Consider the following 54,928-nt stretch of genomic DNA (forward strand, 5'->3'; position numbering starts at 1 on the left):
GCGGCCCTGGTCCTGAGAGGCCCGGGCGCGCTTGTTCGCGGCCGCCTTGGCTTCTTCCTTGTCCAGGCTGTGATCGGAAAAGGCGCCCTCATGTTCGACGGCCCAGAGTCCGTCATGGCGGGCCACGGTAATGACGATACGATCCCGAATTTCGCGCATGAATGGCTCCTGAAAGGTCCGGCCTTGGCCTCAACAGGGCGACAATCGCGAAGAGGGCCGATCGGCCAGAACATGTAGTTTGTCTTACTACAGTATATGTATTTTCCCCAAGAGTCCGGACCTTGTGGAAAACATTCTTGCCATTCCAGTCAATTTTGTGCGATAAAGGTCCATCGAATATCGTTTTGGCTCGCCTAAAATCCACCGAACGAACTACGTACGGACCACTGGACTCCTCGACCCTCTCCGAAGATTTGATCGCGCAACCCCTCTTGGGCGCGTGAATATTTAGACCCGGAAAGGGATCAACATGAGCACTGGAACCGTGAAGTGGTTCAACGGCCAAAAAGGTTTTGGCTTTATTCAACCCGATGACGGCGGCGCCGACGTTTTCGTCCACATTTCAGCCGTGGAGCGCGCCGGCATGGCCTCGCTGCACGAGGGCCAAAAGCTTGGCTTCGAAATGCAGCGCGACGCCCGCAACGGCAAGATGTCTGCGGCCAATCTCCAGGCGGCCTAAACCCTCGCCTGAACACCGAACGATCGGAGGGCCGGCGCCAGCGCCGGCCCTTTTTCGTGGCTGCGACCGACATGGGAGCCTCGGGAGCCTGGCGAGGCCTCAGCCGTTCCGCTGACGACAGATCCGAGGACTTCTCAGATGGCGACGACTTGGGTGATCGAGATTCGGCTCGGCGAACGGCCGGACGCAGCGCCCCTCCGCCGGGCGGTGGTGGACGCGCGGAGCGAGGCGGAAGCCCTCCGTCTTGTGCTGGGGCAGGCTGAGGCCGACGAAGCTCGGACACGGGCTGGCCTGGATGACGGCCAGGAAGAGGTGTTTTCGCAGGCCGAGGCCGCCAAGGGACGCCCGGAGCATCATTCCGGCGAAAACGATACGGGCCGAGCTTAGCCGGAACCCCATCCCTCAGGGCGGGTTAGGCCCTTATGATCGACGCTCCCCAGGCCCAAGAGCGGCCATCAAAGCCCGTTGTCCTGATCACCGGGGCCGGCGGCAACCTTGGCGCAGCCCTGGCGAGCGGCCTGTCCGGCGCCTACGAAGTGGTGGGCCTCGACCTCAAGGGCGATAGCGACACCTTCCCCCTGATCGAGGCCGACCTCACGGACGCGGAATCGATCACCCAGGCGTTGGAAGAGGTGCGACAGAGGTTTGGGGGTCGCCTGGCCAGCGTGATCCATCTGGCGGCCTATTTCGACTTCAGCGGCGAAGACCATCCGCTTTACGAGAAGCTGAATGTCGAGGGGACGCGCCTCCTCCTTCAGGCCCTGCAAGGGTTCGAGGTCGAGCAGTTCGTGTATGCGAGCACCATGCTGGTGCACGAGCCCGTTCGCCCGGGCGAAGTGATCGACGAAAGCCAACCCCTCGACCCCCGATGGATCTACCCCCAGTCCAAGGCCGCCGCCGAGGCCGCTGTCGCCAAGGCCCATGGCCGCATCCCTTATGTGCTGCTGCGCCTCGCCGGCGTCTATGACGAGGCGAGCGCTGTCCCCACCCTGTCGCAGCAGATCGCGCGCATCTACGCCAAGGACTTCGAAAGCCACCTCTATTCCGGCGACACCGATGTCGGTCAGGCGATGGTGCACAAGGACGACATGGTCGAGGCCGTCGTGCGCACCGTCGACCGCCGGGGCGATCTGCCCGGCGACGCCGCCATTCTGGTCGGCGAGCCCGACGCCCTCTCCTACCAGGAGATCCAGGATCAGGTCGGTCAACTGATCCACGGCGAAGACTGGCTGACCTTGCAGGCGCCCAAACCCATCGCCGCGGTGGGCGCATGGGCGCAGGAAAAGCTGGAACCCATCATCCCCGACGCCCTCGACCAGGGGGAGAAGCCCTTCATTCGCCCCTTCATGGTGCTGATGGCCGACGACCACTACGCCCTGGACATCAGCCGGGCGCGAGACTGGCTGGGCTGGACGCCGCGCCACCGCCTGACCGACGTTTTGCCGGCCATGGTCGATGACCTGAAGCGTGACCCCAAGGCCTGGCATGAGGCTCACGGCGTTCCCGTCCCGCCGTGGATCGACGACGCCGCGGCGGAGGGGCTCGATCCCGAGGCTGTGCGTCGGACCCATGAGGACGAGGTTCAGGCGGCCCACGGCGCCAGCCGCTGGGCTCACCTGACCGTCATGGCCCTGGGCGCCTGGCTGATCGGCGTCTCTCCGCTGCTGGGCGTCGGCGACAACCGGCTGCTCGCCAGCCAGGTGATTTCGGGGCTCGCCCTTGTCGTCCTGGGCGGCCTGTCCTTGAGCGCACGGTTCTGGCTGGCGCGTTTTGGCGCTGCAGCCGTCGGGGGCTGGATCGTCTTCGCCCCCATGCTGTTCTGGACGCCGTCGGGGGCCGCCTTCCTCAACGCCTTGCTCGTCGGCGGCCTGGCCATGGGCCTGGCCATGAGTGTCCGCCCCGACCCCGGCGTCTCGCCGGTGGCTGAGCTCGATGGCCCGACGACGCCACCGGGCTGGACCTACAATCCGTCCGACTGGGCCCAGCGGCTGCCGATCATCGGTCTGGCCATGTTCGGCCTGTTCTTTTCGTTGTCCCTGGCCGCCTACCAGCTTGGACACATCGACTCCGTCTGGGAGCCGTTCTTCGAGGGCGGGCCCGGACCCAAGAACGGCACCGAGGAGATCATCACCTCGGAGGTCTCAAGAGCCTGGCCTATCCCCGACGCCGCCATCGGCGCGCTGGTCTACGCGCTGGAGATCGTCACCGGGATCATCGGCTCGCGCCGCCGTTGGCGCACCATGCCCTGGCTGGTGATCGCCTTCGGCCTGATGATCGTGCCCTTAGGCGTGGTGTCGGTCGGCTTCATCATCATCCAGCCGATCGTCATCGGGACCTGGTGCACCCTGTGCCTGATCGGCGCGGCGGCCATGCTGCTTCAGGTGCCCTACGCCATGGACGAATTGATCGCGAGCCTGCAGTTCCTGGCCCGACGCAAGCGGGCGGGTCATCCGATCCTGCGCACCCTGCTCCGCGGCGACACCGATGACGGCCCGGCCGAGCCCCCGGTCGATGAACTGGCCCGCCCCTTCGGCGCGATCGCCAAGGACATGGTGCAGGGCGGCGTGAGTCTGCCCTGGAACCTCGCCCTGGCCGCCCTGATCGGCGTCTGGCTGATGTTCACCCGCCTGACGCTCGAGGCCAGCGGCGCCATGGCCGACGCCGACCATCTGATCGGCGCCCTCGTGGTGACGACGGTCGCCATCGCGGCGGCCGAGGTGACGCGGACCGCGCGTCTGGCCCTGCCGCTGCTGGGGGTCGCCCTGCTGGTGACGCCGTTCACCTTCGATGGCTCGAACGGCCAGACCATCGCCAGCCTGGTGTGCGGCCTGGCGCTGATCGCCCTGGCCATTCCGCGGGGACCGATCATGGCGCGCTATGGCCGATGGAGCCGCCGGATCGTCTAGCGGCGTGTATCCACAGCCGCATACCGGGGACCAGAGCCGCGAGACGGCGGGGCTTCGGCCGCGGGCTCCACCGACTCGATATAGGCGACGATGTCGGCCATTTCGGCGCTGGTCATATAGATGGGCGGCATCTCGCCATGCCCTTCCCGGGCGATCTCAGCCAGGCTGCGCTCCAGGCTGATCGCCGTATGACGCATTCTGATGCTGGCGAAGGCGGGCGCGACGGCGTTGGGGCTGGCGCCGCCGCTCGCCACCGCGTGGCAGCCGGCGCAGGCGCGCAGGACGAACTGCTGTCCCCGTTCGGCCGCGGGGCTCAAGGGGACCGGCGTGGGTCTATCCACCGAAGCGCACGCGCTCAGCGCCGCCGTCAGGATCAGGACCATCAGGACATGGCGCATCGGAAAGGCCTCTCGCGTGACGCTGATCCGAGCCTAGCCGATCTTCAGCCCCCTCGCGCCTCCGTAGTCCTACCTAGGCGCCCGACCGGAATTTTCGCCCCGCCCGTTCGCGTTGATCCTCCGCCTCACAAGACGAGAGGAGCAACCCATGTCTGTCCACGACCTCTACCTGGCCCTGGTTCTGGCCACGTTCGGCGCCTTCGGCGTCACCCTGCTGGGCGTCAGCACCTGGTCCAACCTGCGCAAGCCCTGATCGCGTCTCAGGCGGCGCGCGTGCTCCAGGCCACCCAGGCCGCCACGCCGACAAGACCCACAGCGAAGGCGCCCTGCACGCTGCGCGCGCGACCTGCCTGAGCGATCCAGCCATAGGCGCGCGCCCCCAGCGCCACCAGGCCGAGGTGGATCACCACCGAGACAGCCAGATGGATCACGCCGAGGGCCAGAAAGGCGCCCGGCCCGTCGCCAGCCCCGGCAGGCATGAAGCTCGGGATGACGGTCAGATAGAAGATCAGGGCCTTGGGATTGAGCACATTGGTCAGGAAGCCACGCCGGATGTCGCGCCAATCCCCCCGGCCGACCTGGCCCAGCTCTGCGGGCTGGGTGCGTGTGCGCCAGGCGTCGAACGCCAGCCAGAGCAGATAGGCGACCCCGCCCCATCGCAAGGCCTGATAGAGCGCCGGCTGGCTGACGGCCAGCTGCGACAGACCCGCCGCCGCCGCGACCAGGTGGGCGGCGAGGCCCAGCGTCACCCCGACCACCGTCAGGAGGCCGGCGGCCAGCCCGCGTCGCGCCGAGACCAGGGCGAGGTAGCCCATGTTCGGACCCGGCGTGAGTTCGATCACCATCGCAGCGAGCAGGAACTGAAGCATGGGCGACAGCAGCATGAATGGTCCCCCTCTCGACTGTCCGAACCGATGAGGCCGGCGCCACGTGCGGCTTGCCAAGGCCTGGCCGCCCTTCTACCGCATCTGGTCATGCCTTGGCTCACCCAGGAACGTCGGCACGACAAAGCGGCCTGGCGGGCCTATGCCTGGACTGTGGCGGCCCTGGCGGCCTGCGGGGGCGCCCATGTCCTCGTGCAGCCGCTGACCGAGGGGCGGACCCTCTATCTGATCTTTCTGCCGGCCGCCGTCGTCGGCGGGCTTGCGGGGGGATTTGGCCCTGCCCTACTGGCCACCCTCGGAGGGCTCGCCATCGTCGCCGGCCTCGGCGGGCCGGGCCTTTTCGCCGACCCCGCCAACCTGCTCGACAGCGCCCTCTATCTGGTCGCCGGGCTCTGCATCGGCGCCGCCGGGCACGTCCATCAACGCAGGACCGCCCAAGGCGGCGCGGCCATTCTCCATCTGGCCGAGAGCGAGGCTCGCCTACGGTCGATCCTGGAGACCGTGCCGGACGCCATGATCGTCATCGATCACCAGGGCGTCATGCGGGCCTTCAGCCTGGCGGCCGAGCGTCTGTTCGGATGGCGCGCGGACGAGGCCATCGGCCGGAACGTCTCGGCCCTGATGCCCAGCCCCTATCGCGAACAGCACGACTCCTATCTCGCCCGTTACATGCAGACCGGCGAACGGCGGATCATCGGCATTGGCCGGGTCGTGGTGGGTGAGCGCAAGGACGGTTCGACCTTCCCCATGGAATTGGCCGTCGGCGAGATGGAGACCAGCGGCAACCGCTTCTTCACCGGCTTCGTCCGCGACCTTACCGAACGCCAGAGCACCGAGCGGCGGGTGCAGGACCTCCAGTCGGAGCTGGTGCATGTGTCCCGCCTCACGGCGCTGGGCGAGATGGCCTCGGCCCTGGCGCACGAGCTGAACCAGCCGCTATCGGCGATCGCCAACTATGTGAAGGGCTCGGAGCGGCTGCTGGACGCAGCTGAGCCCGACCGCGCCAAGATCAAGGGCGCCTTGTCCAGCGCCGCCGACCAGGCCCTGCGGGCCGGCCAGATCATCCGACGCCTGCGCGACTTCGTGTCCAAGGGCGAGGCCGATCGGCGGATCGAGAACCTGCCGCAACTGCTCGAGGAGGCCGGCGCCCTGGCCATGATCGGCGCCAAGGAGCGCGGCGTGCGGCTGCGGTTCGACCTCGACCACACCCTCGACCTCGTGCTGGCCGACAAGGTGCAGGTCCAGCAGGTGGTGCTGAACCTGATGCGCAACGCCATCGACGCCATGGAGACCTCGCCCCGGCGGGAGCTGACCGTCGCCACCCGGCCGGCCGACGACGAGATGGTGGCCGTCATCGTGAGCGACACGGGCCCCGGCATCGCCGTCGAGATGGTCGATCAGCTCTTCCAGCCTTTCGTGACCACCAAGCCGCAAGGTATGGGTGTGGGCCTCTCGATCTCGCGAACGATCGTAGAGGCGCACGGGGGGCGGATCTGGGCTGAGCCCAATCCTGGCGGTGGCACGGTGTTCCGGTTCACCCTTCGCGCGGTGCGGCGTGAGGAGTTGGAGAGCGATGGCTGAGTTTGTGGTCCATGTGATCGACGATGACGAGGCCATGCGCCAGTCGCTGGCCTTTCTGTTGGACACGGCCGGCCTCAGCCCCCTGACCTACGAATCAGCGCCTCAGTTCCTTGACGCCCTGGACAGCGCCCCCGCCGGGGTGATCGTCACCGACATCCGGATGCCGGAGATGACCGGCCTGGAGCTGGTGCGGCGACTGAAGACCCGGGGCGCCCCTCACCCTGTGATCATGATCACCGGCCATGGCGATGTTCCCCTGGCCGTTGAAGCCATGAAGGCCGGGGTGGTCGACTTCCTGGAAAAGCCCTTCGACGACGAGAGTCTGCTTTCGGCCATCCGCGCGGCGCGGGACGTCGGGGCCGGCGAAAGCCAGGACCCCGAACGGGAGCGGATTCGAACGATCCTCGACAGCCTCTCGCCGCGGGAGCGGGAGGTCCTGGGCGGCGTCGTCGATGGCAAGCTGAACAAGGTGATCGCCCACGAGCTGGGCATCAGCCCGCGGACGGTCGAGGTCTATCGCGCCAATGTCATGTCCAAGACCGGCGCGCGTGGGCTGTCAGAGCTGATCCGCATGGTTCTGCTCGTCAGCTAAGCTCCAAGTCTTGAGCGCGTTTCGTTCCGATAACCGGTGTCACCTATCGGAACGCGCCCTGAGGCGGCCTTGCGCTGAATCAAGGCGGTGTCGGCGACGATCCAGGATGGATCGGCTTCCGCCCACTGGTTCGCGTTCATCATGCCCGCCGTCAGCCGTCCCGCCCCCACGATCATCCTGCTGGACGACGATGCGGCCCTGCGTCAGGCCCTGACCTTTTCCCTGGAGATCGAGGGCTACCAGGTGATGGCCTGCGAGACCGGGGATCAGCTGATGGCCCAGGTGCTGCCCGACCACGACGCCTGTCTCGTGCTGGACTATCGGCTGGAGAACGGCACCGGCCTGGACACCCTGGAGACATTGAGAGCGCGCGGCGTGGCCCTGCCCGCCATCCTGATCACCAGCCATCCCAAGGCCAGCGTGCGCGAACGGGCCGCCAGGCTTCAGGCCGCGCTCGTCGAGAAGCCGCTCCTGGGAGACCTGCTGCTCGCCCGCATCCACGACATCCTGCCCCTGGGGCTCTAGACGGCGGCGGCGCCCAGGCGCCGCGCCCGCGCCAGCCACTGGAGCCGTCGGCCGGGATCGCGGCCCTCGGCGGGACCGAAGGCCGTCTCGCGGATCGGTCGGAAACCGGACACCCACAGCACGCCGCGACTGACGCACTTCAGGCCGTGGGCGAAGAAGACCAGGCGGAAGATGGCCGCCGGCATGCCCATGGTGACGATCACCCGCGCCGAACGGCCGCTCAGCAGGCCCTTCACGCCTTTGGCCTCGCCTGGGGCGGACAAGGCCACGCCATAGCGGAACACCTGCTCCAGAAAGGCCTTGAACGCCGCCGGCGGCGCGCCGAGCCAGAGCGGATAGATCAGCACCAGATGGTCGGCCTCGCGCAGGGCCTGCTGCAACTCCGCGACGACAGGGCCAGGCTCGGCCATGAAGTCGGCCTGGGACCCGATGGACGGCAGATCCAGCGCGCCCACTTCCACCCGCCGGACGATATGCCCGGCGGCGGTCGCGCCCTCGGCATAGGCGCTGGCCAGGGCCGAGCACAGGCGGTCTGGCCGCGGGTCGGGGTGACCGTTGACCAGCAGGATTCGGCGCTTCGCGGGGGCTTGGGCGGTCATCGGCGTCTCCGTTCGCCCCAACCTTTCCGTTTGATCGCCGCGTTCGCCTTGACGGGGGTCAAGGCGGCCCTCCGTACGGCTACTTAGGTGAAGTCCCCGAATTTCGAGGCGACGGCTGCAGCGCGACTATGGGTCAACGGCTCAAGGAACCCCGCCATGACCCTCGACTACGCGCCTTCCGCACCCGTCGCCGCCACCGCCCTTGCTGATGTGATGGAGCGCCTGGGCCTGCGGATGAACTTCGCCAAGGATGAAGAGATCTTCTGCCAGGATGAGGAGGCCGACCTGACCTACCTCGTCGTTTCCGGCGCGGTGCGGACCACGCGCCTCCTGAGCGACGGCCGCCGCCAGGTGGGCAGCTTCTACTATCCGGGCGACCTGGTGGGACTGGAGACCGGGGACATCCACAGGTTCTCCGCCGAGGCGCTGAGCGACAGCGTCCTGCTGGTGGTCAAGCGCAGCGCGCTCAAGGCCTTCGCCGGCGACGAGGCCGTGGACCGCGCCATCTGGGAGGCCACTCGCCTCGAGCTTGAGCGCACCCAGGAGCATCTGCTGGTGCTGGGTCGCAAGACCGCCTGCGAAAAGGTCGCCTCCTTTCTCATGGACCTGGCCGGGCGGGAGGGGGCCCAGCGGAACGCCGGGGACCACATCTCTCTGCCCATGGGCCGCCAGGACATGGCCGACTATCTCGGACTGACCATCGAAACCGTCTCGCGGATGCTGACCCAGCTTCAGGGCGCCGCCGTGGTCGAGTTCGAGGGTTGCCGTCGCTTCCGTGTGAAGCGTTGGGATGCGCTGGAACGTCTCGCCGAATAGACCCCGGCCGGCGACTTGCCCAGATCGCCGAACGGTTTCGTCGAGATAGGAGCCTCTGGACCGGACCTCCATCGCCTCGGTCCCGGTCTCCAGCTTCAGCGCCCGCCGGCGCGGCTATCCCCCTGCCCCGTATGATACCGGGACCGCAGAGCCGCGCCGGCGATCTTCTTCCACCGTCTGTCGCCTGGAGCCTGCCCTTTCGGGGGTGGGCTCCCCCTTTTCCGCCTGCGCCTGCACTGCCTTTGACCTGGGTCAGGGCGTTGCTCGCGGCGCATCAGCAGGCTCAGCCCCATGACCGTGCTCTACAATCCCCACGCGCCGGCCGATGCGCACCTGATCGCCAAGTACGATGGCCGCGCGCCCCGCTACACCAGCTATCCGACCGCGGTGCAGTTCACCGCCGATGTGGATGAGGCGACCTATCGCGGCTGGCTCGCCGCCCTGCCGCCGGGCGATCCCGTCTCGGTCTATATGCACATCCCGTTCTGCACGCGGCTCTGCTGGTATTGCGGCTGCAACACCCGGGCGGTGACCCGCCACGAGCCGATCCGCGACTATGTCGCCCTGCTGATGACCGAGCTTTCCCTGCTGGAGCAGGCCCTGCCGGCGCGGATGGCGGTGGGGGACATCCACCTGGGCGGCGGCTCGCCCAACATGCTGAGCGTCGAGGAGCTGGACCTGATCTTCGCGGGCCTCCGCAGCGCGTTCGCCGTCGCCCCCGACGCCGAGATCGCCGCCGAACTGGACCCCGCCGTCCTGTCGGGGGACTGGATCGCTGCGGCCGCCCGAAACGGCCTGTCGCGGGCGAGCCTGGGGGTCCAGAACCTGGCGCCCGAGGTGCAGAAGGCCGTCAATCGCCAGGAGCGGTTCGAGGAGATCGCCGACTGTGTCGAAGCCCTGCGGGCGGCCGGCGTCGCGTCGATCAATCTCGACCTGATGTACGGCCTGCCCCACCAGACCACCCGCAATACGCTCACAACCCTGGACGCCGTGCTGACCCTGCGGCCCGAGCGGCTGGCCCTGTTCGGCTACGCCCACGTGCCCTGGATGAAGGCCCACCAGCAACTGATCGATGAGGCGGCCCTGCCGGGCCCCGCCGAGCGCCTGGAACAGAGCCAGGCCGCCGCCGAGCGGCTGAAGGCCGAGGGCTATGTCCAGATCGGCCTCGACCACTTCGCCCTGCCGGACGACGCCCTGGCCAAGGCCGCGACCCACGGCGGCCTGCACCGCAACTTCCAGGGCTACACCACAGACCTGGCCGGCACGCTGCTGGGCCTCGGCGCCTCGGCGATCGGAACCACGCCCGGCGGCTATGTGCAGAACGTCACTCAGGAGCTGGGCTGGCGCCACGCCGTGGCTGACGGGAAGCTGCCCATCGCCCGCGGCGTGGTGGTCAACGCCGAGGACCGTTTCCGCGCCGACATCATCGAGCGACTGATGTGCGACTTCGCCGTGGACCTCGTCGCCGCCTGCGCACGCCACGGCCGAGACCTGTCCGAGCTTGAGGACTCCATCAGCCGGCTGCACGACTTCCTGCAGGATGGCCTGGCGACCTGGGACGGGTGCAGGCTCACCGTGACGCCCCGGGGACGGATGCTGGTGCGCTCAATCTGCGCCCTGTTCGACGCCTATCTGGCGCCGGACGCCCAGCGCCACGCCAAGGCGATCTGAGACCGCGTCGGGGCCCTGACATTTCAGGTCAAATGTCCTAGGTCCTGCCCCTGGAGCATTGGCGAGGAGTTGGCCCATGAGCGTCTGCGTCCTGGGCGGCGTCAATCTGGACCATGTGGCGCAGGTGGCGGATCTGCCCCGCCCCGGCGAAACGGTCGCCAGCCGCAGCCTCGCCCAGTTTCCCGGCGGCAAGGGCGCCAACCAGGCCGTGGCCGCCGCCCGGCTGGGGGCGCAGGTTCGGTTGCTGGGCGCTGTAGGCCAGGACGGCGCCGGCGACTTCATGCTGGATTTCCTCACCGGCGCGGGCGTGGACGTGAATGGCGTGCGGCGTGAGGCCGACGCCCCCACGGGCCAGGCCTTCATCACCGTCGATGAGACCGCGCGGAACATGATCGTGGTCGCCGCCGGCGCCAACGCACTCTACGGCGCAGAGGCGGCGAGGGCCGCCGACCTCGGCGGGGCCGGCGTGATCCTCACCCAGTTCGAGGCGACCCTGGCGGCCATCGAGACGATCTTCACCCGGCCTGAAGCTGCGGGCGCGCTGAAGATCCTCAACACCGCCCCGGCCCTGGCCGAAGGGGCGCGCCTGCTGGCGCTGGCCGACATGCTCATCCTCAACGAGACCGAACTGGCGAGCTTCGCGGGCCTGGCCGCCGAACCAGCTGACCCTGAGACCGCCATCGCCGCGGCGCGCGGGCTGGCCAGGCCAGGCCAGACCGTGCTCGCCACCCTGGGCGCGGCAGGGGCCGTGGCGGTGCGTGGGGACGAGGTGTTTCGCGTGGCGGGCCTCCGCCAGCGGGCGGTGGATACGACGGGCGCTGGCGACTGCTTCTGCGGCGCGCTCGCTGCGAGCCTGGACCGAGGCCTCGCCCTGCCCGACGCCATGGCCTTCGCCAACGCCGCTGCGGCGCTGTCGGTCACGCGGGCCGGGGCTGCGGCCTCCATGCCCACCGCGGTTGAGGTGGCAGCGCTGCTGGCGACGGCTTAGGCGCTCAGGTCCGCCGCCGCGTCGCCGATGGCTGCGCGGCGGTACTCCCGCGGCGATTGGCCATAGGCGCTGCGAAAGGCGCGGCTGAAATAGGCCGAGCCGTTGAAGCCCCAGCGGAAACAGATTTCCGAGATCGAGAGCTGGGCGCAGGCGGGGCTGGCCAGATCGGCCCGGCAGCGCTCCAGGCGCCGACCGCGCACATAGCCGGTGAAGCTCTGCCCCTGCCCGGCGAACAGCTTCTGGAGGTAGCGGGGCGAAACGCCGTCCTCGTCAGCCACCCGGCGCAGGGTGAGCTCCGGCTCGGCCAGCAGAACCTCGATGGTCTGCCGGACCCGGTGCATCTGGACCGCACGCGCCCCCTCGGCCCCACCCCGCGCCGCCGGCCCGCCATCCTGGGCCAGGCAGGCGACGAGGAACTCGGTCAGCGCCAGTTCGACGGGGCGAAGCTGGTCGGATGTCAGTTCATCCAAAGCCTCAGCCGTCGCTCGCAACAGGCCTGAAAAGACGTGATTAATACCCTCTCCGGCCGCCAGATGCCCGAGGCGCAGGGCCGAGGGCGCCAGCAGCCTATGGTCCAGGGCCACCCGTGGCGCGGTGATGAACAGCAGGCGAAACCGGCTCTCCAGGCGCAGGCCGGCCGCCTGGCCCGTGGGGCCATAGACGATGTCGCCGGCCGCCATGGGGATCTCGCGACCGGCGTCCAGCAGGGTCGCCTCGCCCTCCAGCAGGACGGCCATCCAGATGGCGGCGGGCTGGTGCGGATTACGGCCGGAGATCACCTGCGGCGTCGACGCCACCACCGAAAACTCGACGCCCATGGGCGAGGTCAGGCTGGACACCTGGGCGTGGAAGGCCCCCTCGGCCGGCAGGTCGCCCACCGGCAGGCGCAGGCGCTCCATGGCCTCGCGCCAGGCGTCCCGGCGCTCGGGTTTCAGATAGGCGTCGGTGGTGAACTGCCAGGCCTTCAAGGTCTCGCCCTAGGTGGGATCTCTCACGGATCCCTTGGCCGGAAAGATGCCGCGGGGGATGCGCACATGGATGCCCTGGGTGCCGTCCACCACCTGGGTGATGGAGAAGTCGGCCGCCACGCTCATCAGCGAATAGGCGTCGTTGCGCGACAGCCCCTGCTGCTCGGTCAGCAGGCCCAGCATGTCGAGGGAGGCGTTCTTCATCGCCCGGTTAAGATCTGGGTCGAAGCCATGGACAATCCACCAGTTCGGCGTCTCCAGCAGGGGCGACGGGAAGGTGAAGTCCTTGCGCAGGACGATCTGCATCAGCACGTTCAACGAGGCCTCGATGGCCGTACCGCTGATCTCGCCATCGCCCTGGCTGACATGGGGATCGCCGATCGAGAACAGGGCGCCGTCCACCTGTACCGGATAGTACATGGTCGCCCCGGCGCCGATGCGCCAGTTGTCGATATTGCCCCCATGCAGGCCCGGCGGAATGGTGCTGACCCGGCCATTCACGTTCGGCGCGACGCCGGCCGTGCCCAGGTGAGGCCGCACCGGCACCCGCACGCCGGGCAGCGCCCCCTGACGGTCGCAGACCGGGCAGTTGGTGATGGTCCCGGGCGTCAGATACTTTCCCGGGAAGTCGTAGGCATAGAGGGCGCTGGCGGTCTGGGCGTTGGGATCGAGTTCATAGATGGTCACCCGCTCCTTCTGGTCGAACTCGTCATAGAGGTGGCCCCAGTTGGCCGCGAGGTTGGAGCCGTAGTTGCAGCGCGGGACCATGCGCAGATAGCGCACCTCCAGCATGTCGCCAGGCTCGGCGCCCTCAACGTAGATCGGGCCGGTCATGATGTGGACGCCGGGATTGCGGTCGGCCTCGGGGATCTCACGGAAGATGGCGGTGACCGCCTCGTCCATCATCAGCTCGGGATCGTCGCCCGCGTGATGGGTGATGGCCTCGGCCTGCACCAGGTCGCCGCTCTTGATCCTCAGGGCGGGCCCCCGCGCCGGATCGAAATAGCCCCAGTGCACGGTCTTGGACGTGGCGTTCAGGGTGTGCAGGGCGCCCGGCAGGGTGTCGGCCCGGGTCTCGGTCGGCTCGCAGATAAAGGCCATGAGGCGTCCTTGGGAAAGCTGGAAATCAGGCGGCCTGGGCGGCCGGGCGGCTGTCGAGCATCACCGTGGTCATGCTGAGCGAGCCGTGCTCGATGTGGTCGGGGCCGAAGACGGCGCGGTCGCCGGGCATCCGGGCGCCCAGCGCATAGAGCAGCGGCCAGTAGTGGTCGGGCGTGGGCACGGAACGGCTGGCCGCCTCGCCGAAGGCCTCATAGGCTACCGCCGCCTGCGGCTCATCGTTGGCGATGGCGGCCTTGATGTGATCGTTGAAGGCGGCGGCCCAGTCGAAGGCCGGGCGGTGGCGGGCGCCCCAGTCCATGGCCGGCAGGTTGTGGACGATATTGCCGGTGGCGACGATCAGCACGCCCTCGTCGCGCAAGGGGGCGAGCTTGCGGCCCATCTCATAGTGCCAGGCCGGCGGCTTGCTGGCGTCCATCGACAGCTGGACCACCGGCACGTCGGCCTTGGGATAGGCCTTGCACAGCACTGACCATGTCCCGTGGTCCAGGCCCCAGCCCTCGTCCTGGGCCACGGGCAAGGGCGCCAGAAGCTCAGCGACGCGGCGGGCCAGGGCCGGATCGCCGGGCGCGGGGTACTGGACGTTGAACAGGGCCTGGGGAAATGAGGCGCCGAAGTCGTGGATGGTCCGCGGCTGGGCCATGGCGGTGACGCCAACCCCGCGGGTCAGCCAGTGGGCCGAGACGCAGAGGATGGCCTTGGGCTTGCCGATGGACTCGCCGATGGCGTTCCAGGCCGCCGTGGTGTCGTTGGTCTCGATGGCGATCATCGGGCTGCCGTGGCCGAAAAAGACCACCGGCAGGCGTTCGGCCGGCGCGCTCATGCCGGGACCCCGACCGGCGCTGTGGCCGGCGCCCCGCCGGCATCGGCCCGCATCGCCTTCCACGTTTCCTGATAGCGCGGCGTCAGCCAGCGGTTGAAGGCGATCTGGGCGCCCTCCTGCCAGGAATAGCGGCCGCGGATGGCGAAGCGCGAGCGCAGGCCGGCCTGCACCAGGCCGTCCACGTGCAGGTCCTGGGAGATGATGGCGCCGGCCGCGGCCATGTTCATGGCCAACTTGTGCTCGAACGCCGGGTCTTCCATGGCGCCGGGCGCAAACAGCAGGCCGGTGTCCATCTCGTGGGTCTCGGCCCCGTCGGCCCGGACGATCAGATAGATCACCATGTCGCTGGTCACCACGAGCGACAGGGTCGGCGGGATGTTGGCGAAGGTCATCCGGTTGCGGTCCACCTCCGTCAGCTTGGGGAAGACCGGCAGCAGCGCCTTTTGCGTCACGTTGAAGCTGGCGTCGGGGTGCAGGGTGCCGTTGAAGCGCAGGTATCCGGCCGCGCCCTCAGGCGGATCGGGGAACACCGACTGGGCGCTGGGGACGAAGTCGTGCAGCGGCCCCTGGTGCAGGCGGCTGGCGTGGTAGCCGTCATTGTTGTTCTCGAACATCACCTTCCAGTTCCAGGGGAACTTGGCGGGCGCGTCGGGGCGCGGCCCCTCGGCGTTGGCCAGGTCGTAGCCGGCCAGCGCCGTCTCGATCTCGGTCAGGCGCGGCGCCAGGGGGGCGGCGGCCAGGTCGAAATTGATGAACACGAAGCCCAGCCACACCTCGACCTTGAACCTGGGCAGGGCGATCTTGGTCTTGTCGAAGCCGCAGGTCTGCTCCATGGCCGGCGCATTCACCAGCTTGCCGTCCAGGCCATAGGTCCAGTGGTGGTAGGGGCAGACGAAGCCGCGGGTGTTGCCGTGGCCCTCGGCCACCAGCATGGCCCGGTGCTGGCAGACCGAGCTCATGGCCACCAGTTCGTTCTTGCGCGTGCGGGCGACCACCACAGGCTCGCCGATGATCGAGGTGGTGAAGTAGTCGCCGGCCTCCTTCACCCACGACTCGCGGCCCACACAGAGCCATTCGTGGTTGAAGACCGCCTCCTTCTCGAACTCATAGAAGCCCGCGTCCACATAGCAGGCTGGCGGCAGGGTCTCGGCGGTCTCAAACCCCTCCATGGAGGTGGCCAGCCCATCGAAGAAGGCGTCGTTCAAGAGGTGCGCGCGCATGCTTTGGACCCTCGGCTTCCGGTTCGGTCGAGGCCTTGACGGTAGGCGCCAGGGTGGGGCCGGTCTTGCACCAGCGCGCACGACAACTTGGCCAGCCGGCAGCCAAAGAGCCCGATCGCTTCATTTGCAGGCGACGGTGATCAGGCTCTGGTCAAAGGCTCCGGCGTCTGCGGAGGGTGGGGCAATCAAATGTGCGCGGATGGACAAGACCTGACCTGCGCCCTCCGTCTAAGGTCATCGCCAGACCTGCCGGAGCCTGAAAGCCGATGACCACCGCCGTCCAACTCAAGACCCGCGAGCTGAAGCCCGGCTTCGGCGCCGAAATCCTCGATGTGGACCTCGCCCGCGCCGACGCCGAGACCCTGGCCGGCGTGGTCGACACCTTCCACCGGCACGGCGCCATCCTGCTGCGCGGCCAGGACATGATGCCCCAGCAGCTGGTGGACTTCGTGGCCCTGTTCGGCGAGCCCGAGGATCACACCCAGAAGCAGTTCACCCTGCCCGGCCACCCCAAGGTGTTCGTGCTGTCCAACCGCGAGGTGGATGGCAAACCCATCGGCGCGCACAATGACGGCGTCGGCTGGCACACCGACTATTCCTACAAGGCCAAGCCGGTGATGTGCACCATGCTCTATGCGGTGGAGGTCCCTGACGAGGGCTCCGACACCCTGCTGGCCGACGGCTGCGCGGCCTGGAACGCCCTGAGCCCCGAGCGGCAGAAGGAGCTGGACGGCCTTCGCCTGCACCACTCCTACCAGCACTTCATGGCCACCCGCGAGTTCGGCCGCCAGGAGCTGTCGGAAGAGCTCAAGCGCGACAACCCCGACGTGGAGCATCCCCTGATCCGCACCCACCCGGCCGATGGGCGCAAGGCGCTGTGGCCGTCGACCGGCACGGTGACCGAGGTGGTGGGGATGGAGAATCCCAAGGGTCTGGAGCTGGTGGACGAACTGGTGGAGTTCATGACCAGCGAGCCCTTCGTCTTCCGCCACAAGTGGCAGGTGGGCGACATTCTGATGTGGGACAACCGCTGCACCCTGCACACCGGCACCCTCTACGACGACACCAAGTACTTCCGGACCATGCACCGCCTGTGGGCCAAGGGCGACGCGCCCTACTGACATGGCGCGCACCTGGTTCATCACCGGCGTCAGCGCAGGCCTTGGCCGCGCGCTCGCCCTCGCCGCGCTCGAGGCCGGCGACATCGTGGCCGGCACGGTCCGTAAGGCCGCCGACCGCGACGCCTTCGCAAGCCTCGGCCCCAACGCCCACGGCTTCATCGCCGACGTCACCGATGAGGCCGCCGTCGCCGCGGCCGTCGCCGGCGCAGAAGCGCTGTCTGGCGGGATCGACATCCTGGTCAACAATGCCGGCTACGGCCTGACCGGGGCGGTGGAGGAGACGAGCCTCGATGAGGCCCGCGCCCAGTTCGAGGCCAATGTCTTTGGCCCCCTGGCCGTGCTGCGCGCCGCCCTGCCCGGCATGCGCGCCCGGCGCTCAGGTCATGTGATCAACATCACCTCGGTCAGCGGCCTGGCCGCCTGGTCGGGGACCGGCGTCTACTGCGCCAGCAAGTTCGCCCTGGAAGGCCTGGGCGAGGCCTTGGCCCAGGAGGTGGCGCCTCTGGGGATCAAGGTCACCAATGTGGCGCCCGGCGGTATGCGCACCGACTATGCCGGCCGCTCGCTGACCCGGGCGGCCCGGCTGATCGACGACTATGCCGACACCGCCCACATGGCGCCCAAGCTGCTGGCGCAGCACGCCGGCCAGGAAAGCGGCGACCCCGCCCGCGCCGCCCAGGCCATCCTGAAGATCGCCGGCGCCGAAGACGCGCCCCTGCGCCTGCTGCTGGGCGCCGACGCCCTGCACTACGCCATGCGCAAGATGGGCCAGATGACCACCGAGATCGGCGACTGGGCCGGCCTCTCCACCAGCATCAGCTTCCCCGAGACCTGACGGCTCATCCCCTTGACCGTCAGCCCCTCCCCGCCGCGGCCGCCGCTGGCTGCGGCGGGGGTTCGAGAGGATGGGCGGCGGTTTTAACAGCGGGCACCCTAGTGACGTGCTGGGCCCCTAACCGATCGATCTAGCTTACAGACTGTCAAAGCTGCATGCTTTCTGTGCGACCTCACTCGGATATAAGGAAGGGCTCTGCTATGCGTTCAACCATCGCACGCAAATCCTTGTACTTAAGCTGGAAGAACTCCCTCTTGCCGCTCAAACGGTAGGGTCCAAGCGCCTCATGGATTAACCGCTCAACAGCGAGCGGCTGGGTAACTCGCCATTCTTCGACTACTAGGAACTGATCAGGCTGACCGGTGCTAGCCGACAGTTCCTGCGCACGGTCGTCAGTGGAGCGTGTAGTCATACCAATCTTGAATACGTCACGTGCGTGGGCGGCAGAACGCAAAGTGTAAATCCAGCCATCGTCCGCGCCGCCGACGCCTAGGTCGACCACATCGATACGAAGTTCCCCTGCCTGTTCTAGGGACGGGGACTCCAGCCATGTAAGGTCCTTGGTCACCCACGTCTTGCCATGCAGCACATTATCGTGCTTGTCAGCGCCAACGCTGTCGGCGTCTAGAGCTTTCCAGTATCCGGATGTCTCTCGCTTCAATCCACTGCGCTTTAGGGTTGCCGCCACTTCCCGATTCAACGGCTCCGTAGAAATTGTAAGCACCTCTCGATAGAGCGGCCGATGGACTCGCTCTAAGTGATTTATCTGAGAGGAAACTCGCAGTGGAAGCTTCTCTGTGCGAAGCCGGGTTGGGTGGCGCTCCACCCTTACGTCATCAATCGCCGAGTCGAAGTAACCCGGCAGACCGCAAAGCTGGACCGTCAGCTCTATTAAGTCTGCATACTCTTTCAGACGCGAATCGTTGGATTCCTGATAAGATTCATGATCTTCTGGTATCAGGATACGCAAGTCTTCGTACACAATTGGATCGTCGTGCGCGACGAGAAACGCGTCAGATCGTTCTTGAAGCAGGTAAGTTGAATGCCTCTTACGACCATCTATATCGATATGCATTAATACCAGAAGCGGCGCTCGAGACTGGTCACCAAAGAACGGCTCTGGACTTAAGTCCTCCTTTTCGATGCCCTCCAGCAAGAACTCCCTTCCGGGCCAGATTTGCATAGGGCCCCTGGAGGGTTCCGAGTCCGATGTCACGGCGTCTGCCGGCTCTCCAAACAGCGAACAGACAGAAAGAATTGATCCCTGCCGAACCATCGCCAACCCGCCAAACAGCACCTGGCTGAGTCCAGGCAGCTGAACGCCCGATGGGCTACCCAATTGATTAAATGCATAGATTTTAAATTCATCTAGGCGCGCCAAACCATCCCAATCGAGCTCCACGCCCGGAGTGGTGAGGTGGTCTAGGTATTGAGACAGCGCAAATGCATGCATCGTCTCCGGAAGCAAAACAAACAACATCGCCAGCTCATCTGGCTCTATGAATCCCTGCATCACGTTAAATGACAGGGGCTGCTCCGCACCGAACGTTTTGAACGTTCTATTGTTATACTCTAATAGAAAATATCTTAGATAGTTGTCTATATACCCACCAACGCCGTTTGCGCGGTATGCGTTCGCCAACGCTTGAGTGCGTCTGGCTTGCTCTTTGAAGGCCGGGGTATGCCGAACCTGCTCATATTGGGCCTGAAGGACCGGGTCATCAGGTCTTATTGAGGCCGCTTTCATGAATGTCATGAAACGAGCCGAACGCGCGCGAGCGTAGTCAGAAGTCATAGCGCCGATCGATATGGGCGATGAGCCAAGGCCCTAGGCAGCCGTCAGCCTACCAGCGCATAAGCGCCCAATGGAAGGACCAGTTCGCCCTCCGCTATCCGGAGGTTTCGCGGCAATGGTCACCCCATCCACCTCGCCCCCCCTCAAAACGGCTTGTCCCCCGCCACAGTCACCCGAAACCCTGACCGCGTGTCGGGGAAGTAGTCCCAGATGGCCTGGTGCCAGGTGCAGCGGTTGTCCCAGAAGGCCACCGAATTCGCCCGCCAGCGGAAGCGGACCTGGTAGTTGGGGTTCATGCAGTGGACGTAGAGGAAGTTGAGGATGGCCGCGCTCTCGTCCTCGGGCATGCCCTCGATGTGGGTGGTGTAGGACGGGTTGACGAAGATCAGCTTCTTGCCCGTCACCGGATGGGTGCGGACGACCGGATGGACCGAGCGGTTGTACTTGCGGTCCAGGTCCGGGAAGAGCTTCTGATAGACCGGGTTGGCGTCGTGGACGGCCTGCAGCCCCTCCAGATAGACCTTCATCCGGTCCGACAGGGTGTCATAGGCCGCATACATCGAGGCGAAGACCGTGTCGCCGCCGCTCTCGGGCACGACGGGCATGTAGAGGATCGAGCCCAGCGGCGGCGCAGGGTCGCAGGTCAGGTCGGAGTGCCAGTTCTCGCCGGCCACGAACTTGGAGTCCGCATCGGCGTGGATGGCGACGATCTCGGGATGGCCCTCGATGCCGGGAATGGCCGAGTGGATGGCCAGTTCGCCGAACAATCGGCCCACCGCCTTGTGGGCGTCGTGGTCCATCTCCTGGTCGCGGAAAAACAGCACCTGGTGGTTGGCCAGGGCCTCGCGCAGCTCGGCGGTCTGTCGGTTGCTGAGCGGCTTGCCGAGATCGAGCCCGAACACCTCGGCGCCGATCCGGCGGGTCATCGGCTTCACGTCCAGAACTTCGTAGCCCATGGTCTTTGACCTTCTTAGTCCTCGGAGCCCAGGAAGCGGCCCTGGCAGTAGATGAGGGGGTCGCCCGGGGTCGCCTGGATGTTCAGGCCCCGGCCGATCAGGATGTCGTGGTCGCCGGCCGCGTGCAGCGAGTGCAGCCGGCAGTCGATGCTGGCCAGGGCGCCGGCGATCTGCGGCGCGCCCAGGGTTCCCGGCGTGATCTCCACCTCGGCGAAGCGGTCGGTGGCGCCGGGGCCGGCGAACAGGCGGGCCAAATCCCCCTGCTCGGCCGACAGGATGTTGATGCAGAAATGGCCCGAGCGCTTCACCGCCGCCCGGGTCCGGCTCTTGTGGTCCAGGCAGACCAGCAGCAGCGGCGGATCCAGCGACACCGAGGAGAAGGCGCTGACCGTCGTGCCCACGGGCTGGCCCGCCTCGTCCTGGGTGGTGACGATGACCACACCGCTGGCGAAGCTGCCCATGGTGTTGCGCCAGACCCGCGGGTCCAGGGGCTGGGAGACTTCCAGATCGCCGAACACAGACGTCCCCCCCATCAGTCGTTGCCGAACGGGTTGTCGCCATAGACGGGCGCGCGGCGGCTCGCAGCCTCGCCGGTCTCGGCCCGGCCGCAGACGGCCAGCGCCGTGAGCGCATAGACCAGCGCGCTATCGGTGAGGTCCTTGGGGCTGGGGCGCCAGCGCTTGAAGCCGGTGGTGATGGCCGGGATGCGGTGCATGTTGAAGACGTTCTGGTCGCGCCACATGCTGGAATAGACCGGCGCGGCCCGCTGGACCGGATGGCCCAGCGACAGGCGGGTGGCGGCGTCCACCGCGCCCACCAGGGGGGCGACCTCGCCCGCATCGGCCTCGAAGCCGTGGCGGACCACCATGGGCTCGATATCCACCTCGCCCAGGCCCGCGGCGCGGACCATGCGCTCCAGGGAATGCTGCACCTCGGCGATCTTCTGGCGGGGGTTCAGGCCCACCTCCAGATAGAGGTTCACCAACTCGGTCCCGGCCCCGAAGGCATAGGGAATGCCGCCGCGCACCGCGGCGATCTGCGCCTTGGGCAGGGCCACGCCGCCGGCGCTCTCATAGGCGCTGTCGGCCTCGTACTGGCGGCTCCACTGGTGGATGGCGTCGGTCAGCGCGCCCAGGCGATAGATCGGGTTCGGGTGGTCGCCGGACTTCTCCGGCTGGGTCAGCAGCGGGGTGAAGACCCCCTCCCCCCACAGCCGGATCCGAAACACCGCATAACCGCAACCGACCCAGGTGAGGCCGAAATCACAGCCCTCGGCGGCGATGGCGTAGTCCGGCGCCACGCCGCCGTGGTGGAAAAGGTAATGGGCGCCGATGTCCTTGCCCATATAGGCCACGCCCTTGTGCTCCTCGATCGGCTCGGGGCCGATCTCGCCGGGGCAGGCGGTCAGATAGAGCTTGCCGGCCAGGTCATAGCCGGCGGTCTTCAGGGCCTTGGCCGCGATCAGGAAGCAGCTCATCGGCCCCCGGTCATTGGCGATGGGATAGCCGTAGAGGACCCCGTCCTCCAGCCAGCACTTCTCCCACTCCGGATTGTCCAGGGTCTCGGCGCGATACTTGTAGGCGTCCAGGTCCGGGTCCCAGGTGGGCGCCTCGGTGTCCAGGTGGGCGGTGAACAGCAGGTTCTTGCCCTCGCCCGATCCGCCATAGGTGCCGATGATATTGTTGCGCTCGGGCGTAGCGCCGACCCGGCGGGGGTCGAAGCCTTCGGTCTTCATCCAGTCATGGACGAACTCGCCGGCCGCGAACTCATGGCCGGCCGGGCTGGGGATATTGCCGAGCGCCAGGGCCAGCTCGACGATCTCGCTCTCGCTGATCGCCGCGGCGATGGCCGCGCGGTCGGCGTCGGTGACGGCGTAGGGCGCCTGGGCGCCGGGCAGTTGAAATCCATCGGCCATTACGCGGCCTCCTCCCAGGCGGTGATCACCTGGTCGGTCTCGACCAGGATCGCGCAGTTCAGTTCCAGGGCCTTCAGCGACGCCTCGTGAACCTCGGGCTCATAGGCGGCGCAGGCGTCGGTGGCGATGAAGACATGATAGTCCAGATGGAAGGCGTCGCGGACCGTGCAGTCCACGCAGCACTCCGTGGTCAGGCCGGCGACCACCAGGGTGTCGACGCCCAGGCCCTTAAGCACCGCATCCAGCGGCGCGTCGTGGAAGCCGGAATAGCGAGCCTTCTCCACCACCCGTTCGCCCGGCAGCGGCTTGGGGCCATACCAGTCGGAGCCCACCTCGCCGGCCCGGCAAAGGCCGGAGTCGGAGTCCGGGTCGCCGCCCCGACGGCGCATCCGTTCGCGCCACGAGATGGAGTCCGTCTCCGGCCGGGTGAACAGGCCGACAAACACCACCGGCGTCCCAGCCTTGCGCGCCGCATCCGCCAGGGCCTGCGCCTTTTCCAGGGCGGGCGGCACGGTGGAGAGATCCACGCCCCATTGGCCAAGCCGGCCTTCAGGCGCGGCGAAGTCCACCTGCATGTCGATGATCACCAGGGCCGCGCGGGCTGGCGTGATCCAGGCGGCCAGCCCGTCGGAGGCCGGCGCGGCTGCGGCTTGCGCGCTCATGCGAAGGCCGAGCGCAGGCCGGGCAGGATTTCCGAGCCGAACATCTTCAGGCCTTCCACATAGTCGGGGAAGATCAGCATCAGGCCGTCCAGCTGGGCGAACTCCACGAACTCCTGGACCTGCTCGGCGCAGGTGGCCGGCGAGCCCACGGCGGTGTGGGTCATGAAGGCGCCCTGCTGCTTGGCCACCACGTCTAGTTTGTCGGCCGGCACGCCCCAGCTGCGCAGCATCTCCAGGATCGCGCCCATGTCGGTGCCGGTCTTGTAGTGCTCGACCAGGGCCTCAGCCTTCGCGTCGGTCTCGCCGTGGACGATGGTGCACATGGCGTAGGTCTTGATCGACTTGCCGAGTTCTTCGGCCACCTTCTTGGCCCGCAGGCTGTTGTCGCGGCGCTCTTCGGGCGTACGGCCGCCGATGAAGCAGATGTCGGCCTCGCGCACCGAGAACTGGAAGCCCCGGTCGGACTGGCCCGCGCAGATCAGGTCTGGCCTGGGCCGCGACAGCGGTTTGGGGTTCGAGTGGGCGTCCTTCATGGTGAAGAACTTGCCGGCGTGATCGACGCTCTCTTCGCTCCAGAGGCGCTTGATGACGGCGGTCCATTCCTCGGTCAGGGCGTAGCGGGCCTCATGGTCGAGGCTGTCGTCCCACATGCCCATCTGGTCGAACTCGGCGCGGTAGGCGCCGGCCACGATGTTGAGCCCGGCCCGGCCGCCGCTGATGTGATCCAGCGTCGTCATCATCTTGGCCGTCACCGCCGGGTTCTGCAGCAGCGGGTGGACGGTGGCCCAGATCTTCACATTCTTGGTGGCCTCGGCGATGCCGGCCATCATGGTCACCGACTCCAGCGACGAGCCCCAGTGGTCGGTCGTCCCGCCGAAGCCGCGCCACTTGCCCATGGACATGACGAAGTCCATGCCGACCTCGTCTGCGGTGACGGCCGCGGCCCGGTTCTGGGCCCAGAGGTCGTTCAGGGGCGGCGAGGTCTCCGAGATGATCCAGCCGCCATTGGCGACCGGCAGGAAGACGCCGAATTCCTTACTCGAGGAAGGCTTTTGATACATGGGGAACGCCTCAGACGGGATCATTGACCAGGCCGGCGGACGGCGCGGCCGGGGCTTCGGCTTCGGTCTTCAACTGCGGCGGGCGCATGAAGAGGGAGGCCACGAAGACCACGGCGGCGACGACGCCGAACAGTTGGAAGGTGGGTGAGAAGCTGCCGAGCATGTCGCGCAGGGAGCCGCCGATCAGCGGGCCGAGCGCGGCCAGCGCGCCGACCAGACAGACGGTGGAGAAGATCTCCAGATTGTTCTTCCGGCCGAAGTAGTTGAGCAGTAGGACGGTGACCGCGAGCGCCGTCAGGCCAAAGCCGATGCCGGTGCCCACCGCATAGATGATCATCAGCGGGTAGCTGTCGGCGACGCTGAGGGCCAGGGAGCCTGCGCCCAGGGCGCCGACGGCGAACATCAGCAGCCATTTGGGGTCGACCCGGTCGCCGATGAAGCCGCCGCCCAGGCGCGCCACGGTGGCCATCAGCCCCTCGAGGCTGAGCATGCCGGCGGCGATGCCGGCGGCGACGCCCCGCTCGGACAGGTGAGCGACTGACAGGCTGGAGACGGTCACCCCGCTCAGCAGATGGACGAAATAGGCCGCCACCAGGATGTAGAACTGCACCGTGCCCATGGCCTGCTTCAGGGTCCAGTCCTGGGTGGTGCGATAGACCGCCAGGGGCGCGGGCGTCGGCGCCGCCGCGGCGGCCTCGGCGTCGGCCTTCACGGCCGCATCGATCTTCTCCGACGAGGTCTTGAGCCAGGCGCTGGAGGGGATCAGCAGCGAGCAGAGGACGCCGATGCCCAGGGCCGCCACAGCTTGAAGCGCCCAGAAGGGCCGCCACTCGCCGCCGGTGGCCTCCATGACGCCGAGCGCCATCCAGGGCCCAGCCACGCCGCCAAGACCGCCCAGGGTGAAGTAGAGGCCAAACGCCATGGCCCGCTTCTGGAAGACCGCGGCCAGCACATGGGTGCCGGGGATCAGGGCCATCAGCTGGTAGGCCACGCCACAGAGCGCCGTGCCCAGGAAGTAGATCCAGACGCTCTGGGTCAGGTAGAGGCAGACAAAGCCCAGGGCCATCACCGCCGTCCCCAGCAGCAGGGCGGCCCGGACGCCGAAGCGCCGGATCACCATGGGCGGGAACCAGGCCGAGCCGCCACAACAGGCGCCCAGCAGGGTGAACCCAAGGCCCGCCTGGGCCCAGCTCCATTCCTGTTCGGCGACCATGGCCGGCAGCACCACCCCCAGCGACGAGAAGGTCGCCGCCGAGATCAGGAACAGAAGCAGGCTGAAGACGCCCAGCAAAACCCAGGGACGCCATTCGGATCGGGGCATCACGTGCCTCCACTCTAGAGCCCTGCCGGCCCCAGACGCATCGTCAGGACCAGACAGGAAGGGGTGCCTTCAAATGTGGGGACGCGAGGGGGGCTTCAACCCGGAGATTGAAGCTCTCACGTCCAGGAGCGTCACCCGCCGACGCCCGGAGCCGCCGGCGAGTGTGAAGATCAGAACGAGCGTTTCAGGGTCAGACGCCACTCGCGCCCCTTGCCGGGCAGAGCGGCCAGATTGGCGTAGGAGTCGGCAGCCGGCGTGAAGAACAGCTCGTCAAAGACGTTATCGACATTCACCGAAGCCTGGAACGGACCGCGGCGATAGAACATCGACAGGTTGGCGGTGGTGTATTCCGGATAGGTGATCGGGTTCTCCACCGTCTGCGAGGTCTCGCTCACATAGGTGGCCCCGAAGACGCCGCCGACCTGGCCCCAGTCGTACTCCTCGCTGGTGTAGCTGCCATAGAGGCTGAGCACGGTGCGCGGGATCAGGGTGTAGGCGTAGTCGCCGCCCCGGCCCGGCAGGCTGGAGAATTCCCACACCACATAGGTGCCGCCGAAGGCGTTCACCGGATCGACCCCGGTCACATAGTAGGGGATGTAGGCGAAGCTGGCGTCCGGCCCCTTGATCGTCGTGCGCTGCGAGTTGCCGGCGAAGGTGAAGGAGAGGTTCTCCGTCGCCAGGTAGCGGACCTCCATCTCGACGCCCTTGGAGCGGCTGCCCCGGACCGTCGGGTTCGGGCCGCCGGTGAGCTGGGTGCGGTTCTGCCGATAGCCGGCGATCGAGCCCACCAGGGTGCCCTGCAGCAGCTGGAACTTCACGCCGGCCTCGGCGAGATCGGAGTCCGACAGCCAGGCGTCGCTCTGCACCAGGGAGGGTGCGATGTCGCCGGCCTGGCTCATCTCCAGGGCCGAGGATTCGGCATAGGTGATGTAGGGCATCAGGCCGAAGTCGAACTGATAGGTGGCCGAGACGGTGTAGGTCCCCTTCCCCTGGCTGTCCTCGAACTTGCCCGCCGGCTGATAGCTGACCAGGCCGGTGTCCTCGGACTCCACCTCATAGTTGTCGTAGCGGCCGCCGATCATAAGGTTGAGGCGCTCGCCGATGAAGATGTCGGAGGTCAGGAAGACGCCCGCCTGGCTCCAGGTCGTGCTGTTGTCGTTCTCCCACTGAAGGCCATAGGTCTCCGGCGAGAACGGATCGTCGATGATGTCGGTCGGCGTGGCGCCGAAGGCGATATCGCGGCGATCGAGCGCGATAAGGCCGGAGTTGAAGCTCTCCCGCCGGCGGCCGTCGAACGCCCGGTACGACGCGCCGACAAAGGACTTCGACGTCACCATGCCCATGTCGTAATCGAAGTCATAGGTCACCCGGGCCTCGCCGACCTGGGAGTCGAACTGGGCCGGATAGCCGTAGGACACGAAGCGCTTGTTCTTCAGCTCGTCGTAGAACAGCTGGAATTTCAGGGCCGAGCCGTTGTCGAAGTCCTTGATCAGGTCGACATAGCCCGTGCGGGTCCAGGTGTTCGAGAAGTCGGCGTCGCTGATATAGACGGTCCGCGGATCGAGCTTGGTCGTGCCGACGCCGGTATCCAGGGTGTGCTTGGCGTCGGTCTGCGGGAAGCCGTAATAGGCCAGGTACATGGCCGAGGCGTAGGGATAGAAGCCGATCTCATTGGGAGTCAGCTTGCCGTCGCCATTGGCGTCGGTGAGGCTCGTGTCGCGGCCGGTGATGTAGGTCTGATTGTCGATCAGGTCCTGGGTCAGGCGGTTCCAGCCCGGCGTCTGGACATCCCCGTCAGAGTGGAAGGCCATGCCGCCGAATGCGGTGCGCCAGCCGCCGCCGAGATCGAAGTCCACCGAAGCCTGGATGATCTCCCGCCGCGGCGAGATCCCCCGATAGAAGCTGTCGGAATTCTCGGCCTGGGCATAGAGGCTCAAGCCCCCCTCCGTCGTCCCGAAGTTCAGGGGGATGGCGATCTGGCCAGAGATTTCCTTGCGGGCGTATGAGCCCACGGTGATGTCCGCCTCGCCGGAGATTTCGGAGATGTACTCCCCTTCCATCCGGCCGGACTTCGGCACGAAGTTGAGCATGCCGCCCACCTTGCCCGCGCCATAGATCGGCGTCGGCGGGCCGCGGACGATCTCGATCTGCGCCGCATTGGCGATCGGCGTCGAATAGGTGCCGCGGTTTTCGATCCGCTTGAAGCCGCGGAAATAGTTCTCCGCCAGGGTGCCCCGAATATTGAGGGCGCCGGCCACGCCATAGAAGCTGGCCGTATAGGTGCCCGGCGAAATCGATGTCAGGTCGTCGATGGACTCGATGCCGTAGCGCTCAAGAGTCACATCGCTGGCGAAACTCGCTGAACGCGGCGTTTCGATCAGCGCCTTGTCCAGACCGAAGACGCTGTTGCTGGGGTCTTTCTCCAGAAGGCCCGTCTTGTCGCGGGCTGTGACCACCACTTCGTCGATCATGTCGGTCTGGGCCCAGGTCATCCCTGGGGTCGCCATCAGAGCGGACAGGGAGGCGCCCGCAACCAAAAGAAGTCTCTTAGACATATCGCCCTCATCCGAGGTCGCGGACCCTCCGCCGGGTGGCGGTTATCCCCGCGTCCGCGCGCCTCTTGAAGACAGGTTCTCGCGAGAGCCGCGCCGCGTCAAAAATGTCCCGTGACATTTCAGACGGAATTTCAGGGGCGCCCGTCCGGCGTTCAAATTTTGCAGTGCGGCGCCCAGATGCGGGTCACGCCGCCAAGACGGCTCAACCGGAAGGCGCTCAGGCCAGGCCCGGGCTCGCCGAATGCGCGTCTTCCTCGCCCCAGTTGGTGAGGGAGCGCTTCACGGTCTGGGGCATGGTTCCCAGGACCAGAATCATCGCCGCCCGCGCGCCCTCAGCGTCGCGCTCGGCGATCCGATGGGCCACGGCCCGGTGCTGGCAGATGTCGGCCAGACGCTCTTCCTGGGTGGTGGCGCCCATGGAATAGACCCAGAAGCGCGCGGCCTTGTGCTGCAGGGGGATCAGGATCCGGGCCAGGGCGGCGTTGCGGCTGGCCCGGGCGATCAGGGCATGAAAGCGCTGATCCATGGCGATCAGGGCGCGGCGGTCCTGCTCCCGGTCGGCGCGCTCGGCGTCGTCGAAGGTCGAGGCGATCTGCGCGATCTCTTCCGGCGTGGCGTTCTTCGCCGCCATGGCCGCACAGTGGGGCTCTATAAGGGCGCGGGCCTCATAGCCTTCGCGCAGATCGACCAGGTCCAGGGGCGAGACGGTGGTCCCGGCGCGGGACCGGCGGACCACCATGCCCTCAAGCGCCAGGCGCCCCAGGGCGTCGCGCACCCCGGCCAGGCCGGTGCTGTAGCGTCGGGTCAGGGCCTGCTCGTCCAGGCGGGCGCCGGGGGGGAGGTCCCCCAGGATGATGTCCAGGAGAATCTGTTCATAGGCGCGCGCCTTCTGCAGCTCAGGCGACCATTCCCCGCTGGCGGCGATGATGCCGCCCGTGCCCGGGTCGCGACCTTGCGCATCAGGATTCACGTTCAAACTCCGCAACACGCCTTGTCCTTCCTCCAGCGCCGGCCTCTCCAGGGCCAGTTCGCCACCCTGGTCTAGTCTGAAATTTCAGGCCCGGCCAGCGCAGGAGGGAGGTCGCCCTATCTAGAGAATCTGGCAGGCCTCATCGAAATCGAGCCGCGGGTTTCGTGGGAAGACCCCCTCGGGCTTCCCCTGCCCCAGCGCCACCAGGAAGTTGGACCGCCAGGAGGTGCCGCTGAAGAAGGCCTCATCCACCCCGGCCTTGTCGAAGCCCGACATGGGACCGCAGTCCAGGCCCAGGCTGCGGGCCGCCATGATCAGATAGGCGCCCTGAAGACTGGAATTCCGGAACGCCGTCTCCAGCTGAACCGCCGGATCGCTGAACCAGTGCTTCGCCGTCAGGTCGTGGGGAAACAGCTTCGGCAGCTGTTCGGCGAAATCCAGGTCGTAGGCGACGATGACGCAGACCGGCGCGGCCATGGCCTTGCTCCGGTTGGAACTGGAGAGATGCGGCGCAAGCTTTTCCCTGGCCTCGGCCGACTGGACGAAGACAAAACGTCCAGGCCCGCAATTGGCCGAGGTCGGCCCCCATTTCAGCAGATCATAGAGCCGGCGGATCGTCGCCTCGGGGACAGGCGTATCGGCCCAGGCGTTCTGGGTGCGGGCCTGGCGAAACAGCTGGTCGAGGGCGGGGTCGGCAAGGTCCGGCACGGGAACTCCTGAAGGCGTCTAATGGCGAAGTTGGGGTCTACACTGGAGGCGTAGGCGGCGGTGTGACCAGTCCTTTTGCACATTTCCAGTAAAATTTCAGAACGCCGCCCATCCTCTGGGCGACGCGCAGCCAAGCAAGCGCTCGTGCGCGCGCGGACAAGAACCGCCCGGCGCCGACCACTACGGTCCGACTCAGCGGGCGCCAGCCTGGGTCGCCGGCCTGTATAATGAAGAGGAGTTCCCGTGGGCTATCCCAACACCCTGATCTTCGTCGATCTGGCCGCAGACGACCCGTCCGCCGCCGGCGCCTTCTATGCCGCGGTGTTCGGCTGGCAGAACGACGCGCGGCCCGAGGGCCTGTATCACCGGATGGTGCCCGGCGGTCAGTTCCGCAATCCGGATGGATCCGACAGCCAGATCGGCAATCTGCATCTGGGCATCTTCAAGAACGCCAATGCGCGGCCCCACCCGGACCCCGAGGGCGTGGCCCCCCGCGCCGCCAGCCAGGAGGGGCGCAAGCCCCGCATCTGGGTGCTGATCAGCGATGACGACACGCCAGAGCGCATCCTCGGCGAGGCTGAGGCCCGCGGCGCCACCATCCTTTGGCGCGACCACTACTGGTCGGAGTTCAATGGCTTCAACCATGCCTTCCGCGATCCCTGGGGCAATGAGATCGTCCTGTGGGGCAAGGCGGGGCCTGAGCCGGTCATCCCTGACCATTACACGCGGGAATAGGGACAGGGCGCGGGCGGGGCTAGCGGTCCCGCCCGCGGGCCAGATACTTCCAGCCGCCGGTGAGGAAGAAGCCGACCAGGCAGATGACGAACAGCGCCCAGGCGATGATCCGCACCGCCTCGATCAACAGGCCGATAATCGCCGCGGCGATCATGATCAGAAGGAAGATGCCGGCCCATTTCAACATGTGTCGTCTCCAAGCTTGAGCTTGTGAACGCGACGCTGGGCCAGACCGTTCCCCGAAAGGGCGTTGCTAGCCCTGGGCTTGCCTCCAGGCCACGAATTCCGGCCCGTTGATCAGGCCATCGCCGTTGGTGTCGGCCTTGTCGAACTCGGCCGCCGGCAGCTTGTAGGCCACCCACTCCTGGCGGCTGATGCGATCGTCCTTGTCGGTGTCGGCCGGATGGATGAGGCGGCCCTCGGCGGCCTGGGCGGTCGCCGCCGCCAGGGATGCAGTCAGGCCAAGGGCGAACAGGGTTCTCAGGCGGGCCATGGGGGACTCTCCGAAAGCTTCTGAAGGGAGTCCCGACATCCCACAGGCCCGTGGCGGGAATGGGTCCTTAGACGCGCGCCCCCTAGTGAAGGGTCACAGAGGGGACGATCCCTGGACCCGGCGGAAAAGGCGCATCGAACAGACGCGCCGGCATCTCCAGTCCTTCATGGCTCAGCACCATATTCAGGGCCCGGGCGAAGATCGCCACCGGCTCAGGCTGCATCACCAGGGGCGTCAGAAGCGCGCGGGCCGTCGCCATATCCACCCGAGACACGCCACAGGCCACGATCAGGCGCTGCTCGTCCTGAGCATATCCGGCGCAGGGGCCGCAGCGGATTTCCACGGGCCGGCGCGTCTGGCGCTCCAGGCTCTCCATCATCGCCACGAAGATCGCCCCGGCCCTGTCGCTCACCTGCTCGGCCATCAATTGTCGGACGCTCGCCTGGGGCGCCTCGCCCGACAGACGCAGGCCCGCCCACAGGCGCAGTCCCGCCAGCAGCACCTGCTCGCCACGGGTCAGGCCCAGAGGACCGCTGTCGCTCAGTTGGGCGAGCGCGGACGCATCATCAGCCATGGCGAGTCTCCATTATTGCGACTAGTTCTTAATAGCGATAATCCTCCCGGCGGTGGGCGTCAAACGACAAGACGGGACTTCTTCGCGATTGGTGCGTTCTTGGGCTAACGTGAAGCTGTCCAAGGGGAGACCGCCGATGCCTGCCGTCAGATTCCGCACCCTGCGTCCAATTCGCGCCCTGGCCGTGGCCGGCGCCATCCTGCTCCCCGCGAGCCTGGCCGCGTGCAGCTACAATGAAAGCCTCGGCCGCCAACAGGTGCTGCTGGTCGATCCGGGCGCCCTGTCGCAGCAAGGCGCGCAGGCTTGGTCTCAGATGAAGCAGACTTCGAAGGTCTCGACCGACGCCGCGGCCAACGCCCGCCTGCGCCGCATCGGCGGCCAGATCGTCGGCGCTTCGGGCCTGGGCGGGCAGGCCTGGGAATATGCGGTGTTCGAAGACAGCTCGATCAACGCCTTCGTCCTGCCGGGCGGCAAGGTGGGCGTGACGTCGGGGATGATGGCCTTCGTGGCCAATGACGACGAGCTGGCCGCGGTGCTTGGCCATGAGGTCGCCCATGTGATGGCCAATCACGCCGCCGAGCGCTATTCGCAATCGGCCCTGGCTCAGGTGGGCGCCGGCATTGTCGGCGCGGCGACCCAGAATGCAGAGGGCGGCATCGCCCAGAGCCTCGGCCGTTACGCCGGCCCAGCCCTGCAGGTCGCCGTCCTGATGCCCCACTCGCGCCAGCACGAGCTGGAGGCCGACCGCATTGGGCTTGATCTGATGGTTCGCGCCGGCTTCAGCGCCAAGCGCGGGGTGAACCTCTGGCGGCGGATGGCGGCCCGCGGCGGCTCCAGCACGCCGGCCATCCTCTCGACCCACCCCTCGGACGCCGCGCGTGTCCAGCAGCTGGACGCCTACATCGCCACGCGCGGCTATTCCTGAGGACTTAGAACTCGGCGGAGCCGCCGTCGCAGGGCACCACGGCGCCCGTCGTATAGGCTGAGGCCCGGCTACTCAGGAAGATCGCCACGCCGGCGATGTCCTCCGGCTGGCCGATCCGGCCCCGGGGATTGCTCTTGGCGATGGCGTCGCCGGCCTGGGCCAGGGTCGCGGCCATCATCTTCGACGGGAAGGGTCCAGGCGCGATGGCGTTGACCAGGATGTGCTCGGGCGCCAGCCGCTTGGCCAGATGGCGGGTCAGCATGATGCAGCCGGCCTTCGAGGTGGAATAGGCGTAGGTCTCGAGCGCCGGCGGCTCGATGCCGTTGACCGAGGCGATGTTGATCACCCGGCCCGGATTCTCCGCCGTGGACGCCGCCCGCAGCAGGGGCAGAAGCTTCTGGGTCAGGAAGAAGATCGACTTCACGTTCAGGTCGACCGTCTTGTCCCAGCCGTCCTCGGGATAGTCGTCGATCGGCGCGCCCCAGGTGGCCCCGGCATTGTTCACCAGCACGTCCAGGCGGCTTTCCCGTTCCTTGACGGCATTGGCCAGGCCCTCGATGCCTTCCATGCCGCCCAGGTCGAAGGGCAGCGAGATGCAGGTCCCGTACTCCGACAGCTCCTCGGCCACCCGGTCGCAGACATCGGCCTTGCGGGACGAAATATAGACCTTGGCGCCGTTTTCCACATAGCCGCGGGCGATCATCTCGCCGATGCCGCGGCTGCCGCCGGTTACGAGGACGACCTTACCCTCGACGCTGAACAGGTTCTTCAAAACGCGCTCCTGAAAATTGCTGGAAATGAAATCGGTCAGCCGATGCGGCTGGACATGCCGCCGTCCACCGGCAGCAGCACGCCGGTGATGAAGGCGGCCTCATCGCTGGCCAGGAACAGGGCCGCATAGGCGGTGTCCCAGGCCGTGCCCATCTTGGCTCCGAGGGGCACGCGTGCGCCGCGCGCCTGGCGAACGGCCTCGACATCCTGGCCCGTGGCCTGGGCGATGCCGGCCACGGCCATGGGGGTGTCCATCAGGCCGGGCAGGATGGCGTTGCAGCGGACCCCGTACTTGGCGTTCGACTGGGCGATGCTGGTGGTCAGGCGGTTCATGGCGGCCTTGGAGACCTCGTAGGCCACCTGGGTCCCGCCGGCCAGCGAGGCCAGGGACGAGATGTTGACGATCGCCCCGCCGCCCTGCTCCCGCATCAGGGGGATGGCGGCCTTGCTGGTCAGCCAGGCGCCCTTGAGATTGACCGCCAGAATGCGGTCGAAGGCGTCTTCCTCGACCTTGTGGGCCGGCCCGTCGCCGCCGCCGATCCCCACATTGTTCACCAGGATATCGAGGCGCCCCAAGGTCTCACCCGCCGCGGTGATGACCGCCTCGGCGCCGTCAGCCCTGGCGATGTTGGCGGCCAGCACATGGGCCTCCCCGCCCTCGGCGGTGATCATGTCCGCCGTCTCCTGGGCGCGCTCGGCCACCCGGTCGACACAGAGGACGCGGGCGCCTTCGCGGGCGAACAGGACCGCCATGGCCCGCCCGTTGCCGATGGTCTGGCCCGGCGTCTGGCCGGCCCCGCAAATGACTGCGGTCTTGCCGTCGAGCCGTCCCATCAGAAGCCCTTCAGGTCGGGATCGAGGGTCTGGCCCTCGTCCAGCTGAACGCCGAAGCTGTTCAGCATCATCGAGACCTGGGTGTACTGGCCGGCGGAAAACACCACGTCCATCTTCTGCTTGTCGCTGAAATGGGCGTCCAGCGCCTTCCACGTCGCATCGGTGATGAACTGGTCATGGTGCAGTTCGTCGGCCGCCCGGATCAGGGCCGCATCTGCGGGGCTCCAGCCCTCGGCGTCCGGACCCTGCTTGATGCGGGCGACCTCTTCGTCGGTCAGGCCGGCCTGCTTGCCGATCGGCACATGCTGGGTCCACTCGTAGCCCGAGCGGCAAAGGAAGCCGATGCGCAGGATGACGAGCTCGCGGTCACGGGCCGACAGGCCGTTTCTGCGCGACAGGATGTAGTTGCCCCATCCCATGAAGCCCTTCATCGCCTTGGGCTCTCGCACCAGGGTGCGGAAGATGTTCAGCACCCTCCCCCGCTCAGCCATGGGCGCCAGCAGCTCGCGCTGGTCGGCGTCCATGTCCTTGTCGGCGAGGGGTTCGATTCTGGGCTTGGCCAGGCGCATGGGGTCGTCCTCCGATCGTTGCCTGCGGCGCCCCGACATCGCACCCTTGGCCCCGGATTTCTAGGTTCCGGTGTGCTCAGGGCGGCGGCAGGCGCGCGCTCCGCCCCAGTCATGGGATGGAGTGCGCGCCCGGGTCAACACGGCATGGCCCGGGGGGCTCAGGCCTGGGGCGACGGCGCAACCTCGCTGGCCGCAGTGTCCTGGGCAGCGACCTTCGCCGGCGCCTTGTGGCTGATCGCCAGGCCAATGAGCGTCGGGATCAGGATGCCCGGCAGACCTTCATAGACCTGCTCGTGCCATCCCTGCATCCGCCAGAGGAAGGCGATGGCCACGCCGCCCAACATCAGGGCAATGGCCGTGGGCTGGTTCAGACGCCGGCCCAGGGACTGGACGATCATCAGCGGACCAAAGGCGCAGGCGAGTGTGGACCAGGCCAGGATCACCAGACTGAACACGCTGCGCGAACCACTGAGGGCGAACAGCAGGGCCATGATGGTCACGGCTGCGGTGACCATTTTCATGATCCACGGCCTCTGGATCCGGCCGCCGGCCAGGTCGCTGGTGATCGCCGCCGAGCAGGCCAGCACCAGGGAGTCGGCGGTGGACATGGTGGCCGCAAAGATGCCGGCCAGGACCACACCGACCAGGGCCGCCGGCAACAGCTCCACCGCCATCGTCGGCAGGGCGAGCTCAGGATCGAGCGCGCCGAGGTCCGGCAGATAGAGCCGCGACATCAGGCCGACGCCCGTGGCCAGGAGATAGAAGAGGGTGAAGTAGCCATAGTACCAGCCCCGGGCCGCGGCCATGTCGTCAGCGTTCTTCAAGGCCATGAAGCGGACCATGACGTGCGGCTGGCCGATGACGCTCACGCCGGCGAACATCCAACCGGCGACAAACAGGGCCATGCCCAGGAAGCCCGGGAACAGCAGGTCGGCCGGGAAGAGATCGAGGAAGCCCGGAATGGCGGCCATTTCCATATAGGTGATGTCGAACCCGCCCCGCCCGGCGACCGCCACCCAGAGCAGCATGGTCATGGCGAAGATCATGACGAGCGACTGGGCTGCGTCGGTCCAGATCGAGGCGCGAATGCCGCCGACCGCGCTGTAGGCCAGGATCAGGGCCGCCGAGATCATGGCCCCGGTCTGCGGCGTCCAGCCCAGCACCCCTTGCAGCGCCTTGCCGCCCGCGGCGATCTGGGCGGCGGCATAGGCGCCGAGGAAGACCACGGCGATGACCGCGGCGATCTTGCGCCACAAACCAAAGTCCTGCCCCGACCAGTTGGCGACCACAGCCCCGAACGAGACCTGCCCCGACGTCTCGGTGACCTCGCGAAGGCGACGGTGAATGAAGATCGACGCCAGGAAGTCGCCCAGAATCCAGCCGATCATCAACCAGATCGCCGCCAAGCCGGTCGCATAGGTGAACCCAATCACCCCGATAAACATGTAGCCGGAATTGTTGGTCGCCACCGCCGACAGGCCGGCCATGGCCGGATGTACGCTGCTGCTGGCGAGGTAGTAGTCCTTCTTGGAGGCCTGAGCCTTGCGCACCGAGGCCAGGCCAATCCCGACAAAGGCGGCCAGACAGAGCAGGAAGACGATCATGGTCATGGGGCAGGCCTAGAAGATGGGAAAATGGCAGATCAAAAATGCGAAAGGCCCGCGGCGATGAGGCCGCGGGCTGAAAAAGAGCGCTTAGGCTGCGCTTCGCAGGGGACGGGCTAGGGCGTCGTCCTCTTCGACAAGACGTCGATGGAGCGCGGTGACGGCGGCGTCATACCGATCCTCCGCCACCACGAACTGGATGTCCACCCGACGGGACAGCTGCTGGAGACCGAGGATTTCGACCCCCGCCTCCCCCAGCGCCAGGGTGGCCCGGCTGGTCAGGTTGGGCACGTTCAGATCGCTGCCGATCGCCGCCACGATAGCCACCTTGCGGGTGGAGACCGCCGCATTGGGGAACATCTCCTCAAGGTCGGCGATCACCCGCTTCACCTGCTTGGGATTGGCGTCGAGATGGTGGGTGATCGTGTTGGCGTTGGAGGCCTTGGACACGATCCGCACATTGTGCCGCGACAGCACCTCGAGGATGCCGGCGTCGTAGCCCTTCACCCCCACCATGTCCTGTTCCAGCAGTTCCAGGGTCGTCACCCCCTTCATGCCGGCGATGATCTCAACGCGCGGGGTTTCGGAGACGAAGTCGGCGCAGATGGAGGTGCCCTGATCCTCAGGCTCGAAGGTGTTCTTGACGATCAGCGGGATGCCAGCGTGGCGCAGGCCGCGGGCGGCGCGGGGATGGATGGCCTCCATGCCCAGATTGGCCAGCTGGTCGGCCACGTCATAGTTGGTCCGGCCTATCTTTCGCACCGCATCCTGGCCGACCAGGTTCGGGTCGGCGCTGGAGAGGTGGAACTCCTTGTGGATGATCGCTTCCTTGGCGCCGGTCAGCACGCCGACGCGGCTGAACACCACCTCGCTGTAGCCACGGCCGAACTCGCGCATCAGCCCCTCGCGGCGCTGGGCGAAGCCGGTGACGATCGGCAGCTCGCGGGTGACGTCCACACCTTCGAAGGCGTCCTGGATGCGCTCGTCCAGGGTGAGGGGGCGCTTGTCGTGCCAGGCCGTCAGGTCGACAAAGCGGGCGTTCACCCCGCGGCGCCGCAGTTCGAGCGTCAGGTTGTTGGCGCTGTGCGCCTCGCCGAGAGAGGCGAGCATCTCGCGGGCCGCACCGAGCTGGGTGTCCAGGCGGAAATGACCATGGGCACACAGGCGCTGCAGATCGGTGAGCGCCGAGCGGGCGTCCTCGATGCGCGCCATGATAAACGCGTCAGCCGGCTTGCGATCTTCGGTGTCGCCAAACCGATCGGCGTTTATGGCGAGCATGTCGGCCTGCACGCGAGCCAGGGCGTCGAGCCAGGCCGACGCCTCCATGGCCGAGGCGCCGGCGAACAGCGCATAGACCCCCGGCGTGCCGGTCTTCTTGTGCTCCAGCAGCTGGTTGGTCATGCCGGCATAGGCCGACACCACGAAGATGCGGCCGTAGAGCGCTGGCCCTCTGCGGTCGGCGATCAGGATATTGCCCAGCACCGCATCGGTGTTTGAGATCGACGTGCCGCCGATCTTCTCGACTGTATGTCCGCTCATCAGGCCGCCCTCACCTGTTGGGCCAGGCTCCCGGAGATCGGGACCAGCTTTTTCACATGGTCTCGCGCAGCGATGAACTCCGGCCGCGGTCGCTCCGCGCCGAAGGGCGCGACAAGGCGGTTGGTCCAGGCGTTGTAGACCATGAAGGCGTTGGCCCTGGGGAACGGCGTGATGTTGCCGTTCGACCCGTGCATGGTGTTGCAGTCGAAGATCACCACCGAGCCCGCCGGCCCGGTGGGCCCCACGATGCCGTGCTGCTCAGCCAGCTTGGCCAGGCTGTCACGGTCGGGCACCCCGTACTCCTGCTTGCGCAGGGATTCCTTGTAGTGATCCTCCGGCGTCTCGCCGACGCAGGTGACGAAGGTCCTGTGCGAGCCGGGCATCAGCATCAGCGGCCCGTTGAACTCGAAATTGTCCACCAGCTGCACCGACATGGAGATGGCGCGCATCCGCGGCATGCCATCCTCGGTGTGCCAGGTCTCGAAATCGGAGTGCCAGTAGAACTCCTTGCCGTCGAAGCCCGGCTTGTAGTTCAGCCGGGTCTGATGGAGGTAGACCTCGTCGCCCAGGATATGGTTGGCGATGGAGACCAGCCGCTCGTCGGCCGCCAGCCGCCCGATCAGGGCGCTCTGTCGATCGATGGCGAAGATCGATCGCACCGCGCCCGACGATGGCTCCGCCACGACGGTCTCGGGATCGATGGACTCCGGCAGACCGCGCAGACGGTTCATCTCGGCCTGAAGGGCGGCGATTTCGTCGGCTTCGAAGACGTTCTGCAGCACCAGAAAGCCATCACGCTCGAAGGCTTCGTGCTGCGCCTGGCTCAGCGGCGACTCATAGCGCCACGGGCTGTGGATCACGGGATCCTTGCGTTCCAGCCACGTCGGCTGGTCAGCGACCCGCGAGGGATAAAGGTCGGTCATGAAAGGCTTCCTTTCGCCTCTGGTCCCACCCCGGCGGCCATCTCGGCGCCGGGGGCGGGCTCATGGTAAAGGGGGTCCAGCGCCGGCCCCGAACGGACCGGCGCCGGCGCGCCTCAGACGGTTTCGGCTTCCAAGGGGTAGGCGCCCGTGTCGTCGTGGACTTCCAGGCCGTTCAGCGGCGGATTGAAGACGCAGGCCATCTTCATCTCGCTCTTGGCCCGCAGCACGTGCTTGTCGTGCTTGTCGAGGGCGTACATGACGCCGGGCTTGATGGGATGAACCTTGCCGGTGGCCAGGTCTTCGATCGAGCCTTCGCCAGAGACGCAGTAAACCGACTCCAGATGGTTCTGGTAATGCATGGGCAGCTCGGCGCCCTCGTAGATGGTTGTCAGGTGGAAGGAGAAACCCATATTGTCGTCCTTCAGCAGGAGACGGGTGCTTTCCCAGCCCTTGGAGACCACGCGACGGCGGGTCTGATTGGCTTCATTCAGGTCACGAACGATCATGTTTGAACTCCTTTAGGCCGCCGAACCGAGCGCCTGGCGCTCAGCCACTTCGGCCACACAGTCAGCAAGAATATCGAGGCCGGCGTCGAGGTCGGCGTCGGTGATGTTGAGGGGCGCCAGGATCTTCAGGATCTGGTCATGGGCGCCGCTGGTTTCGATGATCAGGCCGCGCTTGAAGGCCTCATCGACCACAGGGTCGGACACCTCACTCGAGCCCACGTCCAGGCCGCACATCATGCCGCGGCCCTTCACGCCCTTGACCACGCTGCGGTTCTGAAGCGCGATCTCCCGCAGGCGCTTGCGCAGGCGCTCGCCCTTCTTCTGGATGTCGGCGGCGAAGCTGTCGTCGGACCAGAAGGTGTCGATGGCGGCCTTGGCGGTGACGAAGGCGTGGCAATTGCCCCGGAAGGTGCCGTTGTGCTCGCCCGGCTTCCACTGGTCGAACTCCGGCTTCACCAGCACCAGCGCCATCGGCAGGCCCATGCCCGACAGGGACTTGGCCATGGTGACGATGTCGGGCTTCAGGCCCATGCCTTCGAAGCTGAAGAAGCTGCCGGTGCGGCCGCAGCCGGCCTGGATGTCGTCGACGATGAAGAGGGCGCCGTGCTTGTGGGCGAGCTTCTCCACCTTGCGCAGCCATTCGGCCGAGGCGACGTTCAGACCGCCCTCGCCCTGGACCACTTCGACGATGATGGCGGCCGGCTTGTCGACGCCGCCGGACGGATCGCTCAGCATCTGGTCGAGTTGGGCGGCGGTGTCGACGCCGTCGCCGAAATAGCCGTCATAGGGCATGCGGGTCACGCCGCTTAAGGGGAAGTGGGCGCCGGTGCGGTGATGGCTGTTGCCGGTGGCGGCCAGGGCGCCCAGGGTCACCCCATGGAAGCCGTTGGTGAAGGCGATGACATTGGTCCGCCCGGTCACCTTGCGCGCCAGCTTCAGGGCCGCCTCGACGGCGTTGGCGCCGGTGGGGCCGGTGAACTGGGCGCGGTAGTTCATCTTCCGCGGCTTGAGGATCTTGCCCTCCAGCGCCTCAAGGAACTCCGCCTTGGCGCGGGAGTGCATGTCCAGGCTGTGAACGACGCCATTGCTCTCGATGTAGTCGAGCAGGGCGCGCTTCATGGCCGGATGGTTGTGGCCATAGTTCAGCACCGAGCAGCCGGTCAGGAAGTCGATATAGCCCTTGCCCTGGCTGTCGTACTGCCACGAGCCCTCGGCGCGGTCGAAGACGGCGGGGAAGCTGCGCGAATAGGAGCGCACCTGCGACTCCATCCGCTCGAAGGTGGCGAAGGGGCGCGGCTCTCGGGGCTGGGTTTCGGCGTCGTACATCTTGATTTCCCTTCCTTTGGGTCGGGTCAGTGAATGGGTTTGGGCCGCAGGGCGGCGCGGAATGGTCGCCAGGCCGTGAGGCGGATCGAACGGCCCGATGGTGACCAGGTGTTCGGTGTCGTGCCCGGACGGAAAATGCTGGTCCTTGAGGAACCAGGGCGCATCGCTGAGCGGCGCCGACAGCTTGCGGGCGAGCCCCTTGAAGAGGCCCCAGGAGGCCGCATTGTCCGGGGTGATCGTGGTCTTGATCCGGCTCACGCCCTCGCACGCAGGGCGCTCGAGAATGTGAGAGATCATGCGGCCCGCGAGCCCCAGGCCGCGGGCTTCGGCGGCGACGGCCACCTGCCAGACGAAGAGCACGTCAGGCTCTTCCGGGGGACGGTGGCCGGAGACCCAGCCCACCAGCCGCCCGTCCCGCTTCACCGCCACGCAGGTGTCGGCGAACTGGGTGCATTGCAGCAGGTTGCAATAGACGGAGTTCTGGTCGAGCGGCGGGCACGCGGCGATCAGGGCGTGAACGGCGGGACCATCCGCGGCGCTGGGCGCTGCGAAGTCCAATTCACCCCCCGAGCGCTCGGCGATGCCCGGCCCCCCGGTCATCGGCTGAAAGCTCTGAATTTCCATGGCGGCTATTTGGTTCGTTAAACTAACTATGTCAACCCCGACTGCCCAGGGATTACGCATCGAAATGCGTATGGTTCCGGGCATTCGCGGGAAAAAGATGCAGGTGACTGAGAATTCGCGCCGCCGATTCGTTTGCACTTCAAATCATTGCGATCCTGGGCGTTCGCGACGCTTGCGTCCCCTCGGCATCTGGAGGATCACAGCGCTGCAAAGACTCAGCGAACCCTTGGGGACTCACGATGGAAGGTCGCGTCAGTGACGCCCTGGTGGCGATCCGTCGGATTGTGCGGGCCGCCGAATTCGCCTCCCGCGATCTGGCGCGCAGCACCGGACTGACGCCGTCGCAGCTGATTGTCATGCAGATCGTGGCGAGAGAGGGCGAGCCCGGCGCCGGCGCCATCGCCGAGGCGGCCCGGCTGAGCCAGGCCACGGTCACCGCCCTGCTGGACAAGCTGGAGGCCCGCGGCCTGCTGGTGCGTCGCCGCAGCAACGAAGACCGACGGCGGATCTCCATCGAGCTCACGCCAGACGGCCGCCGCACCCTGGCCGAAATGCCCGACGTCCTGCAGGACCGGTTCGCCGCCCGCTTCGACAAGCTGGCCGACTGGGAGCAGGCCTCGATCATCGCCGGCCTCGAACGGGTCGCCGCCCTGCTGAACGCCGAAGGCATCGACGCCTCGCCGGTCCTGGACGTCGGGGCGTTGGATTAGGGGGCGGGCGCCCTCACTCCACTGACGTCATTCTCGGCCCTGTGCCGAGAATCCCTCGCGACGCTTGCGCCCGCCCTCGACTGGGATGCTCGCCACAAGGGCGAGCATGACGCGGTGTGTTTGGATGGGTCGCGCCCGCCCTTAACCGCAGAGCAGATCGCGACGCCCGCCAGAGGTTGTCCAAGACTGAGACCAAACGCATGCTCGCGACCGGGCTTTACCGAGAGGCGGGATGCGCGCGCCAGATTTTGATCGCGATGGTTGGTCGCTTGACGATGGAGAACAGCGCCACGCTGCTGCGCCAGATCGCTTCGAGATCCCGCCGCCCTGGGTCCGCGAGGCGCTGGAGCCGGGTGATTTTGCGCAGCTCATCTTCAAGATCGCAATCGATGACGAAGAAAATCCGGAATTCTTCGAACGCATGTGGGTCGTAGTGACTGGAAGAACCCAGGATGGCTACATAGGCGTCCTGAACAACGAGCCGGCATCGACCTCTGAAAACGACGCCCTCTGGCTGGGGAACGAACTCCCGTTCTGGCCGCGGCACGTTATCGACGTCGCCGAAGCCAACGACGCCAGCATGGCGATCGCCAAGGCTCCCCCGAAGATTTCGTGGACGCCCTGATAAGGACCGGCGTGGTCGTTAGCCGCGGTTCTAGCCACAGGACTCCGAACCCTCAGCCCTTCCACGGCTTCGCGTGCAAGGCCACATGGTCGCAACGGGTGCAGAGCCGACTGCCAACCATGGATGAAAAGCGGTGGGATAAGCCGCAGCTAACGTCGTTCGACAGCCGCTAAAGTCTCTGCCAGGCTGAGAACCGCGGGGGACCCATGACCAATCAAACGAAGCAAGCGGCCGGAACATTCTCCTGGAACCCATTCGTCAAGATCAATGACGAAGAGCACGCCAACTCACTTGCGAGAGATGGCGGCGCAATATGTGCGGGTCTGCTTGCCTTCACCTACGTTGTGAACATCGCCCTTTTGGCCTTCGGAGGCGTCTCTCTCTGGAGCGAAGACCCCAGCGCAGCAGCTCAGATCGGCCACTTTGTGGGATTGGTTTTGGCCGTCTTCATCGGTTGGCGAATATGGGTTCGACAGCCGCTGTGGGCCCTCTGCTTCGTATTGATCTGGCTTATCGCTGAGACAGCCGACAAAGCTCTATTGGGGGCGACTGGCGCGGTGCGCCTCACCCCATTTAGCTTCTTCATCAACGTCGTCGGATTGGTCGTAGCCATTCAGGCCATAAGAGGCCGCATGTGGATTAATGCGGAGCGCAAGCGGAACAGAGATGCTGCTCTCAAAGCTGAAATCGATCACTAAGACGCGACAGCGATGATTCCCCACGCCACCTCCGCTACCCACGGCAAGTGATCGTGAGCCGGGTTTTGCTCACGTAACCCCCGCCCCTCAACCCCTCAGCTTCTCCGCATGGAAGGCCACGTGGTCGGCGATGAAGCTGGCCATGAAGAAATAGGAGTGGTCGTAGCCCTCTTGCCGGCGCAGCGTCAGTTTTTGGCCGGCGGCGGCGCAGGCGGCCTCCAGCAGTTCGGGCTTGAGCTGCTCGGCCAGGAAATTGTCGGCGAGGCCCTGGTCCACCAGGATGTCGTCATAGCGGCCCTTGGCGGCGCCGGCCTCGATCAGCCGGGCCGCGTCGTGCTGCGCCCAGGTGGCGCGGTCTTCGCCCAGATAGGCGGTAAACGCCTTCTCCCCCCAGGGGCAGCGGGTCGGCGAGCAGATGGGCGCGAAGGCCGAGACCGAGCGGAAGATGTCGGGGTGGCGCAGGGCCAGCGTCAGGGCGCCGTGCCCGCCCATGGAGTGACCGGAGACGCCCACCTTCTCCCGCGCGATGGGAAACTCCGCGACCACCGTCTCCAGCAGCTCGCCGGTGACATAGGTCTCCATCTGGAAGTGCGGCGCCCAGGGCGCTTGGGTGGCGTCCACATAGAACCCCGCCCCCTGCCCCAAATCGTAGGCCGGATCGTCGGCCACGCCGTCACCCCGGGGGCTGGTGTCCGGCGCCAGGATGGCCAGGCCGTGGGCGGCCGCCGCCCCATAGGCGCCGGCCTTGGTGGTGAAGTTGTCCTCGGTGCAGGTCAGGCCGGATAGCCAGACCAGCAGCGGGAACGGTCCCTCCCCTTCCGGCAGGAACAGGGAAAACCGCATGGGCGTGCCGGTGACGGCGCTCTGGTGGCGGACATAGCGCAGGGTCCCGCCATGGACGCGATGCTGCTGGACGACTTCGACGCTCATGATCTGCCCCTAAAAGACCACGACGCTGCGGATGCTCTCGCCCGCATGCATCAGATCGAAGGCCTTGTTGATGTCTTCGAGCGGCATGGTGTGGGTGATCATCGGGTCGATCTCGATCTTGCCGTTCATGTACCAGTCGACGATGGTCGGCACGTCGGTGCGCCCGCGGGCCCCGCCAAAGGCCGTGCCCTTCCACACCCGGCCGGTGACCAGCTGGAACGGGCGGGTGGCGATCTCCTTGCCCGCCTCGGCCACGCCAATGATGATGCTCTCGCCCCAGCCGCGATGGCAGGCCTCCAGCGCCTGGCGCATCACCTGGACATTGCCGGTGCAGTCGAAGGTGTAGTCGGCGCCGCCCCCGGTCATCTCCACCAGATGGGCGACCACGTCGCCATCCAGGGCCTTGGGATTGACGAAGTGGGTCATGCCGAACCGGCGGCCCCATTCCTCGCGGTCGGGATTGATGTCCACTCCGATGATCATGGAGGCGCCGACCATCCGCAGGCCCTGCAGGACGTTGAGCCCGATGCCGCCGAGGCCGAACACCACGGCGTTGGCGCCGGGCTCCACCTTGGCCGTATTGGTCACCGCGCCCACGCCGGTGGTCACGCCGCAGCCGATGTAGCAGGCCTTGTCGAAGGGCGCGTCGGACCGGATCTTGGCCAGCGCGATCTCGGGCAGGACCGTGAAGTTCGAGAAGGTCGAGCAGCCCATATAGTGGTGGACCATCTGGCCCTTGTAGGAAAACCGGCTGGTGCCGTCGGGCATCACGCCCTTGCCTTGGGTCCCGCGGATCGCCGTGCAGAGGTTGGTCTTGCGCGACAGGCAGCTTTTGCACTGGCGGCATTCTGGCGTGTAGAGCGGGATCACGTGATCGCCGGGCTTCAGGCTGGTGACGCCGGCGCCGACCTCGACCACCACGCCCGCCCCCTCATGCCCCAGGATCGAGGGGAAGACCCCTTCGGAATCCAGGCCGTCCAGGGTGTAGGCGTCGGTGTGACAGACCCCCGTGGCCTTGATCTCCACCAGGACTTCACCGGCCTTGGGCCCCTCCAGATCCAGTTCGACGATCTCCAGCGGCTTCTTGGCTTCGAAGGCGACGGCGGCGCGGGTCTTCATGGCGGGGCTCCCTCAGTTGGACGCCTCCTGGTGGCGCCTTGCGCTCGCCGGATCAAGCGTGAGCGGCGAGAAGTCGGCCCACGCGCCGCCTTCGGTGTTATGCTGGCCATCAGCCCGTAGCGGCCGGCTTGTCAGGCCGCGGGCGCCGAGGGAGACCGTCATGTCCGGCCCCAGGCCAATACAGTCCGCTTTGCGGGCCCTCGCCGTCCTGGTCGTCGCATGGCTCGGCCTTGTCCTGGCGCCCGCGGCATGGGCGCAGGCGCAGGCTCCGTCGCCGGCCGGGCCAGCGCCCCTGGTGCTGGTGCTGGATCTCGACGGCGCCGTCGGCCCCGCCTCCCGCGAATATCTGGGCCAGGGTCTGGAAGAGGCGGCCCGCCGTGAAGCTGATCTGGCCGTCATCCGCATGGACACGCCAGGCGGCCTAGACTCCTCCACCCGCGAGATCATCGCTGACATCCTGGCCTCGCCGGTCCCGGTGGCGGTGTTTGTCACCCCGGCCGGGGCCCGGGCGGCCAGCGCCGGGACCTATATTCTCTATGCCAGCCACCTGGCGGCCATGGCGCCGGGCGCGCACCTGGGGGCGGCGACGCCGGTCCAGATGGGCGGCTCCAATCCGCTCTCACCCGCTGAGCCCGACGCCGACGAGGGCGAAGAGGCCAAGGCGCCGATGGGCGACGCCATGACCGCCAAGGTCACCAATGACGCGGCGGCCTATATGCGATCCCTGGCCGAACTTCAGGGCCGCAACGCGCAATGGGGCGAGCGCGCCGTGCGCGAAGCCGCCACCCTGACCGCCGCCGAAGCCCTGGACCAGGGCGTGATCGAGCTGCTGAGTCGCGACCTCAACAACCTGATCGCCCAGGCCGACGGCCGCACGGTGATGCTGAACGGCGACCCCCGGGTGCTCCGGACGGCTGGCGCCACCACCGAGACCCTGGCCCCCAGCTGGCGGGTCCAGGCGCTGGCGGTGATCACCAACCCGAACATCGCCTACATCCTGCTGATGGTCGGGATCTATGGCCTGATCTTCGAATTCATGTCCCCCGGCGCCGTCGGCCCTGGCGCCGTAGGCGCGGTCTGCCTGCTGCTGGGCCTTTTCGCGCTCAACATGCTGCCGGTGAACTATGCCGGCGGGGCGCTGATGCTGCTCGGGATCGGCCTCCTGGTGGCCGAAGCCTTCGCCCCTGGGTTTGGCGTGTTTGGGGCGGCCGGCGCCGTCGGTCTGGCGATCGGCTCCGTCATGCTGTTTCGCGAGACCCCAGGCTTCAAGCTGTCGCCCTATGTCATCCTGGCGACCGTCGCCGTCAGCCTCGCCTTCGTCGGCATCGCCCTGCGCGCCGCCGTGCGGGCCGCCAAGGGCGGGGTGGCCACGGGCGCCGAGGCCCTGCTGCGCGCCACCGGCGTGGTCCAGAGCTGGGCCGACGGCCAGGGCTATGTCCATGCCCAGGGGGAAGACTGGCACGCCCGCTCCAGCGCCCCGCTCCTCCCCGGCCAGCCCGTGCGGATCGCCGCCCGCGACGGCCTCACCCTCATCGTCGAGCCCGAAAACCCCGCCTGAAGGCGGAGAAGGACCAAGCCCATGTTCGATATCGCCTCCTATGGCGCCCTAGCCGTCTTCATCATCATCATCCTGCTGCAGGCGGTGAAGGTGATGCGGGAATATGAACGCGCCGTTGTCTTCACCCTCGGCCGCTTCACCGGCGTGAAGGGGCCAGGCCTGATCCTGCTGATCCCCATCGTCCAGCAGATGGTCAAGGTGGACCTGCGCACCATCGTGCTGGACGTGCCCAGTCAGGACCTGATCAGCCGAGACAACGTGTCGGTGAAGGTGTCGGCGGTGATCTATTTCCGGGTCATCGACGCCGACCGGGCGGTGATCCAGGTGGAGAACTACATGGACGCCACCAGCCAGCTCGCCCAGACCACCCTGCGCTCGGTGCTGGGCAAGCACGACCTCGACGACATGCTGGCCGAGCGGGATAAGCTGAACCAGGACATCCGGTCCATCCTCGACAGCCAGACCGAGGAATGGGGCATCAAGGTCGCCAATGTGGAGATCAAGCACGTCGATATCGACGAGAGCATGATCCGCGCCATCGCCCGCCAGGCCGAGGCCGAACGGAACCGTCGCGCCCGCGTCATCAACGCCGAGGGTGAAAAGCAGGCCGCCCACGCCGTCCTCGAGGCCGCCCAGACCCTGGCCACCATCCCCGAGGCCATGCAGCTGCGCTATCTGAACACGCTGTCCGACATCGGGGCGGACAAGAACACCACCATCGTCTTCCCCATGCCGATGGAGATCGGCACGGCGCTCGCCAACATGGCCAAGCCCAAGGCCTGAGCCCTCAGGCCGAGGCGACGATCCCGGCGTCGTGCAGGCGGGCGATCTCTGCGCCGTCCAGGCCCAGCAGATCGCCCAGCACTTCCTCGGTGTGCTGGCCCAACCTCGCGGCGGGCTCAGCCGGCGCCCGGGCGTCCTGCGGCAGGGTGGCGGAATAGCCCGGGACGGGATAGGTCGCGCCGCTGGGCTGGGTGACGTCTGAGAAGATCGGGTTGCCCTTGAAGAGGCGGGGATCCTCCAGGGCCTGATTCAGGGTCTGGTACGGCCCCCAACAGACGCCGAGCTCATCGAACCGCGGCGCGAGATCGGCGCTGTCGGCGCGGGCGAAGCCGGCCTCAAAGATCGGCATCAAGGCCTCGGCATGGGCGAAGCGAACGCCCTCGTCCTTCTTGAAATCGACGCCGCGCGCCGCCTCAACCGCCGCCACGGCCTCGCCCACCCCCAGCACCTCGATCAGGCCCGTCCATTGGCGCGGCGTGATCGCCACCACCATCAGCCGCCGGCCATCGCGGGTGACGAAGTCGCGGCCGAAGGCCCCGAACAGATTATTTCCCTGGCGCGGCCGCTCGCCCCCGCCGGCCAGGATCTCGGCGGTCATGCCCATATTGGCCAGGGCTGAGGCCGCGACATCGGACAGCGGAATACGGATCTCGCGACCCTTGCCGGTGCGCGTCCGCGCCAGCAGGGCGGCGACCAGGTTGAAGGCCGCAAAGGCGCCGGTCAGCAGGTCCCAGGCCGGCAGCACGTGGTTCACCGGCCGCGGATCGTCGGGATGCCCCGTCATCAGCGGCACGCCCACGGCGCTGTTGATCGTGTAGTCGACGCCCGGCCCACCATCGGCCCAGCCCATGACGCGGACGCAGATCACGTCCTCCCGCAGGGCCTTGAGCTTCTCGTAGGCCAGGAAGCCATCGACCGGGAAGTTGGTGACGAACAGACCACCGTCCTCGCCGGGCGCCGCGGCCAGGCGCTGGGCGAGCTCCCGGCCCTCGGGGCGCGACAGGTCCAGGGCGACGGACTTCTTGCCCTTGTTCAGCCCCTCCCAATAGAGGCTCGACCCATTGGCGGCCAACGGCCAACGGCGGAAGTCGGGGCCCCCGCCGATATTGTCGAACCGGATCACCTGCGCGCCCAGCTGCGCCAGATAGAGCCCGCAGGTGGGGCCGGCGATGAAGGCCGAACCCTCGACCACGGTCAGGCCCTTGAGCAGGTCGTACATGGCGGCGTCCTCCGGTTGTTGTCTGGCTCGCATCGGCGCCTGGCCATAGCATGTGGGCCGGTTGACGTTGGGGGCGCCCTGGCCGTGCGCGCCGGCTCGGTGTCATATCTCGCGCCGACGACTCGAAAAGCCCGCCCGGAGGATGCTTGGCCCAGTTCCGTTCGCTCCTGTTCACGCCGGCCAGCCGGCCCGACCGCTTCGACCGCGCTCTGGCGAGCGGCGCCGACGCGGTCTGCCTGGACCTGGAGGACGCGGTCGCCCCGCCGGACAAGGCCACGGCGCGGTCCGCGGCCCTCGACTATCTGGCGCGCCGTCCGGCCGGCCAGGTCAAGGTGGGCCTGCGCCTCAATGGCCGCACCTCGCCCTGGTTCGACGATGATCTGCGGGCCGCGGCCAACGCCCGGGCGGACTTCTTCATGATCCCCAAGGCGTCCGGCGCCCAGGAGTTCGCCATGCTGCAGCGAGCCCTGGGAGAGGCGCGGCCCTTCTGGCCGCTGGTGGAGACGCCCGAGGGTTTGATGCGCGCCTGGGAGATCGCCGCGGCGCCAGCCGTGGGCGGGGTCCTGTTCGGCGCTTTCGACTACAGCGCCGAGGTCGGCTGCGAGATGAGCTGGGAGCCGCTGCTGTTCGCCCGCAGCCAGATCGCCGCGGCCTGCGCCCGGGCCGGCGTCGAGGCCCTGGACGCCCCGCCGGCCGCCGTGAACGACGATGAGGCGCTGGCCGCCGAGACCGACCGCGCCCGGCGCCTGGGCTTCACCGGCCGGGCCTGCATCCATCCCAGCCAGGTGGCGCCGATCAACGCCGCCTACACCCCCAGCGCCGAAGACCTGGCCAGGGCCCAGGCGGTGGTCACCGCCTTCGATACCGCCGCCGGCGGTCCGGCCCTGCTGGATGGCAAACTGATCGAGCTGCCCGTGGCCCGCGCCGCGCGGCGGATTCTGGAACGGGCGAGAGGATGAGCCGATGAAGACCGTCAAGGAGATCTCCCCGGGTCGCTACCGGGAAACCTTCGGCCGCTACTATGACGACTTCGTCGTCGGCGACGTCTACGAGCACCGTCCGGGCAAGACGGTGACGGAGGCCGACAATCACCTCTTCACCCTGCTGACGCTCAACACCCATCCGCTGCACTTCGACGCCGAATACGGCAAGCAGACGGAGTTCGGCCGCAACCTGGTGGTCTCGACCTATACGCTGGCCCTGCTGATCGGCATGAGCGTCAGCGACTGCTCGCAGAAGGCCATCGCCAATCTGGGGATGGACGAGGTCAAGTTCCCCGCCCCGGTCTTCGCCGGCGACACCCTCTATGGCGAGAGCGAGGTGCTGGCCAAGCGCGAGAGCAAGTCGCGGCCCGGCCAGGGCATCGTCACCATTCGCACCCTGGGCAAGAACCAGGACGGCAAGATCATCGCCACCTTCCGCCGCGACATGCTGATCCCGGCCCGGGGTCAGGCGATCGAGGACCGCCCCGACAGCGGCTACTAGGAGCCCGGACCATGACCTCGCCCAAGGACGCCACCGACGCCACCCTGCGCGCGCACGCGGCGCTCAAAGGGCAGTTGCCCCAGGATGACGGTCAGGACTGGACCGACGCCAAGCGGGGTTTCATCGGCTCCATTCCTGACGCGAAGATTGATAACGCTACAGGCGGGGTCGTCTGGAACATGGGCGCCTTCGCCTTCGAAGAAGCCGAAGAGCCGCCGCCCACGGTCAATCCCAGCCTGTGGCGCCAGGCGCGGCTGAACGCCCTGCATGGTCTCTTCGAGGTGACGCCGGGCGTCTATCAGGTGCGCGGCTTCGACCTGTCGAACATCACCTTCATCGAAGGCGAGCGGGGCTACCTCGTGATCGACCCGCTGATCTCGGCCGAGCCGGCCGCCGCCGCGCTGGCCCTGATGCGCCAGCATCGCGGCGACAAGCCGGTGACCGGCGTCATCTACACCCACAGCCATGTGGACCATTATGGCGGGGTGCGCGGGGTGATCTCCGACGCCGACATCGCAGCCGGCATGCGCATCATCGCCCCAGAAGGCTTTCTGGAGGAGGCGGTCAGCGAGAATGTCCTGGCCGGCAACGCCATGGGCCGGCGGGCGACCTACATGTACGGCGCGCTCCTGCCCCGCGACGCCCGCGGCCATGTGGACTCCGGCCTCGGCAAGACCACATCGATGGGCTCGGTCAGCCTGATCCCGCCCACGGAGAGCATCAGCGTGACGGGGACGAAGCTCACCGTCGACGGGATCGAGATCGAGTTCCAGGTGACGCCCGACACCGAGGCGCCGGCGGAGATGAACTTCTTCTTCCCGCAGTTCGGCGCGCTCTGCATGGCCGAGAACTGCTCCTGCCACCTGCACAACATCTATACGCCCCGCGGCGCCCAGGTGCGCGACGCCAAGCGCTGGGCCTACTACATCGATGAGGCCGCTGACCTGTTCGGTGACCGCACCGAAGTGCTGTTCGCCAGCCACCACTGGCCCCGCTGGGGCCAGGACCGGGCGCGGGCCTTCCTGAAGAAGCAGCGCGACCTCTACAAGTTCATCCACGACCAGACCCTGCGGATGGCCAACCACGGGATGACGCCCCTGGAGATCGGCGAGGTGCTCAAGCTGCCGCCGAGCCTGGAGGCCGAATGGTTCACCCGCGGCTATTACGGGACGCTGAACCACAACGCCAAGGCGGTCTATCAGCGCTACCTCGGCTGGTTCGACGGCAACCCGGCCAACCTGCATCCCCATCCGCCGGTGGAGGCGGGCAAGCGCTATGTAGACCTGGCCGGGGGGCCTGAGCCCCTGCTGGCCAAGGCCCGCGAGGCCTTCGCCGCCGGGGACTATCGCTGGACCGCCGAGCTGGTGAACCATCTGGTGTTCGCCGATCCGGCCAACGCCGAGGCCCGCGAGCTTCAGGCCGACGCCCTGGAGCAGCTGGGCTATCAGGCGGAGTCCGGTCCCTGGCGGGCCTTCTACCTCACCGGGGCCCAGGAACTGCGCAACCCGCGGCCGCCCTCGCCCACCCCGCGCCAGGGCGCCGCCGGCCAGATCCGCAACCTGCCGGCCGAACAGCTGCTGGACTCCCTGTCGGTGCGGCTGAACGGCGAGACCGCCGGAACCCTGCAGCTCGCCCTCGACCTCACCTTCACCGACACCCAAGAGCGTTTCGGGCTCTCGGTCGAGAACGCCGTGCTGCACCACGCCCGTGATCGCGTGGCGCCGGGGGCGACGTCTGTCCGCCTGAGCCGATCAACCCTGGTGGCCCTAGTGCTGGGGGAGCAGGAACTGGCCACCGCCATGGCCGACGGCGCCGTCGAAACGGCAGGTCCCGACCAGCTCGCGGCCCTTTTGGCCTGCCTCGATCGCTTCGATTTCTGGTTCGAAATCGTCACCCCCTGAGGCGCCGCATCTATAGGCGCCTGTAGAAAGTCTTAACCCTGCCCAATTGAATCCTACTATTCCGATAGGATTAGATATGCATCATGTCTCCCAGCCAAACGGGAGAGAGAAACATGGCGAGTCTGAATCGACGCGGGGTGCTGATCGGGGGACTGGCGAGCGCTGGCGCGTTGGCTGCGTGCTCGGCTGAGCCATCAGGCGGCGCCAAGGCGGCGACGCTCCTGAACGTCAGCTACGATCCCACTCGGGAATTCTATCGGGACTACAACGCCCTATTCGCCCAGTTGCAGCCAGACATGGCCGCGCGGGCCAAGGTCGATCAGTCGCATGGCGGTTCGGGCAAGCAGGCGCGTTCGGTCGTCGACGGGTTGGAGGCTGACGTGGTCACCCTGGCCCTGGCCGCCGACATTGACGAGATCGCCAAGCGCGGCCTGATCGCACCGGACTGGGCCAGCCGGCTGCCCGACAACAGCGCCCCCTACACCTCGACCATCGTCTTCCTGGTCCGCAAGGGAAACCCCAAGGCGATCAAGGGGTGGGACGACCTCGTTCGGCCGGGGGTCGAAGTGATCACGCCCAATCCCAAGACGTCGGGGGGCGCCCGCTGGAATTACCTCGCCGCCTGGGACCACGCCCTGAAGGCCAGCGGCGGCGATGCTGGTCAGGCGCGAACCTATGTCCGCGCCCTGTTTCAGCGGGTCCCGGTTCTCGACACCGGCGCCCGGGGCTCGACCACCACCTTCGCCCAGCGGGGGATCGGCGACGTCCTGCTGGCCTGGGAGAACGAAGCCTTCCTGGCCATCAACGAACTGGGCGCGGACAAGCTCGACATCGTCGCCCCGCCGACCTCCATCCTGGCCGAACCGCCGGTCTCGGTGGTGGATGCTGTGGTCGAACGCCACAAGACGCGGCCCCTGGCCGAGGCCTATCTGCAGGGCCTCTACACCCCCGAAGCCCAGGACTTGGCCGCGCGCCATCACTTCCGGCCCCGCAACACCGAGGTCGCCGGGCGATATGCCGACAAGTTCGTGCGGCTGGAGCTGGCGACGATCGCGGACTTCGGCGGCTGGCCGGCGGCTCAGGCCGAGCACTTCGCCGACGGCGGCGTGTTCGATCAGATCTATCAGCCGAAATGACCCCGTCCCTGGCCCTCGCGCGCGCGCCGCGCGCGCGTCGATCCTGGCGAAAGGCCTCGGTTTTGCCGGGCTTTCCGCTGGCGCTTGGCGTCACCCTCACCTGGCTCAGCCTGATCTTCCTCATCCCCCTCAGCGCCCTGATCCTGCGCCCGTGGGAGCTGGGACCTGCAGGGATCTGGGCGGTGGTCACCGATCCGAGGGTGCTCGCCGCGCTCAGGATCAGTTTCGGCTCGGCCGCCCTGGCCGCCCTGGTGAACGCCGGTCTTGGCCTGTTGATCGCCTGGGTGCTTGTGCGTCACCCCTTTCCGGGCCGCCGGCTAGTTGACGCGCTGGTCGACCTTCCGTTCGCCCTACCGACGGCCGTGGCCGGCATCGCGCTGACGGCGATCTATGCGCCAAACGGGCCCCTGGGCCAGCCCCTCTCGGCGCTGGGGATCCAGGTCGCCTACACGCCGCTCGGCATCATCCTGGCCCTGATCTTCGTCGGCCTTCCGTTCGTGGTGCGCACGGTCCAGCCGGTGCTGGAAGACCTCAGCAAGGACGTCGAAGAGGCCGCCCTGACGCTGGGCGCCACGCCGCCCCAGACCGCCTGGCGCGTCGTCATGCCCGCCGTGGCCCCGGCCCTGCTTACCGGCGTCGGGCTCGCCTTCGCCCGGGCCGCCGGGGAGTACGGATCGGTGATCTTCATCGCCGGCAACATGCCCCTGCGCTCGGAGATCGCGCCCCTGCTGATCGTCATCAAGCTGGAGCAGTTCGACTATGCCGGCGCCGCCGCCGTGGGCCTGGCCATGCTGGTCCTGTCCTTCACCGGCCTGCTGATCCTCAACAGCGTGCAAGGCGTGCTGGCCAGCCGGGGGCGCGCATGACCTCGCGATCACCGACGCCGGGCGCCGCCGCCCTGATCCTGGCGGCCCTCTCCACCCTGGGCCTGCTGGTGGTCCTGCCCCTGGCCATGGTGTTCCACGAAGCCTTTCGCCAAGGCCTGGGCGCCTATCTCGCCGCCCTGGCCGAGCCCGACGCCTGGTCCGCCATGCGGCTGACCCTGCTGGTTGCAGCGATTTCGGTCCCCCTCAATGCGGTGTTCGGCCTGGCCGCGGCCTGGACGATCGCCAAGTTCGAGTTCCCTGGCCGCAGTCTGCTGGTCACCCTTATCGACCTGCCTTTTTCGATCTCGCCGGTCGTCTCAGGCCTCGTCTGGGTGCTGCTGTTCGGCGTCAACGGCTGGCTTGGGCCGCTGATTCAGGAGCTCGGCGTCCGGGTGATCTTCAACGTGACCGGGGTCGTGCTGGCCACCGTTCTCGTGACCCTGCCCTTCGTGGCGCGAGAGCTGATCCCGCTCATGGAGCAGCAGGGCGCCGACGAGGAGATCGCCGCCATCACCCTCGGCGCCGGCCCCTGGACCACCTTCTTCCGCGTCACCCTGCCCAATGTGAAGTGGGGGCTCCTCTACGGGGTCCTGCTCTGTAACGCCCGCGCCATGGGCGAATTCGGCGCCGTCTCCGTGGTTTCCGGACACATCCGAGGCCTCACCAACACCCTGCCGCTGCATGTGGAGATCCTCTACAATGAGTATGACTTCGTCGGCGCCTTCGCGGTCGCCACTGTTCTCGCCGCCCTCGCCCTGGTCACTCTGGCGCTCAAGTCCGCCCTCGAATGGCGCCACGCAGGCGAGC

At 67.2% G+C, this 54,928-nt stretch carries 56 protein-coding genes (2 of these 56 only partly in view); 24 read left to right on the top strand and 32 right to left on the bottom strand.

The annotated features are described in order from the left end of the window. Positions 1 to 159: the 5' portion of a DUF2188 domain-containing protein gene (locus Q8L83_RS15255; protein WP_304715857.1), read on the bottom strand. The gene continues 51 nt to the left of window position 1, outside the view; the window shows 159 of its 210 coding nt (coding positions 1–159); its start codon is at positions 157 to 159; its stop codon lies off the left edge, out of view. Positions 160 to 469: 310 nt separating this feature from the next. On the opposite strand from Q8L83_RS15255, the gene Q8L83_RS15260 reads away from it, so the two are divergent. The 3 genes from Q8L83_RS15260 (at position 470) to Q8L83_RS15270 (ending at position 3,585) form a co-directional block, all read left to right on the top strand. After that, a complete protein-coding gene (locus tag Q8L83_RS15260; RefSeq protein ID WP_296562956.1) occupies positions 470 to 679 on the top strand; it encodes a cold-shock protein in 210 nt (69 codons plus the stop codon). A 138-nt stretch (positions 680 to 817) separates the two neighbouring features. Next, the gene (locus Q8L83_RS15265; RefSeq protein ID WP_305288381.1) at positions 818 to 1,066 is read left to right on the top strand and encodes a hypothetical protein; all 249 of its coding nucleotides are present in this window, start codon (positions 818 to 820) and stop codon (positions 1,064 to 1,066) included. A 35-nt stretch (positions 1,067 to 1,101) separates the two neighbouring features. Beyond that, positions 1,102 to 3,585, top strand: coding sequence for a vitamin K epoxide reductase family protein (locus tag Q8L83_RS15270; RefSeq protein WP_305288382.1), 2,484 nt, complete (start codon positions 1,102 to 1,104; stop codon positions 3,583 to 3,585). Here Q8L83_RS15270 and Q8L83_RS15275 read toward each other — a convergent pair. Beyond that, positions 3,582 to 3,983, bottom strand: a complete 402-nt coding sequence (locus Q8L83_RS15275) for a cytochrome c (protein ID WP_305288384.1) — start codon at positions 3,981 to 3,983, stop codon at positions 3,582 to 3,584. The two genes, Q8L83_RS15270 and Q8L83_RS15275, sit on opposite strands and share 4 nt — an antisense overlap. Before the next feature lie 260 nt (positions 3,984 to 4,243). Beyond that, positions 4,244 to 4,867 carry a LysE family translocator gene (locus Q8L83_RS15280; protein WP_305288386.1) on the bottom strand — a complete coding sequence of 208 codons (624 nt, stop codon included), beginning with the start codon at positions 4,865 to 4,867 and terminating at the stop codon, positions 4,244 to 4,246. Between the two features lie 90 nt (positions 4,868 to 4,957). On the opposite strand from Q8L83_RS15280, the gene Q8L83_RS15285 reads away from it, so the two are divergent. The 3 genes from Q8L83_RS15285 (at position 4,958) to Q8L83_RS15295 (ending at position 7,565) form a co-directional block, all read left to right on the top strand. Beyond that, complete coding sequence (locus Q8L83_RS15285; RefSeq protein WP_305288388.1) at positions 4,958 to 6,448, top strand: PAS domain-containing sensor histidine kinase; 1,491 nt, start codon at positions 4,958 to 4,960, stop codon at positions 6,446 to 6,448. Then, the gene (gene fixJ, locus Q8L83_RS15290; protein WP_305288390.1) at positions 6,441 to 7,040 is read left to right on the top strand and encodes a response regulator FixJ; all 600 of its coding nucleotides are present in this window, start codon (positions 6,441 to 6,443) and stop codon (positions 7,038 to 7,040) included. The genes Q8L83_RS15285 and fixJ overlap by 8 nt, the downstream gene beginning before the upstream one ends. A 141-nt stretch (positions 7,041 to 7,181) precedes the next feature. Next, positions 7,182 to 7,565, top strand: coding sequence for a response regulator transcription factor (locus Q8L83_RS15295; protein WP_305288392.1), 384 nt, complete (start codon positions 7,182 to 7,184; stop codon positions 7,563 to 7,565). On the opposite strand, the gene Q8L83_RS15300 is transcribed toward Q8L83_RS15295, so the two are convergent. Then, the gene (locus Q8L83_RS15300; RefSeq protein WP_305288394.1) at positions 7,562 to 8,164 is read right to left on the bottom strand and encodes an NAD(P)H-dependent oxidoreductase; all 603 of its coding nucleotides are present in this window, start codon (positions 8,162 to 8,164) and stop codon (positions 7,562 to 7,564) included. The genes Q8L83_RS15295 and Q8L83_RS15300 overlap by 4 nt on opposite strands. 156 nt (positions 8,165 to 8,320) lie before the next feature. Here Q8L83_RS15300 and Q8L83_RS15305 point away from each other — a divergent pair, with 156 nt between their 5' ends. The 3 genes from Q8L83_RS15305 (at position 8,321) to Q8L83_RS15315 (ending at position 11,639) form a co-directional block, all read left to right on the top strand. Continuing rightward, entirely contained in the window at positions 8,321 to 8,980 is a 660-nt protein-coding gene (locus tag Q8L83_RS15305; protein WP_305288396.1) for a helix-turn-helix domain-containing protein, read from the top strand. 291 nt (positions 8,981 to 9,271) lie between these two features. Beyond that, a complete protein-coding gene (gene hemN, locus Q8L83_RS15310; protein WP_305288398.1) occupies positions 9,272 to 10,651 on the top strand; it encodes an oxygen-independent coproporphyrinogen III oxidase in 1,380 nt (459 codons plus the stop codon). A gap of 76 nt (positions 10,652 to 10,727) precedes the next feature. Beyond that, the gene (locus Q8L83_RS15315) at positions 10,728 to 11,639 is read left to right on the top strand and encodes a ribokinase (protein ID WP_305288400.1); all 912 of its coding nucleotides are present in this window, start codon (positions 10,728 to 10,730) and stop codon (positions 11,637 to 11,639) included. On the opposite strand, the gene Q8L83_RS15320 is transcribed toward Q8L83_RS15315, so the two are convergent. Genes Q8L83_RS15320 through Q8L83_RS15335 form a run of 4 tightly spaced genes read right to left on the bottom strand, consistent with a single transcriptional unit; the run spans position 11,636 to position 15,769 of the window. Next, positions 11,636 to 12,607, bottom strand: coding sequence for a helix-turn-helix domain-containing protein (locus Q8L83_RS15320; protein ID WP_305288402.1), 972 nt, complete (start codon positions 12,605 to 12,607; stop codon positions 11,636 to 11,638). The genes Q8L83_RS15315 and Q8L83_RS15320 overlap by 4 nt on opposite strands. A 9-nt stretch (positions 12,608 to 12,616) precedes the next feature. Then, positions 12,617 to 13,708 (bottom strand): acetamidase/formamidase family protein, encoded by a 1,092-nt coding sequence (locus Q8L83_RS15325; protein WP_305288404.1) that lies wholly within the window; start codon positions 13,706 to 13,708, stop codon positions 12,617 to 12,619. A gap of 25 nt (positions 13,709 to 13,733) precedes the next feature. Next, positions 13,734 to 14,549, bottom strand: a complete 816-nt coding sequence (gene ygiD, locus Q8L83_RS15330; RefSeq protein WP_305288406.1) for a 4,5-DOPA dioxygenase extradiol — start codon at positions 14,547 to 14,549, stop codon at positions 13,734 to 13,736. Continuing rightward, a complete protein-coding gene (locus Q8L83_RS15335; protein ID WP_305288407.1) occupies positions 14,546 to 15,769 on the bottom strand; it encodes an aromatic ring-hydroxylating dioxygenase subunit alpha in 1,224 nt (407 codons plus the stop codon). The genes ygiD and Q8L83_RS15335 overlap by 4 nt, the downstream gene beginning before the upstream one ends. Before the next feature lie 266 nt (positions 15,770 to 16,035). Between Q8L83_RS15335 and Q8L83_RS15340 the strand changes: the two genes are divergently transcribed. Further along, positions 16,036 to 16,890 carry a TauD/TfdA family dioxygenase gene (locus Q8L83_RS15340; RefSeq protein ID WP_305288409.1) on the top strand — a complete coding sequence of 285 codons (855 nt, stop codon included), beginning with the start codon at positions 16,036 to 16,038 and terminating at the stop codon, positions 16,888 to 16,890. A 1-nt stretch (position 16,891) separates the two neighbouring features. Then, a complete protein-coding gene (locus tag Q8L83_RS15345; protein WP_305288412.1) occupies positions 16,892 to 17,725 on the top strand; it encodes an oxidoreductase in 834 nt (277 codons plus the stop codon). A gap of 172 nt (positions 17,726 to 17,897) precedes the next feature. Here the strand turns inward: Q8L83_RS15345 and Q8L83_RS15350 are convergent, their stop codons facing one another. From Q8L83_RS15350 to Q8L83_RS15395, 10 genes are all read right to left on the bottom strand, one after another. Continuing rightward, the gene (locus tag Q8L83_RS15350; RefSeq protein ID WP_305288414.1) at positions 17,898 to 19,520 is read right to left on the bottom strand and encodes a GIY-YIG nuclease family protein; all 1,623 of its coding nucleotides are present in this window, start codon (positions 19,518 to 19,520) and stop codon (positions 17,898 to 17,900) included. A 143-nt stretch (positions 19,521 to 19,663) separates the two neighbouring features. After that, complete coding sequence (locus Q8L83_RS15355) at positions 19,664 to 20,476, bottom strand: TauD/TfdA family dioxygenase (RefSeq protein ID WP_305288415.1); 813 nt, start codon at positions 20,474 to 20,476, stop codon at positions 19,664 to 19,666. A 14-nt stretch (positions 20,477 to 20,490) separates the two neighbouring features. Next, positions 20,491 to 21,009, bottom strand: coding sequence for a flavin reductase family protein (locus tag Q8L83_RS15360; RefSeq protein ID WP_305288416.1), 519 nt, complete (start codon positions 21,007 to 21,009; stop codon positions 20,491 to 20,493). Next, entirely contained in the window at positions 21,009 to 22,391 is a 1,383-nt protein-coding gene (locus tag Q8L83_RS15365) for a peptidase M20 (protein WP_305288418.1), read from the bottom strand. Before Q8L83_RS15365 ends, Q8L83_RS15360 begins: the two co-directional genes overlap by 1 nt. Continuing rightward, the gene (locus Q8L83_RS15370; protein ID WP_305288420.1) at positions 22,391 to 23,053 is read right to left on the bottom strand and encodes a cysteine hydrolase family protein; all 663 of its coding nucleotides are present in this window, start codon (positions 23,051 to 23,053) and stop codon (positions 22,391 to 22,393) included. The genes Q8L83_RS15365 and Q8L83_RS15370 overlap by 1 nt, the downstream gene beginning before the upstream one ends. Beyond that, a complete protein-coding gene (locus Q8L83_RS15375; RefSeq protein WP_305288422.1) occupies positions 23,050 to 24,114 on the bottom strand; it encodes an LLM class flavin-dependent oxidoreductase in 1,065 nt (354 codons plus the stop codon). Before Q8L83_RS15375 ends, Q8L83_RS15370 begins: the two co-directional genes overlap by 4 nt. Before the next feature lie 10 nt (positions 24,115 to 24,124). Beyond that, the gene (locus tag Q8L83_RS15380; protein WP_305288424.1) at positions 24,125 to 25,435 is read right to left on the bottom strand and encodes a CynX/NimT family MFS transporter; all 1,311 of its coding nucleotides are present in this window, start codon (positions 25,433 to 25,435) and stop codon (positions 24,125 to 24,127) included. Between the two features lie 170 nt (positions 25,436 to 25,605). Then, positions 25,606 to 27,990: a TonB-dependent siderophore receptor gene (locus Q8L83_RS15385; protein ID WP_305288426.1), complete on the bottom strand. Its 2,385-nt coding sequence runs from the start codon at positions 27,988 to 27,990 to the stop codon at positions 25,606 to 25,608. A 217-nt stretch (positions 27,991 to 28,207) separates the two neighbouring features. Then, entirely contained in the window at positions 28,208 to 28,960 is a 753-nt protein-coding gene (locus tag Q8L83_RS15390) for a GntR family transcriptional regulator (RefSeq protein WP_305288429.1), read from the bottom strand. Positions 28,961 to 29,080: 120 nt separating this feature from the next. Further along, the gene (locus Q8L83_RS15395) at positions 29,081 to 29,668 is read right to left on the bottom strand and encodes a malonic semialdehyde reductase (protein WP_305288431.1); all 588 of its coding nucleotides are present in this window, start codon (positions 29,666 to 29,668) and stop codon (positions 29,081 to 29,083) included. Between the two features lie 243 nt (positions 29,669 to 29,911). Here Q8L83_RS15395 and Q8L83_RS15400 point away from each other — a divergent pair, with 243 nt between their 5' ends. Then, positions 29,912 to 30,403, top strand: a complete 492-nt coding sequence (locus tag Q8L83_RS15400) for a VOC family protein (RefSeq protein ID WP_305288433.1) — start codon at positions 29,912 to 29,914, stop codon at positions 30,401 to 30,403. A gap of 19 nt (positions 30,404 to 30,422) precedes the next feature. Here Q8L83_RS15400 and Q8L83_RS15405 read toward each other — a convergent pair whose 3' ends face one another. The 3 genes from Q8L83_RS15405 to Q8L83_RS15415 all read right to left on the bottom strand — a co-directional run bounded on the left by Q8L83_RS15405 (position 30,423) and on the right by Q8L83_RS15415 (position 31,470). After that, positions 30,423 to 30,590, bottom strand: a complete 168-nt coding sequence (locus Q8L83_RS15405; RefSeq protein WP_305288435.1) for a hypothetical protein — start codon at positions 30,588 to 30,590, stop codon at positions 30,423 to 30,425. 66 nt (positions 30,591 to 30,656) lie between these two features. Further along, positions 30,657 to 30,896 (bottom strand): hypothetical protein, encoded by a 240-nt coding sequence (locus Q8L83_RS15410; protein WP_305288436.1) that lies wholly within the window; start codon positions 30,894 to 30,896, stop codon positions 30,657 to 30,659. An 82-nt stretch (positions 30,897 to 30,978) separates the two neighbouring features. Then, the gene (locus Q8L83_RS15415; RefSeq protein WP_305288438.1) at positions 30,979 to 31,470 is read right to left on the bottom strand and encodes a hypothetical protein; all 492 of its coding nucleotides are present in this window, start codon (positions 31,468 to 31,470) and stop codon (positions 30,979 to 30,981) included. Between the two features lie 136 nt (positions 31,471 to 31,606). On the opposite strand from Q8L83_RS15415, the gene Q8L83_RS15420 reads away from it, so the two are divergent. Next, the gene (locus Q8L83_RS15420) at positions 31,607 to 32,395 is read left to right on the top strand and encodes a M48 family metallopeptidase (protein ID WP_305288440.1); all 789 of its coding nucleotides are present in this window, start codon (positions 31,607 to 31,609) and stop codon (positions 32,393 to 32,395) included. A 4-nt stretch (positions 32,396 to 32,399) separates the two neighbouring features. Here the strand turns inward: Q8L83_RS15420 and Q8L83_RS15425 are convergent, their stop codons facing one another. The 8 genes from Q8L83_RS15425 to ectB all read right to left on the bottom strand — a co-directional run bounded on the left by Q8L83_RS15425 (position 32,400) and on the right by ectB (position 41,091). After that, the gene (locus Q8L83_RS15425; protein WP_305288442.1) at positions 32,400 to 33,167 is read right to left on the bottom strand and encodes an SDR family oxidoreductase; all 768 of its coding nucleotides are present in this window, start codon (positions 33,165 to 33,167) and stop codon (positions 32,400 to 32,402) included. Positions 33,168 to 33,202: 35 nt separating this feature from the next. Beyond that, entirely contained in the window at positions 33,203 to 34,000 is a 798-nt protein-coding gene (locus Q8L83_RS15430) for an SDR family NAD(P)-dependent oxidoreductase (RefSeq protein WP_305288444.1), read from the bottom strand. Next, positions 34,000 to 34,569 carry a carboxymuconolactone decarboxylase family protein gene (locus tag Q8L83_RS15435; RefSeq protein WP_305288446.1) on the bottom strand — a complete coding sequence of 190 codons (570 nt, stop codon included), beginning with the start codon at positions 34,567 to 34,569 and terminating at the stop codon, positions 34,000 to 34,002. The genes Q8L83_RS15430 and Q8L83_RS15435 overlap by 1 nt, the downstream gene beginning before the upstream one ends. 158 nt (positions 34,570 to 34,727) lie before the next feature. Next, a complete protein-coding gene (locus Q8L83_RS15440; protein ID WP_305288448.1) occupies positions 34,728 to 36,179 on the bottom strand; it encodes a sodium/proline symporter in 1,452 nt (483 codons plus the stop codon). Between the two features lie 84 nt (positions 36,180 to 36,263). Next, positions 36,264 to 37,712: an aspartate kinase gene (locus Q8L83_RS15445; protein ID WP_305288450.1), complete on the bottom strand. Its 1,449-nt coding sequence runs from the start codon at positions 37,710 to 37,712 to the stop codon at positions 36,264 to 36,266. After that, positions 37,712 to 38,635, bottom strand: a complete 924-nt coding sequence (thpD, locus tag Q8L83_RS15450) for an ectoine hydroxylase (protein WP_305288452.1) — start codon at positions 38,633 to 38,635, stop codon at positions 37,712 to 37,714. The genes Q8L83_RS15445 and thpD overlap by 1 nt, the downstream gene beginning before the upstream one ends. 113 nt (positions 38,636 to 38,748) lie before the next feature. Beyond that, positions 38,749 to 39,141, bottom strand: coding sequence for an ectoine synthase (locus tag Q8L83_RS15455; RefSeq protein ID WP_305288455.1), 393 nt, complete (start codon positions 39,139 to 39,141; stop codon positions 38,749 to 38,751). Positions 39,142 to 39,153: 12 nt separating this feature from the next. Next, positions 39,154 to 41,091 (bottom strand): diaminobutyrate--2-oxoglutarate transaminase, encoded by a 1,938-nt coding sequence (gene ectB / locus Q8L83_RS15460; RefSeq protein ID WP_305288457.1) that lies wholly within the window; start codon positions 41,089 to 41,091, stop codon positions 39,154 to 39,156. Positions 41,092 to 41,330: 239 nt separating this feature from the next. Between ectB and Q8L83_RS15465 the strand changes: the two genes are divergently transcribed. The 3 genes from Q8L83_RS15465 to Q8L83_RS15475 all read left to right on the top strand — a co-directional run bounded on the left by Q8L83_RS15465 (position 41,331) and on the right by Q8L83_RS15475 (position 43,124). Then, on the top strand, positions 41,331 to 41,801 hold the full coding sequence (locus tag Q8L83_RS15465; RefSeq protein ID WP_305288459.1) for a MarR family winged helix-turn-helix transcriptional regulator: 471 nt from the start codon (positions 41,331 to 41,333) through the stop codon (positions 41,799 to 41,801). A 232-nt stretch (positions 41,802 to 42,033) separates the two neighbouring features. Then, the gene (locus tag Q8L83_RS15470; protein WP_305288461.1) at positions 42,034 to 42,426 is read left to right on the top strand and encodes a hypothetical protein; all 393 of its coding nucleotides are present in this window, start codon (positions 42,034 to 42,036) and stop codon (positions 42,424 to 42,426) included. A gap of 206 nt (positions 42,427 to 42,632) precedes the next feature. Continuing rightward, complete coding sequence (locus tag Q8L83_RS15475; protein ID WP_305288462.1) at positions 42,633 to 43,124, top strand: hypothetical protein; 492 nt, start codon at positions 42,633 to 42,635, stop codon at positions 43,122 to 43,124. 87 nt (positions 43,125 to 43,211) lie between these two features. On the opposite strand, the gene fghA is transcribed toward Q8L83_RS15475, so the two are convergent. Both fghA and Q8L83_RS15485 read right to left on the bottom strand, forming a co-directional pair. Beyond that, on the bottom strand, positions 43,212 to 44,054 hold the full coding sequence (gene fghA, locus Q8L83_RS15480) for an S-formylglutathione hydrolase (protein ID WP_305288464.1): 843 nt from the start codon (positions 44,052 to 44,054) through the stop codon (positions 43,212 to 43,214). A gap of 9 nt (positions 44,055 to 44,063) precedes the next feature. Next, positions 44,064 to 45,173, bottom strand: coding sequence for an S-(hydroxymethyl)glutathione dehydrogenase/class III alcohol dehydrogenase (locus tag Q8L83_RS15485; protein WP_305288466.1), 1,110 nt, complete (start codon positions 45,171 to 45,173; stop codon positions 44,064 to 44,066). A 160-nt stretch (positions 45,174 to 45,333) separates the two neighbouring features. Here Q8L83_RS15485 and Q8L83_RS15490 point away from each other — a divergent pair, with 160 nt between their 5' ends. Both Q8L83_RS15490 and Q8L83_RS15495 read left to right on the top strand, forming a co-directional pair. Continuing rightward, on the top strand, positions 45,334 to 46,731 hold the full coding sequence (locus Q8L83_RS15490) for a nodulation protein NfeD (RefSeq protein WP_305288468.1): 1,398 nt from the start codon (positions 45,334 to 45,336) through the stop codon (positions 46,729 to 46,731). 21 nt (positions 46,732 to 46,752) lie between these two features. Continuing rightward, on the top strand, positions 46,753 to 47,514 hold the full coding sequence (locus Q8L83_RS15495; protein WP_305288470.1) for a slipin family protein: 762 nt from the start codon (positions 46,753 to 46,755) through the stop codon (positions 47,512 to 47,514). A 4-nt stretch (positions 47,515 to 47,518) separates the two neighbouring features. Here Q8L83_RS15495 and Q8L83_RS15500 read toward each other — a convergent pair whose 3' ends face one another. Continuing rightward, positions 47,519 to 48,733 carry a CoA transferase gene (locus tag Q8L83_RS15500; protein WP_305288472.1) on the bottom strand — a complete coding sequence of 405 codons (1,215 nt, stop codon included), beginning with the start codon at positions 48,731 to 48,733 and terminating at the stop codon, positions 47,519 to 47,521. Between the two features lie 146 nt (positions 48,734 to 48,879). Between Q8L83_RS15500 and Q8L83_RS15505 the strand changes: the two genes are divergently transcribed. The 6 genes from Q8L83_RS15505 to cysW form a co-directional block, all read left to right on the top strand. Continuing rightward, positions 48,880 to 49,692, top strand: coding sequence for a CoA ester lyase (locus Q8L83_RS15505; protein WP_305288474.1), 813 nt, complete (start codon positions 48,880 to 48,882; stop codon positions 49,690 to 49,692). A gap of 4 nt (positions 49,693 to 49,696) precedes the next feature. Continuing rightward, positions 49,697 to 50,218, top strand: coding sequence for a MaoC family dehydratase (locus tag Q8L83_RS15510; protein WP_305288475.1), 522 nt, complete (start codon positions 49,697 to 49,699; stop codon positions 50,216 to 50,218). An 11-nt stretch (positions 50,219 to 50,229) separates the two neighbouring features. Then, positions 50,230 to 52,119, top strand: a complete 1,890-nt coding sequence (locus Q8L83_RS15515) for an alkyl/aryl-sulfatase (RefSeq protein WP_305288477.1) — start codon at positions 50,230 to 50,232, stop codon at positions 52,117 to 52,119. A gap of 113 nt (positions 52,120 to 52,232) precedes the next feature. After that, positions 52,233 to 53,255: a sulfate ABC transporter substrate-binding protein gene (locus tag Q8L83_RS15520; RefSeq protein ID WP_305288480.1), complete on the top strand. Its 1,023-nt coding sequence runs from the start codon at positions 52,233 to 52,235 to the stop codon at positions 53,253 to 53,255. Further along, positions 53,252 to 54,121, top strand: a complete 870-nt coding sequence (cysT, locus tag Q8L83_RS15525; RefSeq protein ID WP_305288482.1) for a sulfate ABC transporter permease subunit CysT — start codon at positions 53,252 to 53,254, stop codon at positions 54,119 to 54,121. Before Q8L83_RS15520 ends, cysT begins: the two co-directional genes overlap by 4 nt. Next, positions 54,118 to 54,928: the 5' portion of a sulfate ABC transporter permease subunit CysW gene (gene cysW / locus Q8L83_RS15530; protein WP_305288483.1), read on the top strand. The gene runs 23 nt beyond the window's last position; the window shows 811 of its 834 coding nt (coding positions 1–811); the start codon lies at positions 54,118 to 54,120; its stop codon lies off the right edge, out of view. Before cysT ends, cysW begins: the two co-directional genes overlap by 4 nt.

It is taken from the genome of Phenylobacterium sp., assembly GCF_030680185.1.
In the GTDB taxonomy this organism is placed as follows: Bacteria; Pseudomonadota; Alphaproteobacteria; order Caulobacterales; family Caulobacteraceae; genus Phenylobacterium.

Coding starts and splice junctions, on each gene's coding strand:
- Q8L83_RS15260 (WP_296562956.1), top strand. CDS start 470: ATGAGCACTGGAACCGTGAAGTGGTTCAACGGCCAAAAAGGTTTTGGC.
- Q8L83_RS15265 (WP_305288381.1), top strand. CDS start 818: ATGGCGACGACTTGGGTGATCGAGATTCGGCTCGGCGAACGGCCGGAC.
- Q8L83_RS15270 (WP_305288382.1), top strand. CDS start 1,102: ATGATCGACGCTCCCCAGGCCCAAGAGCGGCCATCAAAGCCCGTTGTC.
- Q8L83_RS15275 (WP_305288384.1), bottom strand. CDS start 3,983: ATGCGCCATGTCCTGATGGTCCTGATCCTGACGGCGGCGCTGAGCGCG.
- Q8L83_RS15280 (WP_305288386.1), bottom strand. CDS start 4,867: ATGCTGCTGTCGCCCATGCTTCAGTTCCTGCTCGCTGCGATGGTGATC.
- Q8L83_RS15285 (WP_305288388.1), top strand. CDS start 4,958: ATGCCTTGGCTCACCCAGGAACGTCGGCACGACAAAGCGGCCTGGCGG.
- fixJ (WP_305288390.1), top strand. CDS start 6,441: ATGGCTGAGTTTGTGGTCCATGTGATCGACGATGACGAGGCCATGCGC.
- Q8L83_RS15295 (WP_305288392.1), top strand. CDS start 7,182: ATGCCCGCCGTCAGCCGTCCCGCCCCCACGATCATCCTGCTGGACGAC.
- Q8L83_RS15300 (WP_305288394.1), bottom strand. CDS start 8,164: ATGACCGCCCAAGCCCCCGCGAAGCGCCGAATCCTGCTGGTCAACGGT.
- Q8L83_RS15305 (WP_305288396.1), top strand. CDS start 8,321: ATGACCCTCGACTACGCGCCTTCCGCACCCGTCGCCGCCACCGCCCTT.
- hemN (WP_305288398.1), top strand. CDS start 9,272: ATGACCGTGCTCTACAATCCCCACGCGCCGGCCGATGCGCACCTGATC.
- Q8L83_RS15315 (WP_305288400.1), top strand. CDS start 10,728: ATGAGCGTCTGCGTCCTGGGCGGCGTCAATCTGGACCATGTGGCGCAG.
- Q8L83_RS15325 (WP_305288404.1), bottom strand. CDS start 13,708: ATGGCCTTTATCTGCGAGCCGACCGAGACCCGGGCCGACACCCTGCCG.
- ygiD (WP_305288406.1), bottom strand. CDS start 14,549: ATGAGCGCGCCGGCCGAACGCCTGCCGGTGGTCTTTTTCGGCCACGGC.
- Q8L83_RS15335 (WP_305288407.1), bottom strand. CDS start 15,769: ATGCGCGCGCACCTCTTGAACGACGCCTTCTTCGATGGGCTGGCCACC.
- Q8L83_RS15340 (WP_305288409.1), top strand. CDS start 16,036: ATGACCACCGCCGTCCAACTCAAGACCCGCGAGCTGAAGCCCGGCTTC.
- Q8L83_RS15345 (WP_305288412.1), top strand. CDS start 16,892: ATGGCGCGCACCTGGTTCATCACCGGCGTCAGCGCAGGCCTTGGCCGC.
- Q8L83_RS15350 (WP_305288414.1), bottom strand. CDS start 19,520: ATGACTTCTGACTACGCTCGCGCGCGTTCGGCTCGTTTCATGACATTC.
- Q8L83_RS15355 (WP_305288415.1), bottom strand. CDS start 20,476: ATGGGCTACGAAGTTCTGGACGTGAAGCCGATGACCCGCCGGATCGGC.
- Q8L83_RS15360 (WP_305288416.1), bottom strand. CDS start 21,009: ATGGGGGGGACGTCTGTGTTCGGCGATCTGGAAGTCTCCCAGCCCCTG.
- Q8L83_RS15365 (WP_305288418.1), bottom strand. CDS start 22,391: ATGGCCGATGGATTTCAACTGCCCGGCGCCCAGGCGCCCTACGCCGTC.
- Q8L83_RS15370 (WP_305288420.1), bottom strand. CDS start 23,053: ATGAGCGCGCAAGCCGCAGCCGCGCCGGCCTCCGACGGGCTGGCCGCC.
- Q8L83_RS15375 (WP_305288422.1), bottom strand. CDS start 24,114: ATGTATCAAAAGCCTTCCTCGAGTAAGGAATTCGGCGTCTTCCTGCCG.
- Q8L83_RS15380 (WP_305288424.1), bottom strand. CDS start 25,435: ATGCCCCGATCCGAATGGCGTCCCTGGGTTTTGCTGGGCGTCTTCAGC.
- Q8L83_RS15385 (WP_305288426.1), bottom strand. CDS start 27,990: ATGTCTAAGAGACTTCTTTTGGTTGCGGGCGCCTCCCTGTCCGCTCTG.
- Q8L83_RS15405 (WP_305288435.1), bottom strand. CDS start 30,590: ATGTTGAAATGGGCCGGCATCTTCCTTCTGATCATGATCGCCGCGGCG.
- Q8L83_RS15410 (WP_305288436.1), bottom strand. CDS start 30,896: ATGGCCCGCCTGAGAACCCTGTTCGCCCTTGGCCTGACTGCATCCCTG.
- Q8L83_RS15415 (WP_305288438.1), bottom strand. CDS start 31,470: ATGGCTGATGATGCGTCCGCGCTCGCCCAACTGAGCGACAGCGGTCCT.
- Q8L83_RS15420 (WP_305288440.1), top strand. CDS start 31,607: ATGCCTGCCGTCAGATTCCGCACCCTGCGTCCAATTCGCGCCCTGGCC.
- Q8L83_RS15430 (WP_305288444.1), bottom strand. CDS start 34,000: ATGGGACGGCTCGACGGCAAGACCGCAGTCATTTGCGGGGCCGGCCAG.
- Q8L83_RS15435 (WP_305288446.1), bottom strand. CDS start 34,569: ATGCGCCTGGCCAAGCCCAGAATCGAACCCCTCGCCGACAAGGACATG.
- Q8L83_RS15440 (WP_305288448.1), bottom strand. CDS start 36,179: ATGACCATGATCGTCTTCCTGCTCTGTCTGGCCGCCTTTGTCGGGATT.
- Q8L83_RS15445 (WP_305288450.1), bottom strand. CDS start 37,712: ATGAGCGGACATACAGTCGAGAAGATCGGCGGCACGTCGATCTCAAAC.
- thpD (WP_305288452.1), bottom strand. CDS start 38,635: ATGACCGACCTTTATCCCTCGCGGGTCGCTGACCAGCCGACGTGGCTG.
- Q8L83_RS15455 (WP_305288455.1), bottom strand. CDS start 39,141: ATGATCGTTCGTGACCTGAATGAAGCCAATCAGACCCGCCGTCGCGTG.
- ectB (WP_305288457.1), bottom strand. CDS start 41,091: ATGGAAATTCAGAGCTTTCAGCCGATGACCGGGGGGCCGGGCATCGCC.
- Q8L83_RS15465 (WP_305288459.1), top strand. CDS start 41,331: ATGGAAGGTCGCGTCAGTGACGCCCTGGTGGCGATCCGTCGGATTGTG.
- Q8L83_RS15470 (WP_305288461.1), top strand. CDS start 42,034: ATGCGCGCGCCAGATTTTGATCGCGATGGTTGGTCGCTTGACGATGGA.
- Q8L83_RS15475 (WP_305288462.1), top strand. CDS start 42,633: ATGACCAATCAAACGAAGCAAGCGGCCGGAACATTCTCCTGGAACCCA.
- fghA (WP_305288464.1), bottom strand. CDS start 44,054: ATGAGCGTCGAAGTCGTCCAGCAGCATCGCGTCCATGGCGGGACCCTG.
- Q8L83_RS15485 (WP_305288466.1), bottom strand. CDS start 45,173: ATGAAGACCCGCGCCGCCGTCGCCTTCGAAGCCAAGAAGCCGCTGGAG.
- Q8L83_RS15490 (WP_305288468.1), top strand. CDS start 45,334: ATGTCCGGCCCCAGGCCAATACAGTCCGCTTTGCGGGCCCTCGCCGTC.
- Q8L83_RS15495 (WP_305288470.1), top strand. CDS start 46,753: ATGTTCGATATCGCCTCCTATGGCGCCCTAGCCGTCTTCATCATCATC.
- Q8L83_RS15500 (WP_305288472.1), bottom strand. CDS start 48,733: ATGTACGACCTGCTCAAGGGCCTGACCGTGGTCGAGGGTTCGGCCTTC.
- Q8L83_RS15510 (WP_305288475.1), top strand. CDS start 49,697: ATGAAGACCGTCAAGGAGATCTCCCCGGGTCGCTACCGGGAAACCTTC.
- Q8L83_RS15515 (WP_305288477.1), top strand. CDS start 50,230: ATGACCTCGCCCAAGGACGCCACCGACGCCACCCTGCGCGCGCACGCG.
- Q8L83_RS15520 (WP_305288480.1), top strand. CDS start 52,233: ATGGCGAGTCTGAATCGACGCGGGGTGCTGATCGGGGGACTGGCGAGC.
- cysT (WP_305288482.1), top strand. CDS start 53,252: ATGACCCCGTCCCTGGCCCTCGCGCGCGCGCCGCGCGCGCGTCGATCC.